This window comes from Streptomyces javensis (assembly GCF_039525925.1).
In the GTDB taxonomy this organism is placed as follows: domain Bacteria; phylum Actinomycetota; class Actinomycetes; order Streptomycetales; family Streptomycetaceae; genus Streptomyces; species Streptomyces asiaticus.
Genome location: NZ_BAAAIF010000053.1, coordinates 1 through 57671 on the forward strand (window position 1 = coordinate 1; position 57671 = coordinate 57671).

Sequence of the window (57671 nt, forward strand, 5' to 3'; positions counted from 1 at the left end):
CCCCGGGTGGGGTGATGGTGTCGGTGCAGGCCGCCGAGGCCGACGTCTTGCCGTTGCTGGCCGGTCGTGAGGCCGAGGTGAGTGTGGCGGCGGTCAACGGTCCGTACTCGACCGTGATCTCCGGGGCGGAAGAGGCGGTGACGGAGGTCGCCGGGCAGTTTGAGGCTCAGGGGGTCAAGACCAAGCGGCTGCGCGTCTCGCACGCCTTCCATTCGCCGTTGATGGAGCCGATGCTGGCCGAGTTCCGGCGGGTGGCCGAGGGGCTGTCGTACACGCCTCCCCGCATCCCCGTCGTATCGAACCTGACGGGTCTGATCGCGGACGCCGAGGCGCTGTGCTCCGCCGAGTACTGGGTACGGCACGTCCGCGAGACCGTGCGCTTCGCCGATGGCGTGGCGGCCCTCGCGGAGGCCGGTGTGACGACCTCCCTGGAGCTGGGCCCGGACGGTGTGCTGTCCGGCATGGGCCAGGAATGCGCGCCCGACGCCACCTTCGCCCCGGCCCTGCGCACCGGTCGTGATGAGGCCGCCTCGCTGCTCGAAGCGCTGGCTCAGGTCCATGTCCGGGGTGGCTCCGTGGACTGGGCGGCCCTGCTCGCACCGGCACGTCCCCGGACCGTCGAGCTGCCCACGTATGCCTTCCAGCGGGAGCGGTACTGGCTGGAGCCGGCCGCGGCCACGGCGGATGTGGCCTCGGCGGGGCTCGGTTCCGCGGAGCATCCGCTGCTCGGCGCCGCGGTGACGCTGCCCGACTCCGACGGATGTCTGTTCACCGGCCGGCTGTCCGCGCGTACGCACGCCTGGCTGGCCGACCATGAGGTGCTGGGGGCGGTGATGCTGCCGGGGACCGCGTTCGTCGAGTTGGCGCTGCACGCGGGCGACCGCGTCGGATGCGCCCGGCTGGAGGAGCTGACGCTCGAGGCACCGCTGGTCCTGCCCGAGCACGGTGGCGTACAGACGCGGGTGACGGTTTCCGACGCCGACGACTCGGGGCGCCGGGCGCTGACCGTGCACTCACGCGAGGACGGCGGGGAAGGGCCGTGGCTTCGGCATGCTACGGGCAGTGTCGCGCCCGAGCCGTCCACCTCCGCCCGCACCGCGCTCGCCGAGTCCGTATGGCCGCCGAGGGACGCCGAACCCGTGGCGCTGGACGGGCACTACGAGCGGCTTGCCGAGACGGGGCTGCGGTACGGGCCGGTGTTCCAGGGGCTGCGTGGCGTGTGGCGGCGCGGAACCGAGGTGTTCGCCGAGGTCACGCTGGACGAGGAGGCGGAGCAGGACCCGCGCCGCTTCGGCCTCCACCCGGCCTTGCTGGACGCGGCCCTGCACGCCGTGGGCGCCGCGGCCACCGCCACGTCGGAGGAGATCCGGCTGCCGTTCTCATGGAGCGGGGTGTCGGTGTACGCGGCGGGCGCCGCGATGTTGCGCGTACGCCTCACCCCCACCGGCCCCGACGGCATGGCGCTGTCGATGGAGGTGATGGATGGGACCGGTGCGCCCGTGGCCACGGTGGACTCGCTGGCGACGCGCCCAGTCTCCCCGGAGCAGGTCAACGCGGCGCGCGGTGCGGTGCACCAATCCCTCTTCCAGCTGAACTGGAGCCTTCTGCCGGGTGCCGAGGCGCCGGTGGAGGGCGCCGTGACCGAGGTGGCGCCGCTGGCTTGCGTCGACTGGCACGACGTGGCGGCATTCGGTGAGGTGATCGGTAGTGAAGGGGTCGTGCCTCCGGCGGTGGTGTGTGTGGCCCCGCCCGTGCCCACCACTGACGGCGACGCGATACGGGACGTGATCCATAGGGCGCTGGAGCTGGTGCGGGGATGGCTGGCCGAGGAGCGGTTCGCCGGATCGCGGCTGGTGATCGCCACCCATGGCGCGGTGACCGTCGAGGACGACGAGGACGACGAGGACGGCGAGGGCAACCAGAACGACAAGGCCGTGGTGGATCTCGCGGCGGCCGCCGTCTGGGGTCTGGTACGGACCGCGCAAACCGAGCACCCGGATCGGTTCGTCCTGGTCGATCTGGACGGTGGGGATCGGGAACCGGAGCACGAGGCCGGGCGCCGGCCACTGACCCCCGAGACCCTCTCCCCGCTGTCCGCGGCCCTGGCGAGTGGCGAACCCCAGGTGGCCGTGCGCGGCGGGCGGCTGCTGGCGCCCCGCCTGGGCCGAGTGCGGACCACTGAGACCACTCCGACCGCCGAAGCCGCGCCGCACTCGGCGCCGCACTCGGAGGTGCACTCGGCGACGCACTCGGCGGTGTGGGACGCGGAAGGCACGGTCCTGGTGACCGGCGCCACCGGCACGCTGGGCGGGCTGGTCGCCCGCCACCTCGTGGCCGAGCGCGGCGTACGCCATCTGCTGCTGGTGAGCCGTCGCGGCGCGGACGCCCCCGGCGCCCGCGCGTTGGAGGACGACCTGGTGGCGGCGGGCGCGTCGGTCAGCTGGGCCGCCTGCGACGTGGCCGACCGGGGCGCGCTGACCGCGGCCGTGAAGGGTGTCTCCGCGGCACATCCGCTGCGCGGAGTGGTCCACACGGCCGGGGTGCTCGACGACGGCGTCATCGCATCGCTGACACCGGAGCGCGTGGACGCGGTGTTGCGTCCGAAGTTGGACGCGGCCATCGCGCTGCACGAGCTGACCGAGGCAGTGGACCTGTCGGCGTTCGTGGTGTTCTCCTCGGCCGCCGGGACCTTCGGCACGGCCGGACAGGCCAACTACGCGGCTGCCAACGCCTCCCTCGACGCCCTGATACGGCGCCGCCGGGCCTCGGGGCTGCCCGGCCTGTCCCTCGCCTGGGGTCTGTGGGACGAGCGCGACGGAATGGCCGGTGGGCTGGCCGAGGCGGATCTGCGCCGCATAGGCCGGGCCGGAGTGGACGGTCTGTCGCCCGAGGAGGGCCTGGCCCTGTTCGACGCGGGATGTGCCGGGGAACTGCCCGTGGTCGTCCCGATGCGACTGGACCCGGCCAAGGCGCGTGGCGCCGACGGCGAAGTGCCGCACGTCATGCGGGAGCTGGTGCGGCCTATGGCGCGCAGGGCCGCGGCGGAGGGCACCGGGGCCGCGGGTGACCTGCGGGAACGACTCGCCGCGGCGTCGTCGGAGCAGGATGGCGAACGTCTGGTACTGGACCTGGTGCGGCGCTGCGTGGCCGCGGTGCTCGGACACGGTGGGGCGGCCGCGGTGGAGCCGGGCCGCGCCTTCAAGGACTTCGGCTTCGACTCGCTGACGGCGGTGGAACTGCGCAACCGCTTGGGCACGGCCACCGGGCTGCGCCTCACGGCCACGCTGGTGTTCGACTATCCGAACCCGATCGCCCTGGCCCGCCATCTCCACCAGGAGCTGACCGACGGGGACGACGGCGTGCGTACGGCCCAGTCCGCCCATCCCGCCCTGCCCGCAGGCAAGGCGGACACCGGTGACGACCTGGTGGCGATCGTCGGCATGGCCTGCCGATTCCCGGGTGGCGCCCGGTCCCCGGAGGAGCTGTGGCGGCTGCTCGCGGCGGGTGACGACGCCATTTCCGGCTTCCCCGTCAACCGTGGCTGGGATGTGGCGGGGCTGTACGACCCCGATCCGGAGGCGGACGGCAAGAGCTATGCGCGGGAGGGCGGCTTCCTGCACACCGCGGGCGAGTTCGACCCGGCGTTCTTCGGCATCTCGCCACGTGAGGCGCTGGCGATGGACCCGCAGCAGCGGCTGCTGCTGGAGACGTCATGGGAGGCGTTCGAACGGGCCGGAATCGACGCGACGACCCTTCGGGGCAGCGCGACCGGTGTCTTCGCCGGTCTGATGTACCACGACTACGGATCCCAGCTCCGGAGCATCCCCGAGGGCGCCGAGGGCTACCTCGCCACGGGTGGGTCCGGAAGCATCGCATCGGGACGGGTCGCCTACACCTTCGGTCTCGAGGGCCCGGCCGTGACCATCGACACCGCATGCTCGTCATCGCTGGTGGCACTGCATCTCGCGGCGCAGGCTCTGCGCCAGGGCGAGTGCTCGCTGGCGCTGGCGGGCGGAGTGGCGGTGATGTCCACCCCCGCCACCTTCGTGGAGTTCAGCCGTCAGCGCGGGCTGGCGCCGGACGGCCGGTGCAAGCCGTTCGCGGCGGCCGCCGATGGCACGGGCTGGGGCGAGGGCGTCGGCATGCTGCTGCTGGAACGGCTGTCGGACGCGCGGCGCAATGGCCACCAGGTACTGGCGGTGGTACGCGGCTCCGCCGTCAACCAGGACGGTGCCAGCAACGGCCTCACCGCGCCCAACGGCCCCTCACAGCAGCGGGTGATCCGGGCGGCGCTGGCGAACGCGCGGCTGTCGGCCGCCGAGGTGGACGCGGTCGAGGCCCACGGTACGGGTACGACGCTGGGCGATCCGATCGAGGCGCAGGCGCTGCTGGCCACGTACGGCCGCGAACGCACCGACGAACAGCCCCTGTGGCTCGGCTCGATCAAGTCCAACATCGGACACACCCAGGCCGCGGCCGGTGTCGCGGGCATCATGAAGATGGTGCTCGCCATGCGGCACGGTCTGCTGCCCCAGACGCTGGGCGTCGACGAACCGTCGACGCACATCGACTGGACGGCCGGAGCCGTCGAACTGCTCACCGAGGCCAGGCCCTGGCCCGAGACTGACCGCCCACGCCGGGCGGGTGTCTCCTCCTTCGGCCTCAGTGGCACGAATGCGCACATCATCCTCGAGCAGGCGCCGTCGACTGAGGACGAGACATCCGAGTCGACCGGGGAATTGGCGCCCGCTGTGGTGCCGTGGGTGCTGTCGGCGAAGTCCGATGCCGGTGTGCGTGAGCAGGCCGGGCGACTCCTCTCGCTCGTGGCCGGGGAGACCGGCCCGACCGTGGCGGACATCGGTCTGTCGCTGGTCACCACGCGCGCGGCGTTCGAGCGGCGGGCGGTGGTGTTGGGCGGTGACCGTACCGCGCTCGTCAGCGGCCTGACCGCGTTGGCCGAGGGCCGCGAGGTGTCGGGCGTGGTGCGGGGGGCCGTGGTCGGCTCCGATGCCCGTACGGCCTTTGTCTTCCCTGGTCAGGGGTGGCAGTGGGTGGGGATGGCGGCGGGGCTGCTGGAGTCTTCGCCGGTGTTCGCGGAGCGGCTGGAGGAGTGTGCGGCGGCGTTGGCGCCGTTCGTGGAGTGGTCGTTGGTGGATGTGCTCGGCGACTCTGTGGCGTTGGAGCGGGTGGATGTGGTGCAGCCGGTGTTGTGGGCGGTGATGGTGTCGCTGGCTGAGTTGTGGCGTTCGTACGGTGTCGAGCCCGCGGCGGTCATCGGCCACTCGCAGGGTGAGATCGCGGCGGCGTGTGTGGCGGGTGCGTTGTCGTTGGAGGACGCGGCTCGCGTGGTGGCGTTGCGGAGCAGGGCGCTGCGCGCGTTGTCGGGGCTCGGTGGGATGGTGTCGGTGTCGTTGCCCGTGGGTGAGGTGCGGGAGCGGATGGGCCGGTGGGGTGAGCGGCTGTCGGTGGCGGCGGTGAACGGGCCCTCGGCTGTCGTGGTCTCCGGTGACGCGGACGCGCTGGACGAGCTGATGGCGGCATGCGAGGCGGACGAGGTCCGGGCGCGCCGCATCCCCGTGGACTACGCCTCCCACTGCGCCCATGTGGAGGACATCGAGGAGGAGTTGCTGCGGGCCCTGGCGGATATCGCTCCCCGGGCTTCGTCGGTGCCGTTCTACTCCACGGTCACCGCCGGTGTGCTGGACACCACGGGGCTGGACGCGGGGTACTGGTACCGCAATCTGCGTCAGACGGTGCGCTTCGACGAGACCGTACGCGCCCTGCTGGCCGACGGCTTCCAGGTGTTCATCGAGGCCAGCGCCCATCCGGTCCTCACGATGGGTGTGGAGCAGACCGCCGAGGACCACGGCACCCGCGTCACCGCCGTCGGTTCGCTGCGCCGCGATGAAGGCGGCCTGGAGCGTTTTCTCACCTCTCTGGCCGAGGCGTACGTGGGCGGTGCGTCCGTCGACTGGGCGGGGATGTTCGCGGGAACGGGTGCGAAGCGCGTCGATCTGCCGACGTATGCCTTCCAGCGCACCCACTTCTGGCTGGAGTCCGAGGCGATCGATGCCACCGGTGACATGGCATCGGCGGGGCTGGACCCGGCCGGGCATCCGTTGCTGGGGGCCGCCGTGCCGCTGCCCGACTCCGACGGGTTCCTGCTCACCGGTCGGCTCTCGCTCCGTACCCACCCCTGGCTCGCCGACCACGCGGTCGCGGACGTCACGCTGCTGCCGGGGACGGCCTTCGTGGAGTTGCTGATGCGGGCCGGTGACGCGGTCGGCTGCGATCAGGTGGACGAACTGACCCTGGGAGCACCGCTGGTGCTGCCCGAGCAGGGCACGGTCCGGCTCCAGGTCGCCGTGGGCGGTCCCGACGGGACAGGGCGGCGCTCGGTCGGTGTGTACGCACAGACGGAGGACGGCCCCTGGACACAGCACGCCACCGGTGTGCTCGGCAGCGGCGGCACCTCGGCGGTGGCCGATCGCGCCACCGAACCCGAGCCATGGCCACCGGCCGGTGCGGAGGCGGTGGATGTCGGCGGGCTCTACGAACGGTTCGCACGGACCGGGCTGGGGTACGGGCCGTCCTTCCAGGGGCTGCGCGCCGTCTGGCGCAAGGGCGACGAGGTCTTCGCCGAGGTCCGCCTGGCGGAGGAGGCACGGCAGGACGCCGAGCGGTTCGGCCTCCACCCGGCCCTGCTGGACGCCGCGTTGCACGCGATGGCCTTCGGCGGCTTCGTCCGCCTCCCCGAGCCCGGTGGCAACGTCCGCCGGGACGAGGGGGCGGGCACCGGACGCGTCCGGCTCCCCTTCGCCTGGAGCCGTGTGGCGCTGCATGCCACCGGCGCGTCCGCGTTGCGGGTGCGGCTGGCACCGGCCGGGCCGGACGCGGTCTCGCTGACCGCGCTCGACGAGTCGGGGCAGCCGGTGGCCTCGGTGGATTCGCTCGTCACCCGCGCGGTCGCCCGGGACCAACTCGGCGCGGCGCACGGTGCCTTCCACGCATCGCTGTTCAGCCTGGAGTGGACGGCGTCCGTGGCGGTACCCCCGTCGTCCGGCTCTGCCGGTCGCTGGGCCGTGCTCGCCGAAGGTGACACGGGGCTGTCGGCCGCGCTGAAGTCGGCGGGCACGACCGGTGCCCTGGCCGAGACGCACGCGGATCTGTCCGCTCTGGGAGGGGCCATTGAGGCGGGGCGAGCGGCGCCGGACCTGGTGTTCGCCTCCCTGGCCTCCTCGGCTTCCCCGACCTCCCTGACCCACTTCTCCTCGCCGACCGCCGAGGCGGTCCGCTCCGCGGCGCACCGGGCGCTCGCGCTGGTGCAGTCGTGGCTGGCAGATGAGCGGTTCGGGCGGTCCCGGCTGGTGCTGGTCACCCATGGGGCGGTCGGTGTCCGGCCCGGGGAGCCGCTCGCCGATCCCGCCTGCGCCGCGGTGTGGGGACTCGTGAGGTCGGCGCAGTCGGAGAACCCCGACCGGTTCCTGCTGCTCGACCTGGACGACCAGGAGGCGTCGTTCACCGCCCTGCCACAGGCCCTGTCCGGCGACGAGCCGCAGATGGCGGTGCGCGGCGGCGCGGTGCTGGTGCCACGGCTCGCCCGGGTCCCCGCGGCCCAGGTCCCGGCGGCCCAGATCCCCGCGGCCCAGGTCCCGGCGGCCCCGGTTCCCGTGGCGCGGGTGCGGGACGCGGCCCACGAGACCGTGTCCACGCCGGGCGGCGAGCGGGAGGGCGAGCCCGCGGCCACCCCGCTGTGGGACCCGGAGGGGACGGTCCTCATCACCGGCGCCACGGGGGTGCTGGGCTCCCTGGTGGCACGTCACCTGGTGGCCGAGCACGGCGTACGCCATCTGCTGCTGACCAGCCGCCGGGGGCGCGAGGCCACGGGTGCGGCCGAGCTGGTGGACGAGCTGACCGCGTCGGGGGCGTCGGTGTCCCTGGCCGCCTGCGACACGGCCGACCGCGCCGCGCTGGCGCGGCTGCTGGCCACCGTACCGGCCGGACATCCGCTGACCGGTGTGGTGCACGCGGCCGGTGTCCTCGACGACGGGGTGATCGGCTCGCTGACCCCGGAGCGCGTCGACACGGTGCTGCGGCCCAAGGCCGATGCCGCCATCAACCTCCATGAGCTGACGGAGCACCTGCCGCTGTCCGCGTTCGTGCTGTTCTCCTCGGCGGCGGGCGTGTTCGGTGGCAGCGGTCAGGCCAACTACGCGTCGGCCAACGCGTTCCTGGACGCGCTGGCGCAGCGGCGCAGGGCGCGGGGGCTGCCGGCGGTCTCCCTGGCCTGGGGGCTGTGGGCCGAACGCAGCGCCATGACGGGCCACATGGACGACAGCGACGTCGAACGGCTCAACCGGGCGGGAGTGACCGCACTGTCCTCCGAGGAGGGCCTGGCGCTCTTCGACGCGGCGACGGCGCAGGCGCATGCCCGGGCCGCTCGGGCCGGGGGCCCCGGTCAGGGTGAGGGCGCCGACGCGAGCGGCGGCGGACAGCCGGAGAGCGCCACCGACGTGCACCCGGAAAGCACCACCGACGCACACCCGCTCCTCGTACCCATGCGGCTCGACGTCGCCGCGCTACGAGTGCAGGCCGCCTCCCTCGGCGTCCCGCATCTGCTGCGCGGGCTGGTCCGGGTCCCGGCCCGGCGCGCCGCCCATAACGCCGCCTCCGGCTCCGCCACCGGCGCCGGGGGAGTGGAGCCGATCGGACAGCGCCTGAACGGGCTCTCGGCCAGGGAGCAGACCCAGGTCCTGACCGAGCTGGTGCGCACCCATGCCGCCACCGTGCTCGGCCATGACTCACCGGACCTGGTGGAGGACGACCACGCCTTCCTCGAGCTGGGCATCACCTCGCTCACCGCCGTGGAGATCCGCAACCGGCTCAACCTCGCCACCGGTCTCCATCTGCCCGCCACGCTGCTCTTCGACCACACCACACCCGCGGCGCTCGCCGTCCACCTGCGCGCCCAACTGGCCCCCGGCGCCGCGGACTCCGCACCCCAGGGCGAAGCACCCGCCGCCGGAGCGCCGCACCGGACCACGACCACGGCCACGCCCCCCGGCGCGGCCAAGGCCGCGACCGGCTCGACGATCGAGGAGCTGTACCGGCAGGCGTGCGCCGATGAACAGTACGTGGCGGGCACCCAGCTGCTCATGGCGGCGGCCCGGCTGCGCCCGTCGTTCCGTACGGCGGCGGAGCTGACCACCCCGCCCAAGCTGGTGCGGCTCTCCAAGGGCGGTACGGCGCCGGGGCTGGTGTGCTTCCCGTCGCTGGTCGCCATCTCGGGGCCGCGCGAGTACGCCCGCTTCGCGGCCGGGTTCCGGGGCCGCCGCGATGTCTCCGTGCTGCCCGAGCCCGGTTTCGGCAAGGGGGAGCTGCTTCCGGCGAGCGTCGACGCCGTGGTGGAGATGCAGGCGGAGGCGGCGCTGCGCTGTGTCGGGGAGAAGCCGTTCGTGCTCGTCGGACGCTCGTCGGGGGGCTGGATCGCCCAGGCCGTCGCCGGGCGGCTGGAGGCGCGTGGCAGCGCGCCCTCGGCGGTCGTCCTGCTGGACACCTATCTGCCGCGCAGCGAGGCGCTGCCGTGGATCCAGACGAATCTGTCCGGCAAGATGTTCGACCGGGAAAAGATGTTCGGCGTGGTGGACGAGGGCAGGCTGACCGCGATGGGCGGCTATCTGCGCCTCTTCTCGGACTGGGGGCCGACGCCGATTGACGCGCCGATTCTCACGGTGAAAGCGGAGGAGTCCTTTCCGGGGTCCGGAGAGGGAACCGACGAGGAATCGGCATGGGGTGCCACGCTCACCCGTATCGACGTTCCCGGCGACCACTTCACCATGATGGAGGATTTCGCCGGAGTCGCCGCCGAAGCGGTCCTCAACTGGCTTGCGGAGAACGTGTGATTCGCAATGCCTGACATCCTGATAGGCTCGCGCTCATTCGAAGCGCGGAAGAAAAAACGGGGAAGGCGCTCGCGGATTTCTGATGTCGCCGAAGACCTTTCCATTACTGCGGGAGGAAACATCATGACGTCCAATGTCAGCGCGGTCGGCGAGCGGGTCGGCGAGTTCTACGACCAGCTGGTGGGCATGTTCGACGCCTCGCTGTACGGCCCGAACATCCATGTCGGCTACTGGAACAGCCAGGAGGACAGCACCACCCTGGAGGACGCCGCCGACCGGCTCACCGACATGATGACCGCGCGGCTGCGCATCGGCGCCGGCTCCCGGGTCCTGGACATCGGCTGCGGCTTCGGCGGGCCCGCGATCAGGCTCGCGCAGAAGACGGGTGCCGAGGTCGTGGGCATCAGCGTCAGCCGTAAGCAGGTCGAGAAGGCCAACGAGCTGGCCGAGGCCGCCGGGGTGAGCGGCAAGGTCACCTTCCAGTACGGCGACGCGATGGACCTGGCCTTCGACGACGGCTCCTTCGACGCCATCTGGATGCTGGAATCCGTGATGCAGATGCCCGACCGGGCGGCGGCGCTCACGGAGGCCGCCCGCGTTCTGCGCCCGGGCGGACGGCTGGCGCTCACCGACAACTACGAGCGCGAGGAGATATCCGAGGAGCGGCGGCCGGTCATCGAGAACATTCTCCAGCGGTACCTCACCCAGCCGCCCGCGTCTTTCGAGACATACCCGGCGATGCTGCGCCAGGCCGGGCTGCGCTGTACGGAGCTGCTCGACGTCAGCGAAAGCACCACCAAGCAGTCGGTCCGGCGGCTCGGTGAGGCCATGGCCCAGAACATGGAGCAGCTGGCGTCCAAGGTCGACCCGGAGGTCTTCAACAAGTTGAAGCCCGCCGAGGGCGAGAACATGGAAATGCCCGAGCTGGGATATCTCATCGCCACCGCGCGGCGCCCCGAAACCGCGTAGGTTCTCGGCGCTGGAATTTCCCGGTTCTCTTCGGGGAGTCATTCAGGGGCGGGTCGGCACATTCGGCCCGCCCCTCGGCGCGGAGGGGCCGCGACCGATCCGCCAGGGCCCCGACCGACCCGCCGGGGCCATGCGGTGCGGACGTCGCATGGCGCGTGGCGTCGCCTACCGTGGGAGGCAGCCGGAGAACCAGGGAGGCGGGCAAGATGACCAGCGCACCGGACACCGTCCCGCTGCCCTCGGGGGAGCGGATCCCGCCGCTCGGCCAGGGCACCTGGCACATGGGTGACCACCCCCGGCGCCGCGCCGATGAGATCGCGGCGCTGCGGCGCGGACTCGACCTCGGCATGACCGTCGTGGACACGGCCGAGATGTACGGCAGCGGCGCCTCCGAGGAACTCGTCGGGGAGGCGATCGCCGGCCGCCGCGACGAGGTGTTCCTGGTCAGCAAGGTGCTCCCGGGCCACGCCGACCGTGGTGGCACCATCGCGGCCTGCGAGGCCAGCCTGCGGCGCCTCGGTACGGACCGGCTGGATCTGTATCTGCTGCACTGGCGGGGGCGGATCCCGCTGGAGGAGACCCTCGAAGCCTTCGCCGAACTCACGGGGAGCGGCAAGATCCGCCACTGGGGTGTGAGCAACTTCGACGCCTCTGACATGACGGATCTCGTCGCCATCCCCGGTGGCGACGGTGTCGCCGTCAACCAGGTGCTCTACAACCTCACCCGGCGCGGTGTGGAGTACGACCTCATGCACTGGTGCCATCGGCGCGACATCCCCTTGATGGCTTATTCGCCCATCGAGCAGGGACGCCTGCCGCGCACCGGGGCGCTGCGGGAGGTCGCACGGGCCCATGACGCGACGCCCGCGCAGGTGATGCTGGCGTGGGTGCTCCGGCAGGGAGTGATGGCGATCCCCAAGGCCGGGCGGGTCGACCATGTCGAGGAGAACCGCGCCGCGCTGGATCTGGAGCTGACCTCGGCGGACCTGGCCGCGCTGGACAGCGCCTTCCCACCGCCCACGGGGCCCGTGCCCCTCGAGGTCCTTTGAGCCCGGGGTCCTCGAAGGCTCTGGGCGCACCGGCCTTCGTACGCGGGTCCTACGCATACGGGCCTTGAGGCGGGCGCGGCGCACCTCACGTATACGGATCGTGGTAGCGCAACAGCACCCCGACCCCGTCCTCCAGCGGCAGCTCCTCACGCGGGACCGTGATCAGCTCGGCGCCGGTGCCCACCAGGGCCCGCACCACCACGGCCCCGGCGGGCTCCTGCCGTCCGGTGTGCACGCCGAAGGTGTGGAGGTCCGGCTCCGTCAGCGTGATGTGGGTGGGCTCGGGCCCCGCCCACAGCGACTCCGGAAGGTGCACAGGGCGGGTGAGCAGCAGGCAGTGGGCCTGGCCACGCTGTAGGGCGGTGATGGCGGCGGACAGCCCGTCGGAGGTGTCCGGGTGCCGGGCGCGCTGCGCCATGTAGCGGTGCGTCAGGGTCCGGTCCCGTTCGTTCACCGTGGCACGCAGGGTGTCGTGCAGCTCCGCCTCCAACAGGGCCCGGCCGGGTCCGGCCACCGGTCGTCCGCTGTCGGGCACGGTGACGACGCGCTGTTGTGTGGATTCGGGCAAATGGTTGACCAGCACGCCGCGCAACCACACGTCCTCCGCCGCGCACCGCAACACGATCGTCTCGGCATCGGTCCAGCGGCGCAGACTCTCCAGCTCATGGGCGACCGCGAAGGCGTTGGCCGGCCAGTCCCGGGCCGCGCCGATGTGGTTGTAGCGGGGCTCCGGTGCCACCCGGCTCATGGGCCACCGCCCGGCCTGGTAGTGCACCACCACATCCTCTTCCAGGTCGGTCTCCGCGAAGGCGCGGCAGAGGGCCACGGCCACATAGGGGATGTCCGGGGAGTGCTGCAACACCAGGGGCAGCACATCGGGGATCGAGGTGAAGCGGGCCGAATCGGCCGTCGGCGGCTCGGGGAGCTCCTCGGCCAGTCCGAGCCGCCCATGGGCGGCGAACAGGGCCTGTCCGTGCCGCCCGGACACCTCCCGGTCGCTGCCCACGGCGGTATGCAGGGCGGAGAGGGTGGCGTTGTCCACGCCCTGGCCGGAGAGCGCGTCGCGCAGGTGCCGCCAGCGCGGCTCGATCGCCTCCTGAGGATCCTCGCTGTCGCGGGAGGTGTCCAGGTAGACGGCGGCCCATGGGCCGGGCCGCGCGTAGAGCGGGTCGAGAAACGACAACTTCATATGCGCTCCGTACCTTGTCGGGCGACCTGACGGGGCGGCCCGACACGAGCGGGTTTCCCTCTCCCGCCGGATGAAACCGCTCGAAACCACTGGTTCCGGTCAGTACCGGGCGGGGCTGTCCAGGGGTGTGCGGCGGTGTCTACAGCGACGTCGACCGTCTACATCGGTGTAGTCGCTCAAGTGGCGCTGCTCCGTCGGGGCGCGGCAGTGTCGGACCCCCGCGCTACCTTGCCGCCATGACGGAATTCGTACTGGTGGCGGGTGCGTGGCTGGGGTCGTGGGCATGGGACGAGGTGGTTCCGGAGCTACGGGCGGCCGGACACGGCGCTCATGCCCTCACGCTGTCCGGACTCGCCGATAAGCGGGGTGTGCCGGCCGGGCAGCGGACCCACGTCCAGGACATCGTCGGCGAGGTCGAGCGCCTCGAGCTGCGCGATGTGGTCCTGGTGGGGCACAGCTACGCGGGCATCCCGGTCGGTCAGGCCGCCGAGCGCATCGGCGACCGGCTGGCCCATGTGGTGTTCGTGGACTCCAACGTTCCGGTGGACGGGGAGTCGTTCCTGTCGGCGTGGCCCAGCGGGCGGGCCATGGTGGAGGCGTCGATGGCCGCGAACGACAGCTTCTGGGCGCCCCTGACCGAGGCCGACTGCGAGGGCCAAGGGCTCACCGACGAGCAGATCGCGCGGTTCGTGGCCGGTTCCACGCCGCATCCGGGCGCCACACTCTCCGAGCCTGCCGTGCTGGCGCGCCGGCTCGATGGGCTTCCGGCCACGTACGTCAAGTGTCTGCTCGACGGCGATGAGCCGATGGGCGAGGCGGCCGAGCTGCTGAAGAGCGAGCACTGGCGGCTGGTCGAGATGGACACCGGCCACTGGCCGATGTTCTCCCAGCCGAGTGAGCTGGCCCGGATACTGCTCGGCTGCGCTGGTGGGGCATCGTGACCCCGCACCACGCCTGACGGTGATGGCACACGACGGTCGTCACGCCGTGTGCCATCGCGTCGACTGCGCGGTCACTCGCAGCCGTACCGCCAGTTCCACCCCACGAAGGTGTGCCGCAGCTCCACATCGAAGCGGCAGCTCGTCGTCCCGTCCGCCTTCAACTGGACGTACGAGTGGTGGGTGTTGTCGTACCAGTCGCCGGTCGGGTCGAAGACGCCCTTGTACGCGAAGTCGGCGTGCGCCTCGGAGTTGACCTCGGCGCAGTCCGTGACGCAGTCGTCCTTCGTGTTCTGCGAGGTGAGCGACCAACCGGCGTCCCACGGCTCGCGGTTCCACTCCTGGGTGGCCGTGGTGCCGCCCGTGGTGACGCGCCCGCTCGCCGTGTCCCATGAGGAGGCGGTGTACAGGCCCGTCATCCGGATGTTGCAGCAGTCGTACATCTCGTTCCAGCCACGCAGCTGATGGCCGGCGGCGGCCGTGGTGGCGCGCCCGGCGGCGGTCGCGGTGCGCGCCGAGCGGGCCGATGCCGGACCGTGCTGGACGGAGACCCGCTCGGGCTTGCAGTCGGGGCCAATGGTGATTTGCCCCGAAACGGCCTGGCCGGGCGCCGGAGCGGGGAGCTCGCCGGTCAGCCGGACACCGTCACAGGACTTCGGCGCGGGATCGGCCTCCTGCGCCGTCGCCACCGTCGTGCCGCCCAGGAACGCCACCAGGGAGACCGCCGACACGGCCGCGATGCTTAACCGGCTGTTCACTTCTCACGCCCCTTGATCGAATGATCCATGCGATCCGAAACGGGCGGCGCGCCTCGGTGCGGATGCGCCGCCAGGTCACGGGTGATCGTAACGGCGGCCGTACGCGGCGGCGGGGGAGTGGGAAAGGTTGGCAGGAAGGTGGCAGCGCGGCCCCCGCCCGGCCGCGTCCACGACACCGCAGGCCACAGCTGGGGTAGACTGCCCGGGTCCTGTTGTCTCCGATAGAGGTGGACGTTGCGTATCTGAGGTTCGCGATCATCGCGCGGTACGGCACAAGCCGTAGCCGTCACGTCGTAGCCGGCCTTCCCGCCGCCCGTGACCCGCGTGGATGCGACCTCGGTGCATACGCCGTCCCTCACCCTTCGGAGGGCCGCACCCCATTCCCCGGCTTGGTCGCCGCGTGGTGCTCGCATACGTAGCCCCTTTTTCACAGCGCTTACGAATTGCGAGAACACCATGGCAGCATCCCCCACCCCCAGCGCCTCCCTGACCTGCTCGGCCCTGTCCTTCCAGTGGGCGGACGGCACGTCCGTCTTCGACGGGCTCTCGCTCGGCATCGGGCGGGGCCGCACCGGCCTCGTGGGCACCAACGGCAGCGGCAAGTCCACCCTGCTGCGGCTGATCGCCGGGCGGTTGCGTCCTACCGAGGGGTCGGTGACCGTCGGCGGCGGCCTCGCCTACCTTCCGCAGAACATCACCCTCGACACCACCCTCCGCGTGGACCAGGCCCTGGGCATCGCCGAACGGCGCGCCGCGCTACGGGCCATCGAGGCCGGGGACGTCGACGAGGCCCACTTCGAGACGATCGGCGACGACTGGGACGTCGAGGAGCGTGCCCTGGCGACACTGGGCTCACTCGGGCTCGGCGATGTCGAACTGGACCGCACCGTCGGCCATCTGTCCGGCGGGGAGACCGTACTGCTGCGCCTGGCCGCCCTGCTCCTGGAGCGCCCCGACGTCCTGCTGCTCGATGAACCCACCAACAACCTCGACCTGTTCGCGCGGCGCCGGCTCTACGACGCCGTGGACTCCTGGCGCTCCGGTGTGCTGGTCGTGGTCAGCCACGACCGTGAGCTGCTGGAGCGGGTGGACCGCATCGCCGAACTGCGCGCCGGATCGGTGACCTGGTACGGCGGCGGCTGGTCCGCCTACCAGGAGGCGCTGGCCACCCAGCAGGAGGCGGCGGCGCGCATGCTGCGGGCCGCGGAGGCGGATGTGCGGCGGCAAAAGCGCGAACTGGAGGAGACCCACATCAAACTGGCACGCCGTCAGCGGCAGAGCAAGAAGATGGACATCGAGCGGCGGGCCCCGAGAATCGTCGCCGGTGGCCGCAAGCGGGCCGCGCAGGAGTCGGCCGGCAAACTCCGCGATCTGCACGAAGACCGTCTCCACGAGGCGCGCGAGCGGCGTGAGGAGGCCGCGGACGCGGTCCGCGACGACGCCGAGATCCGGGTGAGCCTGCCGCACACCGCCGTACCCGCGGGCCGCACCGTGCTCACCCTGAGCGAACTGCGCCCCCGGTACGGCGCGTTGCGCGACGGCACCCTGCATGTGCACGGACCGGAACGCATCGCGCTGGTCGGGCGCAACGGAGCCGGTAAGACGACACTGCTGCGCACCCTCACCGGCGAACTCGCCCCGCTGTCGGGGGAGGCCAGGACCTACGTACCGCTGCGGTTCCTGCCGCAGCGGCTGGATGTGCTGGACGACGAGCTGAGCGTGGCGGCGAACGTGGCGAGCCGGGCGCCCGGTGTCACCGACAACCACATCCGCGCCCAGCTCGCGCGCTTCCTCTTCAAGGGGGCGCGAGCGGAGCAGCCGGCGGGCACCCTCTCCGGTGGTGAACGCTTCCGGGCCGCCCTCGCGGCCACCATGCTCGCCGCGCCGGCCCCGCAGCTGCTGATGCTCGACGAGCCGACCAACAACCTCGACCTGGCCAGTGTGCGACAGCTGACGAGCGCGCTGGACTCCTACCAGGGCGCGCTCGTGGTCGCCAGCCACGATCTGCCGTTCCTGGAGACAATCGGCATCACCCGGTGGCTGCTGGTCGGCGAGGAGTTGCGGGACATCGCCGCCGACGAGGTCCGGGCGGTGCTCGAGACGACATCCCCGGCAGGGTAGGTGCCACCTTCGAAATCGATCTCGTCGCGCGAGATATATGAACGTTTAACAGGGGAGAGAAGGTGGCGGGGCGGCCGATGTGCTCGCGCCTGGCGAGATTCAGCCCGTCGTGGCGAGAGCGTGCACGACTGCTTGTTGACTCTTCAGTAATAACGTGGCTAATTTCAGTCGGCGCCATTTCGCGGGATTGCCATGCCATACGTTCGACATGCCTTGCCCGGATTATCTCCATTTCCTGCCGTGCTAGTGATTTTGGAGAAAACATGTCAGCCGCCGTGGACGCAGGCGATCTTGTCATCGGCATCACCCCGTTCGGGGATCCGGACGCCAGACTCGCCGCGGCGGTCAGCCACGCGGGCGGCCTCGGCATCCTCGACCTGGGAACAGCGGGCCGCGAAGCCCTCCAGGCGTGGGAGGACATCGGCGAGTGGGCGGCCGACGGCCGGTACGGCGTGCGGGTCGCGGCGGGCTGCCGCCTGACCCCCGCGGATCTCCTGGACGCCCCGCCCACCGGCGGCTCGTACGGCGGTGCGCCCGGTCCGCATACGGTGGTGCTCGGCGTGGACTCGCCCTGGCCGGTGGCGGCCGCTGCCGACCACTGCCGTGTGCTGGCCGAGGTCACCGACCTGGACGAGGCCCTCGAGGCCATCCGCGCCGGTGCGCATGGGCTGATCGCCCGGGGGAGCGAGAGTGGCGGCCGGATCGGTCCGCTGGGCACCTTCGTCCTGCTCCAGCGCCTCCTCGCCGACCCCCGGGTGTCCTTACCGGTGTGGGCCTGCGGCGGCATCGGCCCGCGCACCGCCGCCGCGTCCGTACTCGGCGGCGCGGCCGGGGTCGTCCTCGACACCCAGCTGGCCCTGCTCGCCGAATCCGGGCTCCCGGAGGGCAGCGCCGCCGCCATCCGCTCCATGGACGGCTCCGAGACCACCGTCCTCGACGGACACCGGATCCTGCGGCGCCGGAGGCGCGGCCAGCACCCCGAACCCGACCTGACGGTAGGTCAGGACGGCTTCCTGGCCGCCCGGTTGGCCGAGCGGTGGCGGGACGTCGGCCGTACCGTCCGGGGCATCACGGACGCCGTCCGGGAGGCCGCGCACGAGGCCGTACAGAGCGGCTCCGCCGTCGTCTCGGCGCTGCGCCCCGGCGCCCCGCTGAGCACCCGCCTCGGCACCCGGCTGCCCCTCGCCCAGGGCCCGATGACCCGGGTCAGCGACCAGGGCGCGTTCGCCTCCGCCGTCGCCGCCGGGGGAGCGCTGCCGTTCATCGCGCTCGCCCTGGCCGGACGCGAGCAGGCACGCACCATGCTGGAGGAGGCCGCGGCCGCGCTGGACGGACGCTCCTGGGGCGTCGGTGTGCTCGGCTTCGCACCCGAGGAGATCAGAAACGCCCAGCTCGATGCCGTACGGGAGATCCGCCCCAGCCACGCGATCATCGCGGGCGGACGGCCGTCCCAGGCCAAGGCGCTGGAACGGGACGGCATCGCCACCTTTCTGCATGTGCCCTCTCCGGGGCTGCTGCGCCAGTTCCTCCAGGCCGGGGCCCGGCGGTTCGTCTTCGAGGGCTCCGAATGCGGCGGCCACGTGGGGCCCCGCAACAGCTTCCCGCTGTGGGAGGCGCAGATCGCCGTCATCGAGGACTTCCTGGACGAGGCCGCACACGACCCGCGTCACACGGCGGGCACCGGCGGGGCGGACGCGCCCGATGGCACCGACGGCGCGGGGATCGAGATCTTCTTCGCCGGAGGAGTGCACGACGAACGCTCCGCCGCGATGGTGGCCGCGCTGGCCGCTCCGCTCACCCGGCGCGGCGTCGCCGTCGGATCGCTGATGGGCACCGCGTATCTGTTCACCGAGGAAGCGGTGGCGCACGGCGCCGTACAGCCGCTCTTCCAGCGCCAGGTGGTGGCCGCCGAGCACACCGTGCTGCTGGAGACCGCCCCCGGCCATGCCACGCGCTGCGTGCCCAGCCCCTTCACGGAGAGCTTCGACACCGTGAAGGAGCGGCTGCGGAATGAGGGCCTGCCGGACCGGGAGGTCTGGGAGCGGCTGGAGCGGCTGAACGTGGGACGGCTGAGGATCGCCAGCAAGGGCGTGGACCGCGGACCCGATGGCACGTTGGCCCCGGTGGACGAGGAGGGCCAGCTCGGCGGCGGGATGTTCATGGCCGGGCAGGTGGCCGTGGCGCGCTCGGCCACCACCACGATCGCCGCACTGCACCACGCGGTGGGCCCCGGCGCCGCCGACTTCCTCACCGCACGCGCGGAGGCGGTCCGCGAGCGCCTGGGCATGGCCACGGCCCCGGCGGCCGGGGTGCCCGAGCCGCTGGACGTGGCCGTCGTCGGCATGGCGTGCATGTTTCCGCAGGCACCCGACCTCGCCTCGTTCTGGGCCAATGTGGTGGGCGGTGTGGACGCCGTCACCGAGGTGCCCGCCGAGCGCTGGGATCCCGCCATCCACTACACGGGCGACAAGGACGGCGCCTCCGCCTCCCAATGGGGCGGCTTTCTGCCACCCATCCCCTTCGACCCGCTGCGCTACGGCATCCCCCCGGCCTCGCTCGGCAGCATCGAACCCGTACAGCTGCTGGCCCTGGAGGCCGCCCGCCGGGCCCTGGACGACGCCGGATACGGCGACCCGTGTGATGGCGGCCGGGCCTTCGACCGCTCCCGCACCTCCGTGGTGTTCGGCGCCGAGGCGGGCAGCGATCTGTCCAACGCCCAGACGCTGCGCGCCGTCCTGCCGTCCTACGTCCACGAGGTGCCGCGGGCCCTGGCGGACCAGCTGCCCCGGCTCACCGAGGACTCCTTCCCCGGCATGCTCGCCAACGTCATCTCCGGTCGGATCGCCAACCGGCTCGACCTCGGCGGCGCCAACTACACCGTGGACGCGGCCTGCGCGTCATCGCTGGCCGCCGTGGACGTGGCCTGCAAGGAGCTGACCACCGGCACCAGCGACCTCGTGCTGTGCGGCGGCGCCGATCTGCACAACGGCATCAACGACTATGTGCTCTTCTCCTCGGTGCACGCCCTCTCCTCGACGGGACGCTCCCGGACCTTCGACAGCTCGGCCGACGGGATCGCGCTCGGCGAGGGCGTCGCCTGCGTCGTCCTCAAACGGCTGGCCGACGCAGAACGGGACGGCGACCGCGTCTACGCCGTGATCAAGGGCGTCGGCTCCTCCAGCGACGGCCGCTCGCTCGGGCTCACCGCCCCGCGCCCCGAGGGACAGCGGGCCGCACTGGAGCGCGCCTACGCCAATGCCCGCGTCTCGCCCGCCGACGTCGGCCTGATCGAGGCGCACGGCACCGGTACGGTCGTCGGCGACCGCACCGAACTCACCGTCCTGGGCGAGGTGTTCACCGACGCCGGGGCCGCACCCGGGGCGTGTGCGCTGGGCTCGGTGAAGTCCCAGATCGGCCACACCAAATGCGCGGCGGGGCTGGCCGGGCTGGTGAAGGCCGCCATGGCGGTGTACACCGGCATCACACCGCCGACCCTGCACCTGACCCGGCCCAACGAGGCATGGGACGCGGACCGTAGCCCCTTCGCCTTCCACACCCGGGCCCGGCCATGGGCCGCCGCGCCCGCCGAACGGGTCGCCGGGGTCAGCGCGTTCGGCTTCGGCGGGACCAACTTCCATGTGGTGCTCACGGCACACGGCCGCGGAGCGCCACCCGCGCGGGGGCTGGACGACTGGCCCGCCGAGCTGTTCCTCTTCCGCGGGGCCGACCGGGCCGCGGCGCTGCGGGTGGTCCGGGAGACACTCGACCAGCTCATGGCCAATGACGCGGCGGGTCGGCCGTGGCGGCTGCGTGACCTCGCGCTGACCGCCGCCCGGCGGGCCGATGCCGGACGGGAACCGGTCCGGGTGGCCGTCGTGGCATCGGATCTGGACGACCTGACCGCACGATTACGTCAGGTGCTCGCGGGCGATCCACCGGGCGAGGGGCCGCGCGGAACGGACGGGCTGTACACGGCCCCGGACACGCCCGAGAAGACCGAGAAGACCGAAGAGGCCGGGATCGGCGGGACGGCCGGGGGCGAGCCGGGTCGCGGCAAGGTCGCGTTTCTCTTCCCCGGGCAGGGCAGCCAGCGCCCCGGGATGTTCGCCGACGCCTTCGTCACCTTCCCCGAGCTCCAGCGCCATCTGCGCCACGGACGCGGCTACGCCGACGCGCTGTATCCCCCCGCCGCCTTCGACGAGGCCGGGGAGGCGGCACAGCGCACCGCGATCACCGACACCAGGGTGGCCCAGCCCGCACTGGGCATCGTCGGGCTCGCCGCGTACACCCTGCTGATCTCGGCCGGGGTACGGCCCGACATGGCGGCCGGACACAGCTACGGCGAGCTGATCGCGCTGTGCGCCGCGGGGGCGCTCGACCCCCGTACGCTGCCACAACTGAGCGCCGAGCGGGCGGCCGCCATCCTCGGCGCCGCCGAGGCCGACGCGGAGGAGCCCGGCACGATGGCGGCCGTGACCGCGGCCCCCGGCGAGGTCGAGCCGGTGCTGCGCGCGGCCGGGCTCGACGGGCGTGTGGTGGCCGCCAACCACAACGCGCCACGGCAGACCGTGATCTCCGGTCCCCAGCGGGACATCGAGGAGGCGGTACGGCTGCTGCGCGAGACCGGCCACTCGGCCAAACGGATCCCGGTGGCCTGTGCCTTTCACAGCCCGCTGGTGGCCGGGGCCGGTGCACGGTTCGCCGAGGCGCTGGCCCGCCATCCGGTGCGCGGGGCGGAGTTCCCCGTCTGGGCGAACCGCACCGCCGCCCCGCACGGCGCGGAGCCGGATGCCATCCGCGCCGAACTCGCCGCACAGATCGGCGCGCCCGTCAGCTTCGTGGCCCAGATCGAGGCCATGTACGAGGCGGGCGCACGGATCTTCGTGGAGGCGGGTCCGGGGACGGTGCTCACCCGGCTGGTGGGCGAGATCCTCGACGGCCGCCCGCACCTCGCCCTCGCCTGCGAGGGACGGCGGTCCGGCGCCGCCGGTCCGCGGGGGTTCCTGGACACCCTCGCCCGGCTGGCCGTCGCCGGCGTTCCGGTGCGTACGGCCTGGCTGTTCCACGGGCGGGACGCGGTGGCGGCGGGATCCGGCCCGCCACCGAAGCGGCCCGGCTGGACGGTCGACGGGCACCTCGTCCGCACCGCGAACGGTGAGCTCCTGCCCGGTGCGCTGGCACCGGCCCGACGTGTCATGGAGGCCACGGTGAGTCAGACGGATCGGACGGGGGGCGGCGAGTACGGCGACAGAGACGCCCTGATCTCGGAGTTCCTGCGGACCAGCCGGGAGATGATCGCCGCCCAGCGCGATGTGCTCCTCACCTACTTCGGTGGCGCGGCGGGCGAACGGCGCGCGGCGCCACCCGCCCCGGTCGCCCCGGCCACGTCCCTGCCCGCCGAGCTCGCCCCGGTGGCCGCCGCCCCGGTGGCCCCGGCCCCGGTCACTGATGTGGCTCCTGCCGCGCCCGCGCCCGCGCCCTCGTCCGCACCCGTCACCGGGCCCGTCACCGGGCCCGATGTGCTGCGCGCGGTCTCCGAAATCATCAGCGAGCGCACCGGCTATCCGGTCGACATGATCGAACCGGATCTCGATCTCGAGGCCGATCTCAGCATCGACTCCATCAAACGCGCCGAGATCGCGGGCGAGTTGGCGCGGCGACTCGGTGTCGCGGGCGCGGACACCGCCATCCTGGGCGATGAGGAGCTGGAGGAGCTGGCCAAGGCCCGTACCACCGCCGCCGTCACCGACTGGCTCACCGCCCGTCTCGCACCCGCGACCCCCGCGACCCCCGCGACCCCCGCGACCCCCGCACCGGCCGATGAACCGGAGCCGGTGGCCACGCGGGTGGCGGAGCCCGTGCCCGTGCCCGTGGCGGTGCCCGGTGTGGCGCCGAAGCGGATGCGGCTGGTGCCCGTGCCCCTCGGCGCACCGGACGAGGGTGCCGCCGCGCCGCCCGATCTGACCGGTCGGCGCTTCGCCCTGCTCGGCGGGGACGGCGATGGGGTGGCCGAGGCGGTGGCCGCCCGCCTCGGCGAGCGCGGTGCCGAGGCCGTCATCCTCGCCGCCGGTCATCAGCTCGCCGAGGACGACGGCCCGGTGGACGGTGTGCTGCTGCTCGATCCGCTGGCCGCCTCCGGCGCGCCGGTGTTGCCGGAGGCGTTCACGGTCGTCCAGTCGGCGCTGCGGCGCGCTCCGCAGTGGCTGCTGGCGATCAGCCGTACCGACCCGCTCGCCGCGCGCACGGCCGGGCTGCGCGGGGTGTTCCGCACGGTGGCCAGGGAGTACCCGGACACGGTCATCCGGCTGGTGGAGTTCCCCGCCGAGGCGACCGGCCCCGCCGAGGCGACCGGCCCCGCCGAGGCGACCGGCCCCGCCGAGGCGACCGGGCCCGCCGACGTGGCCAGGTCTGCCGACGTGGCCGGGCCCGCCCACGCCGTCGCCGACGGGCTGCTCGACGAGTTGCTCGCCCCGGACCGTGCCCCCGTCGTGCTGCGCACCGCGGAAGGGCGGCGGCACCGGCTGGACCTCGTGGAGGCCCCGCTGGGCGCGCTCGCCGGTTCGGGCGCCGGGCCCGCCGGGGACGGCGCGGCGGAGGCCGCCGCCCTCGGGCTGGACCGGGACGCGGTGGTGGTCCTGGTCGGCGGGGCGCGGGGCATCACCGCGCGGTTCGCCGCCACCCTCGCGTCCGCCGCCCGCTGCCGGATCGAGCTGCTCGGCCGTACGCCGGAACCCGTCGGCCCCGAGGACCCGGCCACCGCCGGGGCCCGCGACGAGACGGCGCTGCGCGCGGCGCTCGCGGCCCGGGGCGGGCTGGGTCCCGCCGAGATCCAGCGGGAGGCCGCCCGGATCCTGGCGCGGCGCGAAGTCGCCGCCACCGCCGAGGAGTTGACCGCGCTCGGCGCCCGGGTCCGCTATCGCTCGGTGGATGTCCGCGACGCCGAAGCGGTGCTCCAGGCGGTGAAGCAGATCCACGCCGACCACGGACGGCTGGACGGCGTGGTCTACGGAGCCGGTGTGATCGAGGACCGGCTGATCGCGGAGAAGTCCGCCGAGTCCTTCCAGCGGGTGTACGGCACCAAGGTGGAGGGCGCCCGGACGCTGCTGGACGCGCTGGCCGAGCTGCCCGAACCCCCCTCCTTCGCCGTGTTGTTCGGCAGCATCGCGGCCGTCCTCGGAAACCGCGGCCAGGTGGATTACGCGGCGGCCAATGACGCCCTGGAGACCCTGGGGGCACGCTGGCGGGACCGCACCGGCCGCCGGGCGCTGACCGTGCACTGGGGCCCCTGGGCACCGGCCGGAGCCCACGGCGGGATGGTGACACCGGAGCTCGGCCGTGAGTACGCCCGGCGCGGCGTCTCGCTCATCGACCCCGAGGAGGGCACGCTGGCGCTGCTGCGCGAGCTGGCCTGGGGCGAGGAGTCCCCGGGGTCCGTCGTCTACACCGCCTCGGGCTGGTGAGCGTGACGGACGAGCGGTTGCACCGGCAGCCGCCGGTGGCCATCGTCGGGATGTCCGTGCTGCTGCCCGGCTCGCCCGACCTGGACTCGTACTGGCGCAACCTGGTCGGTGGCGTGGACGCGATCAGCGACGTTCCGGCCGGGCGGTGGGACCCCGGTTTCTACGCCCCGGACGGCGGTGGCGACACGCCGGGGGCGCCCGACCGGGTGTACTGCCGGCGGGGCGGATTCGTCGACGAGTTCGCCCGGGTCGAGGCCGCCCGGTTCGGGATCATGCCGAACTCGGTGTCCGGCACCGAACCCGACCAGATGATCGCCCTGGGTGTCGCGGCGGCGGCCATCGCCGACGCGGGCGGCGAGGACCGGCTGCCCGAACGGCAGCGGGTGGGCGTGGTGCTGGGGCGGGGTGGCTATCTCACCCCCGGGCTGGTCCGGCTCGATCAGCGGGTGCGCACCGCCCACCAGCTGGTACGGACCCTCGGCGAGCTGCTGCCCGACCTCGGGCCGGGCCAACTCGACCGCGTACGTGAGGCGTTCACCGAACGCCTCGGCCCGGACCGGCCCGAGGCGGCCATCGGACTGGTGCCCAACCTCGCCGCCTCGCGCATCGCCAACCGGCTCGATCTGCGCGGCCCCGCGTACACCGTGGACGCCGCCTGCGCCTCCTCGCTCGTCGCCGTCGACCAGGCGGTGGGGGAGCTGGCCTCGGGGCGGTGCGATGTGATGCTCGCGGGCGGGGTGCACCACTGCCACGACATCACCCTGTGGAGCGTCTTCTCCCAGCTGCGCGCGCTGTCGCCGAGCCAGCGGATCCGGCCCTTCCACCGCGCGGCCGACGGTCTGCTGATCGGCGAGGGCACCGGTGTGGTCGTCCTCAAACGGCTCGCCGACGCACTGCGCGACGGCGACCGCGTCTACGCGGTGATCCGGGGCACCGGCGTGGCCTCCGACGGCCGTGCCACCGGTCTGGTCAACCCCGACCCGGGCGGTCAGACCCGTGCCGTACGGCAGGCATGGCGCGCCGCGGGCCTCGATCCGCGCGAACCGGGGGCCATCGGGCTGCTGGAGGCGCACGGCACCGCGACGCCTGCCGGGGACACGGCCGAACTCGCCACCCTGGCCGAGGTGTTCGGCCCCGGCGGCATATCGGGTGAGACGGCCGTCATCGGCTCGGTGAAGTCGATGATCGGCCACACCATGCCCGCCGCCGGTGTCGCGGGTCTGGTGAAGGCCGCCCTCGCGGTCCACCACGGCCGGCTGCTGCCCACCCTGCACTGCGACGACCCCCATCCGGCGCTGGCGGCCACCCGCTTCTCGGTGCTCGACTCGGTCGCGCCCTGGGACGCTCCCGTACGGCGCGCCGCCGTCAACGCCTTCGGCTTCGGCGGGATCAACGCCCATGTGGTGCTGGAGCAGCCGCCGAAGGCGCCGGAGACACGGCGCGCGACAACCCTCGTCATCGAACCGGAGCGAGTGCTGGCGCTGGCGGCGGACACCCCGGAGCGGCTGGCCGAGCTGCTGGCGGCGGACGACACGACCGTACGGGCGCCGGTGCCGGGGCGGGACGGCCGTACCCGCCTGGGCATCGTCGACCCCACCGCGAAAAAGCTGGCGCTCGCCCGGCGGATGGTGGCCAAGGGCCGCCCGTGGCGGGGCCGCAACGACATCTGGTTCACCCCCGCGCCACTGCTCGGCGCGGGCCCGGGGCCGAGGGGGAAGCTGGCCTTCGTCTTCCCCGGTCTCGAAGCCGAGTTCGTCCCCCGCGTGGACGGTGTCGCGGAGTACTTCGGGCTCTCCCGCCCCGCCGGGGACCGCTTCGGCGAGGCGGCGCGCGTGGGCGACATCGGCCGCCATGGCGTCGGCGTCTTCGGCGTCGGGCGGCTGCTGGACGCGGCGCTGCGCCGGATGGGGGTCGTACCGGACGCGGTGGCCGGGCACAGCGTGGGGGAGTGGACCGCGCTGGTCGTGGGCGGCCTCTACGCGGGCGAGGAGGTCGACGCCTTCCTCGACTCCTTCGACCCGGACGCGCTGCGGGTGCCCGGTCTGGCCTTCGCCGTCCTCGGCGCGGGCGCGCGGCGGGTGTCCGGCGCGCTCACCGAGCGGGCGGACGGCCGGATCGTGCTCTCGCACGACAACGCGCCCAGCCAGTCGATGGTGTGCGGGCCGCGTGGTGATGTCGAGGAGCTCGTCCGGGCCATGCGCGCCGAGGGCGTGATCGCGCAGGTCCTGCCCTTCCAGTCCGGCTTCCACACCCCGATGCTGGCGCCCTACCTCGACCCCATCAGAGCCGTGACGGAACGCTTCGAGCTGCGTTTGCCGCCCAGGACCCCCGTCTGGTCCGGGACGACGGCCGCGCCGTATCCGGCGACCGAGGCGGAGGTGCGCGCACTGTTCATCCGGCATCTGCTGGAACCGGTGCGCTTCCGGCTGCTGACGGAGGCCTTGTACGAGGCGGGGTTCCGCGCGTTCGTCCAGGTGGGCACGGGGCAGCTGGGGTCGCTCATCGGTGACACGTTGCAGGGGCGTGACCACTTGGTGGTGGCCGCCAACTCGCCCCACCGGCACGGGGTGTCCCAGCTTCGGCGCGTGGCCACGGCGCTATGGGCTGAGGGCGCGGAGGTGGATCCCGTGCCGGCTCGTGAAGCCTCGGGCGGGAGACCGGCGCTTCCCGCGGTGCGGCTGGACCTGAGCGGTTCGCTGGTTTCGCTCGGCGAGCCACGCTTGAAGCAGTTGCGCGGTGAGCTTTCGCGGGCGGTGTCCCGGGGCGCGTGGCCGCACCGTGGTCCTTGGCCGCCGTCGCCGGGTGCGGGTGGGGTGGTGCCCACCCGTTCCGTCCAGGGGGCACCTCCCGGCGGTGGCCGGGGGAGGAACGATTGCCCACCACCGGGTTGGGCAGCTGAGTTCAACGCCCTGCTCGACGAGACCGCCGCCACCGCGACAGCGGTCATCGCGGCAAGTCGCCCACCGATTCCGCACACCCACGATCTGCGGGTCTCCACCGAGACCATGCCCTACCTCCGTGACCACTGCTTCTTCCCCCAACGCCCGGGGTGGCCCGACGAGTCGGACCGCTGGCCCGTGGTCCCGGCCACCACGATCGTCCAGCACCTCATGGACACGGCGGAGCGCACGGCGGGCAGCCACCCCGTGGCCGTCGCCGTACACGGTGCACGCTTCGACCAGTGGGTGACGGCTTCACCACCCACCACCGTCCAGGTCACCGCGACCCCCACTCCAGGGGCGACCCCCACTCCAGGGGCGGCCCCCACTCCAGGGGCGGCCCACTACGCCGTCACCTTCGGCCGCAGCGCCCGCGCCACCGTGGAAGTGGCCGCCCGCCACCCCGATACCCGCCCCACGCGCTGGACCGTCGACCCCGCCACCGAGCACACACCCGACCACACCGCACAACTCATCTACGCCGAGCGCTGGATGTTCCACGGCCCGGGCTTCCAAGGGCTCACCGAACTCACCGCGATCGGCGCGTCGCACATACGCGGCACGATCACCACACCCCCCGCGCCCGGGGCCCTGCTGGACAACGTCGGACAGCTCCTCGGCTACTGGATCATGGCGACCCGGACCGAACGGACCGTGGTCTTCCCGGTCGGCATGCGTCTGATGCGCTTCTTCGGCCCGCATCCGGCCCCGGGCACTCCGGTGGAGTGCCTGGTCAGGATCGTCTCGCTGACCGATACCGCGCTCGAGGCCGACGCACAACTGCTGATCGGCGGCCAGGTGTGGGCGGAGCTGTCCGGCTGGCAGGACCGCCGGTTCGACAACCATCCGGAGACCCGGCCCGTGGAGCGCTTCCCGCAGCGCAACACGCTTTCCCGGCCCCAGCCGGGCGGCTGGGTGCTGCTCCATGAGCGCTGGCCCGACCTGGCCTCCCGCGACCTGATCATGCGCAACCACCTGGGCAGCGACGAGCGCACCGCCTATGAACACCAGCCGCCACGCGGTCGCAGGCAGTGGCTGCTGGGCAGGATCGCGGCCAAGGACGCCGTACGCCGGTGGCTCTGGGACCATGGCGAAGGCCCGGTCTTCCCCGCCGAGATCGGGATCCGCGAGGACGCCCAGGGTCGCCCGTACGCCATCGGCGTGCACGGCCGGACCCTGCCCGAGCTGACGCTCTCGCTGGCACACCGCGCCGAGACCGGGGTCGCCCTCGTGGCGCCGCGCCATGTGAACGGCGCCACGGGGCCCGGTATCGCCCTCGAAGAGGTCACCGACGACGATGACATGGCCGTCGCCCTCGCCCGGCCGGAGCGGGAACTCCTCGCGGGCGTGACGGCCCGGATCGGTGGATCACCCGGCCGCTGGGCCGCCGCCTTCCGGGCCGCGAAGGAGGCGGTCGCCACGGCGGAGGGAGCCGGTCCCCGTGACCGGCCACGGGATCTGACCATCGCCGAGGTACGGCCGGGAACGGACCGCACCGACGCGCCACCCGCCCGGCTCGTCGTCGAGGTGGCGGCCACCGCCCCCGGACAGCCCCCGCCCCGCTACGAAGTCCACACCATCACCATCGCCAACCCGCCCGGACTGCCGGACCGGGACTACGCCGTGGCCTGGACGACCGGCCCGGACCATCAGGAACAGGACGAGGAGAGCGATCAGTGACCACCGTCAATCAGACCGCCCCGTCATCCGCCGCCGAGGCACGGGCCGAGGCACCGGTCAGCGCACCGGCCGAGACACCGGTCAGCGCGCCGCCCGACGCACCGGCCGTGCTCGCGGAGATCTCCGGGATGCTCCGGACGATGCTCGACGAATACGGCCTCGACGATATCGAGATCACCATGGAGACCCGCTTCACCGAGGATCTGGAGCTGGAGAGCATCGACCTGGTGACCCTGGCCGGCAGCCTGGAGGCCCGGTACGGCAGACAGGTCAACTTCGCCGAGTTCGTGGCCGATCTCGAGCTCGACGAGATCATCGACCTCACCGTGGGGCGGCTCGTCGAGTATGTCGTCCGGTGCCTCAGGACCGCCCGGGAGCGCTGACCCATGGCGATGATCGACACCGACCACGCCACCGGCCACGACGGCCCGCATGCCGGGACGGACGGCGTCCGGCTGCATGTCCAGCGGCTGTCCCCGCCCGGCGGCCGTCCGCCCACCGCCACCGCCGTGCTCATCCACGGCCTGCTCACCGACTCCCTCGCCAGCTGGTACTTCACGGTGGCCCCGGACCTCGCCGCCGCCGGTCTTGAGGTGGTGATGTACGACCAGCGGGGACACGGCCGCAGCGAGCGGCCCGGCTCCGGCTACCGGCTGGACACCTTCGTCACCGATCTGGAGCGGCTGCTCGACCGGCTGGACATCACCGGTCCGGTCCACCTGGTGGGCAACTGCTTCGGCGGAACGGTGGCGTTCGCCTACGCCATGCGCCATCCGGAGCGGGTGGCCGGCATCGCGGTGATCGAGGCGAAGCCCGCCACCGAGAGCTGGCTGACCGAGATCAGCGGGATCCTCCGGCGCGTCGAGGAGGAACTGGTCGTCCACGAGGCCGAGTCGCTGGCCTGGGTGGGTGCCAACCGGGGCGCCCACACCGCACGGCTGGCCAAGTCGGCCGCCCGGCTGGTCCGTACGACCACCATCGCCGAGGACGTACCGTCGAGCCGGGTGGTGAGCGAGGAGCAGGTCCGCGCGGTGCGCTGCCCGGTACTGGCCGTCTACGGAGCCGATTCCGAACTCGCGGGGCAGGAGCGGTGGTTGGAGTCGGTGCTGCCCGGCACCCGGACCGTCGTCCTGCCGGGGCAGGGCCACTCGGTCCTCGCCGAGGCACCCACGCGCATCCGCGAACTGCTGCTGTCCTGGATCGACGAGCATGAACACGAACGTGAACACGAGCGCCATGGCGCCACCAGCACCGCGGCGGCGGCCCTGGAGGCCGATGCCTGATGAGCGAACCGAGCAGGGATCCGGAAGCCTCACCCGGCATACCCCGCCGCTTTCTCTTCGTCGTGCCCCCGCTCGTCGGCCACGTCAACCCCACCCTCGGCATCGCGGCCGAACTGACCGCACGCGGACACCAGGTGGCCTGGGCCGGGGTGCCCGAGGTCGTCGAGCGGCTGACCGGGCCGGGGACGACGGTCCACCGCTGCGCCGGGCCGGTGCTGGGCGAGGGCGGGGCGGGTCGGCCACCGGACGTACGCGGTCCCGCGGCGCTGAAGTTCCTGTGGGAGCGGTTCCTGGTGCCGCTCGCCGAGGCCATGGCCCCGGGTGTGGCCAAGGCCATCGCGGAGTTCCGCCCCGATGTGGTGATCGCCGACCAGCAGACCGTGGCGGGCGCGCTGGTGGCCGAACGGCTGGGGGTGCGCTGGGCCACATCCGCCACCACCTCGGCGGAGTTCACGGGCGCGCTGGACGGGATGCCCAAGATCGACGCCTGGCTGGACGGGCTGCTGCACGAGGTGCGGGGCCGGATCGGCGACCCGCGGGGCACGGCCGATCCCCGGTTCTCACCGGATCTCGTCCTCGCCTTCACCACCGAGGAACTGGCCGGACGACCGGCCCGGGCGGGCGACCGCATCCACTATGTGGGCCCGTCGATCGCCGAGCGACCGGCCGGGAGGGACTTCCCCTGGGAGTGGCTGGACCCCACGCGCCCCGCCGTCCTCATCACGCTCGGCACCGCGAACACCGACGCCGGGGCGCGCTTCCTCACCGAGTGCCATGAGGCCGTACGGGCACGGGCCGGTCGCATCCAGACGGTCATCGTCGACCCCGACGACGCACTCGACCCCGACGACGCACTCGGCCCCGACGAAGTACTCGACCCCGACACGCCGCACGACAACGACATCCTGGTGCGCCGGTACGTCCCCCAACTCCCCCTGCTGCGACGGGTGAACGCGGTCGTCTGCCACGCCGGCCACAACACCGTCTGCGAAACCCTCTGGCACGGAGTACCGCTCGTCGTGGCGCCCATCCGGGACGACCAGCCGGTGGTGGCCGCCCAGGTGGTCGACGCGGGCGCGGGCATCCGGGTGCGCTTCGGCAGGGTGCGGGCGGCGGCCATCGGCGAGGCGCTCGACGCCGTGCTGGACGAACCGCGCTACCGCGCCGCGGCCGAGCGGGTGGGCGCGTCCTTCCGCGCGGCGGGCGGTGCCACCGCGGCCGCCACCCATCTGGAGCGGCTGGCCACCGCGAGCGCCGCCACCCACGCCTCAGTGGCCGCCCCCCATGCCACCGCGAGTGCCACCACCCACCCCACCGCGACCCCGGAAGGGGAACGATGAGCCGCGAGAGCGCCCCACCCCGCGTACCGGAGAAGCCGTCCCGGGCCGAGACCGTCGCCGCGCTGCGCCCCCGCTACCAGGCCGATCTGGCGCGGGGCACCGAGCGGTTCTTCGAACCCCGCCGCACCGACTGCCCGTGGTGCGGCTCCACGCGGCTGGTGCGGCGGCTGCGCACCAAGGACCGGTACCAGAGCAAACCCGGCCGCTTCCGGCTCGACAGATGCCGGGACTGCCGCCACGTCTTCCAGAACCCACGGCTGAACGACGACGGCCTGGAGTTCTACTACCGCGACTTCTACGACGGGATGGGGGAGATCGAGCTCGGCAATGTCTTCTCCGGGCGGGACAAGGTGTACCGGCGGCGCGCGGTGTTCCAGGAGCCCTCCGCCGAGCCCCCGAAGACCTGGCTCGACGTCGGCACCGGACACGGCCACTTCCCCGAGGTGGCCCGCACCGTCTTCCCCGGCACCCGCTTCGACGGACTCGACTTCACCGCCGGTGTCGAACTGGCCGAGCGCACGGGCCGCATCGACCGGGCCATCCGCGGCAGCTTCCCCGAGTTGGCCGAGGAGCGGCTGGCCGGGAGCTACGACGTGGTGAGCATGTTCCACTACCTGGAGCACAGCACGGACCCGCGCGCCGAACTCCGCGCCGCCCGCCGCGCCCTGCGGCCCGGTGGCCATCTGCTGATCGAGGTGCCCGACGCGGAGTGCTGGTTCGGCCGGCTCTTCGGCCGGTTCTGGCTCCCCTGGCTCCAGCCCCAGCATCTGCACTTCCTTCCGGTGGCCAACCTCCGCGAGGAGCTGACCGCGCTGGGCTTCACCGTGACCGACGAACAGCACCGCGGCCCTTCGGACACCGTCGATCTGCTCGGGGCCGTCTGGCTGGCGCTCAACGCGATCGCCCCGCCCGATGACGCCCCCTCCCTCGCCAAGCCGCCCGGCCGGCTCCGCTGGCTGCTGCGCTGCGCGATCCTGCTGGCGGGCGTGCCCGCCCTCGTGGTCGCGACCGCACTCGACCGTCTGCTGCTCAAGCCACTGGCCGGGTTCGGCAAGATGTCCAACGCCTATCGGGTGGTGGCCCGGTGTGATGCCGCCGCCCGTTCCGGCCCCCGTTGAGGTGGCCCCGGGTCCCGCTCCGGGGCCCGGGGGGTGATGCACGGCGATGTCGAGGCGTGGTGACCGGCCCGCGCGGCGGCTGAGCCACCCCGCCGGGACCGGACGTCAGGGGGCCGTCGCCGTGCCGCCGGGCGGTGGCGGCTCCTCCCCGGAGGTTTCCGGGGCCTGCGGGGGCGGCGGCTCGGTGGCGGCCAGGGCCGCCGGCGTCCCGCCGGGTTTGCTGTTGACATAGGTGGTGAGCCGGTGCACCTGACGTTCCAGGGCCCTGATCCGGTCCACGATGTCCTCGGGCAGGTTCGCCATCAGTCTGCCTCCTCCAGATACAGATCGGCGGTCTCCGGACGTCCCCGCTCCGGGGCGGTGACCTTGATGCCGACGACGCGGTAGCGGGCGTCCAGCCCCTCGGAGAACCACACGTCCTTGATGCGCAGCCGCACGGTGGTGCCGAGCAGCGCGGGTGTGGTGCCCGAGCCGAGGCGGATCCGCACCGAGGGGATGACCACCGTGCCGCGCAGAGCGGCGAGTTCGGACCGGGCGAACGCGTCGAGCGTCGCCTTGTCGGTGACATTGCTGTGGTCGGACGAGGTGTCCAGGCGGGGGAACCCGGCCGCGAGGAGATCCTCCGCCACCTGTTCCCCGGACATCACCGGGCCGCCGGCCCCGCCCTCCGGGGTGCCGCCCCTGGCCCGCGCGGTCGTCCCGCCGCGCGTGGCGTCGCGGGGGAAGGAGTACGACAGCACATCGCCCGGCAGATCCAGCATCACCGGCTGGCTGCCCACCCGGATCGTGGGAGAGCCCAGCTGGAGCAGCTTCACCCGCCGCCCGGTCACCGGATCCCGGTACACCGCGATCCGGTGCTCGAAACCCGGTTCCATCGCCGCGAGTTGCCCGATCGCCTCCTCCACCAGGGTCTCGTCACCGTCGCTGTAGGCCACCGTACGGGCCGCGGTGGGGGCCGTCGGCTCGTACTCCACGCCGATGTGGCCGCCCTCGGATCCCTGCATGTAGTCCCACAGCCGGCGGACGATCTCCAGATGGTCGAGCGCGGTGAAGCTCAGATTCGCGCGGATGTAGCGACGGCCCGCGTAGGAGTCGAAGGTGGCCGCCTGAAGCCCGACCGTGGTGAGGCCCCGGTCGTCCGTGGCCGGGGTCAGCGTCCAGACGATGCCACCCCAGCAGACCTCGTCCCCCCGCTCCAGATAGACGGCGGTGCGCCCCTCCACCAGCTCCCGCACCCGCCGGGCCATCCGGGCGTCGGGCACCGGAAGGGTGGCGGTCAGGGATCCCGGCTTGCCGAGATAGTCGTCGTACTCCACCTCCCGCAGGGGCAGTACATCGATGGCCTGGTCGGTGCGCAGATCGGTGAAGACGGCGCGGTAGCAGGCGTCCACGGCGGTCACGCCACGGGGTCGACGCGGATGAAACGGCTGTCGAAGTGCACACGCGTCCCGGCGACGGAGGAACGGTAGGCGGCGGTCACGGTGTAGACGGCGCCGGGGGTGAGGTTCCCCACCGGGAAGCAGGTGGAGATGGAGGCCCGTCCGGCACCATCGAGGATCGCCGCGCGGTCGTCGGACGGAGTGAGCACCTCGGTGCCGCTCTGCGTCCGGAGCCGGAACGAGATGTACGCGGTGGCGTTCCCGTCGGCGGCCGTGAAAGCGCCGAAGGTGAGGGACACCCACCGCGAGGGCGGCGCGGTGAAGGTGGCGAAGAGGGGGAGGGTGGTGTCGATGGGGAGGATCTCGAGATACGAGGTGGAAGTGGTGCCGCCCCAGTCCGCGGTGTGCCGGAGCACGGTGTCGGGAATGAGCTTGGTCCACTGGGCGCCGTCCCAGCGCTCCAGCCGGCCGTCCGCGTCGCGGTACTGTCCGGCGTACGCCCCGTTGTGCGGCGCGCCGCCCGCGGCGGGGACGATACCGCCGAGCGCCGCGGTGTAGCGGCGGCGGTCGGTGATGGCGGAAGCCCAGGTGATGCCCTTGGCGGCGGACGCCCCGGCGGGTATGGCGACCTCGTAGAGGAGTTCGGCGCTCTTGGGCACGGCTGGCGCGGTGGGTGAGCTCGCCGCAGTTCCCTGGAGCACCTCCAGCGCTGCCTCGTACTTCCCCGAGCCGTCGTAATCGGTGTCGTAGACCCGTACGATCACCGCGTCCACACGCGGCAGACTGGCATGGCCGTCGGCGAAGGTCAGCAGAGTGTCGGCGTCGACGGTCACGGGGTAGCCGCCCTGGGCCCCGGTGGAGGTGCCGGGGACCCACACCTGGCCGGGGGAGAGCTTGGCCTGCATGCCGGTGGCGGCGGTGCCGGTGAGGCGCAACCCGCCGAACACACACCCCGCCCGGGTCAGCAGCGGTGCTGCCGACGCCATACCGAGGCCGACGGCCAGCCGGGTGTCCTCACGGGTCTGTCCATTGGGCAGATGCCAGGCGGAACGAACGGTCATGAAACGGCTCCTGGATACGGGAAGAGGCTGGTGCGGGCCGGTGGACGGATTGGGGCGGTCACCAGTCGGCGCCGCGCCACGCGACGGTGACGTCCGCTGTCCCATCGGACGCGGACTCGGCCCGGAACGACAGCTGAGAGGTGCCGGGCGGCAGGGTGAACGACTCCTCGGGGGCACTGCCCGGTGTCGCGGTGTGCCGACGGGAGGCGGTGTCGTTGAACACCACGGTTCCCTCGGCGGTGTCGACGACGAGCCGGTCGTCGGAGGCCAGGGCGATGGCGTACTCCAGCCAGTCACCGGTGGTGCGATTGGCCAGCCGTGGTGTGGCACAGGGACCGGTGAAGGTGATCACGGGGTGGGCCGGGGCGCTGCCGGCGTTCTCCACGTTCAGATCGCCGGTGGACTCGGGGGTGCCCCAGGCGAGCGGCCAGCCGAGCGGCCAGGTCAGGCCGGGCTCCGGCCGGGGGAGACCGGCGGTCTCCCGCCGGCCCATCACCTCGTACCGGCGTGGATCGCTCGCCTTCCACTGGAGCGTCATCTTCGCCAGCCGGCTCGTGGCGAACTGCCGGTCGGTGGGGACCACGCGCTGGGTGACCCGGGCCCGTACGGCCAGCGTCTCGCCGTGCAGGCGTACGGCCAGCCACTCCTCCTCGTCGCGTACGGCGGTGGCGGTACGCAGCGCGCGCAGCGCGTCCCGCACGGCCTCGGGCCCGGCGTCCGGATCGGGTGCGAACCACACCTGCGCGGTGACCGTACGGGCCTGCGCCCACTGTGAGCCGGGCCAGCCGCCGTGCCCCACGGGGCGGTCCGCGTCGGAGGTGTCCAGCGCGGGCAACTCCTCCCAGCCGGTGAGCCCTTCGGCGGCGATCCAGTAGTTGGTGCCGGGTCCCATGAGCAGCCCGGCCCACTGCACCTGCCCATCGGTGGTGATGAGCGGCCCCGGCTCGGTGGCGGTGGTCTCGTCCGTCATGTCACCCCCTCGCCTTCATCAGGAACATCAGATCCTCGGCGGTCTGCCGGGCGCTGCCGCCCGGGGCTTCGTGGTAGTGCTCGATGACCAGTCCGCCACCCGGCCCACCGGGTCCCGCCAGGGCGGGCGCGGGCCCGGTGCGGGCGAGCAGGGTGCTCAGCCGGTTCAGCGGCAGCACCGCCTCGGCCTGCCCGCCCTCGGCGAGCAGCGCGAGCGTGCCACCGGGGCGAGGCAGCACGATGCCGCCCTGGGCGAGCGTGGGAATGGTGGGGATGTTCACCCCGAACGACTGGCCACCGATCCCCGGCACCCAGGAGGGCACCGAGACCTTGACCCGGTTCAGCGCGCCGATCGCCCGGTTGACCAGCCCGATCACCCCGTTGAGCGGCCCGCGCACGGCTCCGAGCACGGCGCTGAAGGCGCCCCGGACGATGCCCGCCAGCCCGCTGAAGGCGCGCTGGATGCCGTTGCGGGCGGAGCGGAAGGCGCCAGGGATCCGTTCCGAGAAGAAGGACAGCAGGGGCCGGACCACGGCCATGATGGCGTGGATGACCGTGGTGATGATGGTCTTGTAGATGTTGAAGTACGTCTTCACCACGGTCCAGATGACCTTCAGCACGACCGTGAACGCCGCCTTGATGCCGTTCCAGGTCGTCTGCACCACTTGTTTCGCCACGCGCATGGTGGAGCCGATGACCTGGCCGATGATCCTGAAGGCGGCCTGGACGATGCGCTGGACCGTCTTGGACTGCATCGCCATGTCGACGAGCTTCATGATCAGCGGCATCAGCAGCGCCATGATGGCGCCGAACACGTTGGACTTCATGGCGGTGTTCAGGCCCTTCTGGGCCGTGGTCACCCCCTGGAGCCCCGTCCTCATCCGGCCCATGAGCCCGCCACCGGTCGCCGCGCTACGGCCGGCGGTGGTCATGGACTTCCCGCTCTTGGCCACGCTGCGTTCGGCGGCGTTGGCCTCTCGTTGCAGGGTGCGCATCGAGTTGGCCGACTTGTCGACATCGCCCTTGATCCGGCCGACGGCGGAGCCCGCCTGCGTCGCGGTACGGGCGAACTTGGAGACGCTGGTATCGGTCTGGCCCACGGTGCTGCGCAGGCCGCGGAAGCCGGAGACGGATCGGTTGAGCGCTTGTGCCAGTGACATGGGCGGCCTCCTCCTCAGCCGAGAGCCCTGACGAGACCGTTCAGGCGTCGCTCCAGCTCGTTGATGGCCCGGGTCGCCTCATGGATGTCCCGCACGTTCGACACCCGGCCGGGTGGCATGGGGCCGCGGGCGTTGCTCGCGGCCGTGCGCTGCCGCCGGTGGGCGGCCTCCGCCTTCTGTAGTGCGTCCTTGCCCCTTCGCAGGGCCTGCTGGCTGTCCCGCTCGGCCTTCTCGGCGATCTCACGGACGGCTCTGATACTGCTCTTGACGGCCTCGGCGGCCTCGGCCTTTTCGGCGATCTGACGGACGGCCTGGATGCTGCTCTTGAGGGATTCGGCATCCAGCCCCTTCGCCTTGTCGCGCATCTCCTGCACGTCGAACAGCGTCTTCTCGAAGTTGAACAGCTTGAATCCGGCGGAGGCACCGGTGACTTCGGCCGAGCCCCACTTGGCGGCCCCAGTGATACCGGTGACCTCCGCCTTCAGGGCGTTGGCCTCCGAGTTCAAGCCGGTGATCGCCTGTTTCACCCAGGCGTGCTCGACGTTCCACTCCTTGAGCTTCTTGTCCAGTGTCTGTCGCAGGTCCTGCACCGTACCGAGCAGGTCCCGCACGATGTCCGCCATCATCCCTCCAACAGGTCACCCGAAGAACCGCGCCAACTCCGCCGCCGTCGGCGCGTGGTCGTCGGCGGCTCGGTCGGCGGGCGGGCCGTCGGGCATATCGGTTGCCCCCGGGCGGGGTACCGGTAGCGGTGCCTCCGGCGGGTCCGCGTACTCGTCTCGGTTGGCCGACGCGAACATCCAGTTGGCGATCGCCAAGTGGTCCACGACCGCGGCGAGCAGATGGTCCGTCAACCTCCACTCCGCGGCCTCGCCCTCCCGCGCCCGTACGAACGCCGAGTCCGGCGGAAGGTGGCGCACCAGGACCGCCAGGCGTCGCGAGGACAGCGCCTCGCGGTGCCAGTCGAGCAGGTCGACGCCGTAGTACCGCAGCAGATCGGCCTCCAGCGCCTCGGCGTGCTCCTCCACGAGCGCGCCGAGGCTCAGCCTTCCCCCACGCCGAGCCCGGTGTCCTGGCCGTACGCCTCCAGGATGGCGGCGATGTCCTGCACGCTCACCTCGTGTTGGCACAGCCGCTGGTAGCTCTCCTCGCCCATGAGGAGGGCGAGCAGTCCGTCCAGGTCGTTGTCCTTCAGCTCGGCCAGCGCGTGCGCCGAGCGGCGGGGGATCTCGGTGGGCAGGGAGAACGTCTCCCCGTCCACCTCGAAGTCCCAGCTCAGGCCCAGCGCCTCCAGGCGCTGGGCGCGGGCGGAGTTGACATTGAACGCGGCCATGGCGGCGGCTCCTTCGCGATCGACGTGGCGGGGGAGGGGATCAGGACGGGGCGAACGCCGGGTCGTTCATCAGCCAGGTGGCCAGCGGGGTGTTGTTGTCCACGGCCAGTGCCGTGAAGGTGACCCCGAGCCGGACCGCGGCCGTGCGGGTGAGTTGGAGCTCCTCGGTCTCGGTGACCTGGCCGCGGCGGAGCACGAACCGGTACCTGATGACATCGCCGTCCGCGAACTCCACGCCCAGCATCCGCTCGTCCTTCTTCGGCTCGGCGGCGAGTTCGTAGCGGTACACCTTGGACTCGGCATCCGTCTCCGTCACCACGGCGCCGCCGAAGAAGAACGGCAGGGTGTCCTCGTTGAGCTGGAGCAGCTGGAACTTCACGGTGAGGTCGCGGTCGGAGTAGACGAAGCGGGCCGGGCTGACCGACTGCCAGGTGTCCACCGGGTCGATCTTGTCCTTCTTGTTGAACTTGATCCCGTCGGTGGTGGTGTACCCGAGGTCCTTCCAGTCCGTCGCCCAGGCTGTGGAGACATCGGCCGGGACGGCGGTGCCGAGCGGGGCGGTCAGGATGCGGCCGGTCCCCGCGACACGGATCTCATTGGGGTTCATTCCGGGCATGCGATTGCTCCTTGTGGCGTGGTGATGAGGGCGGACGGTCGGCTGGTGCGTGGCCTACGCCGGGCGGATGGAGAGCCGGGCCGTGGACAGATAGCGGCTGGCCGCGGCGTGCAGGTAGTCGGGCAGCCACCGGGGGCCGTCCACCTCGGAGACATCGGTGACACAGGCGGTGCCGAACGTGGTGCCGCGCACGGTGAACAGCGCCGTACGGGCGGCCGTGGCGACGGTGTGGGCCGTGGGCTTGTCCGGGCCGTACACCTCGAGGTCGACCAGCGGCTGGTCGAGATGGATGTCCTCGACCCAGACGCCACCCGCCCGGGAGACCAGCACGGCCTTCTGCGTCCCGTCGAAGTCCGGTGGGGTCCGGTTGTCCACGAGTACCCCGGCCAGTTCGGGGCGGTTCTTCAGATGCTCGACGACGAGGCGTTCGACGTCGGGAAAGATCACCAAGGGCTCGGTCATGCGCGCACTCCTTGCTGTGGTCAGGGGCTGCGCACAGCGAAAAGCGGCGGGCCGTGGCCCCTCCAGGGGGCACAGCTCCGCCGCTGGCACCAAGTGTGACGCGCCGGATGCCCATTGACAACCACTTGTCGTCACTTATGCCGAGATGACCATGGGTCCCGCAGGTCACACATGTCGTCGTGTGGCCCGCTCGGCCGCGAACACATCCTCCAGCCGATAGAGGAACGCCTTGCCCTGGCGCCCCGCGGGCCGCAGATGCTTCAACTGCACCCACTTGCGGATGGTGGCCGGGGTGACACCCACCTCCACGGCGGCCACGGCGGCGGTCAGCAACGGATACTCGGGCGCCTGTGTGGTCCTCATCGGCTCACCGCCGCGACGGTGGAACCTTCGTCCAGGGCGGCGGCGATCTCCTCCAGGGCGAGCGCGCCGCCGGCCGTCAGCTCCGCCCACTCGCCCTCCGGCCAGGAGTGCCGATGCGCCCGGTCCGCATGGCAGCCGCACGCGGTGTGTGGGCAGCGGCAGCCGGGGTTGATGCACAGCACCGCCCGGCGCAGCGGAAAGGCCCGCAGCGAGACCGAGGCGCACAGCGGGCAGCGGCCGCGCAGCCGGATCACGGGCTCGGCGTCCCCGAGCGCGCCCGAGCAGCGCCGCGCCATTCCGCTGATCTCGTCCAGCAGATGGCGCATCAGCAACGGGTCGGCCTCGACCCGTTCCAGCAGCGCCGCGAGACGGGCCAGTCTGACCTCGACCGTTCCTCTGCCCGTGGGTGGCAGCCCGAGCCGGTCGTGGACGGCCTCCTCCAGCTCCACGACGCCGTCGGTGATGTCGCGTACGGTGTCGGAGACCCGCAGGCGCAACGGCTCCGAAGGCCCGCGGCGGTCGGTGCCTCCCCGCTGTCGGCCGAGGCCGAGGCCGGGGCGGTGCGGGGAGGGCGTCAACTCCGCCTGGAGCTCGGGGAATTGCCGTATCAGAACGGTGATCCAGTGGCTCGCTCTGATGCGGTCGGGATGCGCGAGTGCGTCATTGCTCAACAGAACCCCCCAGGTCGTCTGCTTCTTCGCTCCCTAGGGACCCCGGTCCGCGCGGAACGGTTCCCACCGGTAGGGCGCGCGGAAGCGGGGATCAGGGGGCGCCGGAGCAGGCATCGGGGAGGCGCCGGACGGGTGTCAGGGGAGGATCGAGTCGACGTAACCGCCGTCCACGCGCACGGCTCCGCCGGTGGTGGCCGAGGCGAAGGAGGAGCTCAGATAGACCGCCATATGGGCGATCTCCTCGGGCTCGATCAGCCGCTGGATCAGTGACTGCGGCCGGTGCTTGGCCATGAACTCCCGCTGGGCCTCGTCCCAGGGCAGCTCCGGGTCCACCAGCTCGTACACGAAGTCCTCGACCCCGCCGGTGTGGGTCGGCCCGGCGATCAGCGAGTTGACCGTGACCCCGGTACCGGCCGCGTCCTTGGCGAAGCCACGGGTGACGGCGAGCAGCGCGGTCTTCGACATCCCGTAGTGGATCATCTCGGCGGGGATGACGACGGCGGAGTCACTGGCCACGTTCATGATCCGGCCCCAGGAGCGGTCCTTCATCCCGGGCAGGTAGGTGCGGATCATCCGGACGGCGGCCAGGACGTTCACCTCGAAATAGCGCCGCCACTCATCGTCGCTGATCTCCAGCGGCGGAGTGGCCCCGAAGACGCCGAGGTTGTTGACCAGGACATCGGCGTCCGGCACGGCGTCGGTGACCTGGCGGGCGCCGTCCTCGGTGGTGATGTCACCGGGAGCGGAGAGGAACGCGCCGCCCTCCGTGTCCTCCTCCAGCTTCTGGATGGCGGCCTCGACGGACTCCTGTCGGCGCCCGTTGACGGCGACACGGGCGCCCGCCCGTGCCAGTCCGGCGGCGATGGCGTATCCAATGCCCTGCGTGGAGCCGGTGACCAGGGCGGTCCTACCGGAAAGGTCGATCTGCACGGCGCTCCTTCGTCGATGCCCAATTGCTTGCGTGCGCCTTTAGTTGCACACGCGCCATACTAGCGTAGCCCGGTGCGACGACGTCCGTGGCCGGTCAGGCCCCGTGGCGGACCTCGATATGCCCCCGCAGCCTCGGATCGCGCGAGGAGGAGCCCACTTCCACGGTCCGGCGCCCGGTGCCCAGTACCCATCCGTGGCGTTCGGAGTCCCAGGCGGACAGCGTCCGGGCGGCCAGCCGCACCGTCACCTTCCGTGCCTGGCCGGGCCGCAGATGGATGCGCCGGAAGCCCGCCAGGGCCCGCTCGGCCTGGTCGAGCGGCAGATCGGGCGAGGGCCCCACGTACACCTGGGCCACCTCCGCCCCGGCCCGCCGCCCGGTGTTGCGCACGGTGAAGACCGCCTCCAGACCGCTGCCGCGCCGCCGCAGCCGCAGCCCCGCGTAGCCGAAGGTGGTGTACGACAGGCCGTGGCCGAAGGGGAAGAGGGGCCGCACCCCCTCGGCGTCGTACCAGCGATAGCCGACATGGACGCCCTCGGAGTACTCCTCGCGGCCGTTCACCCCGGGGTAGCGCAGGGGGTCTCCGGCCATCGGGTGGCGGTCGTCGGAGACGGGGAAGGACTGGGTGAGCCTGCCGCCGGGGTTGGCGTCGCCGAAGAGCAGGGCGGTGGTGGCGGCGGCGCCCTCCTGGCCGGGGTAGTACATCTGGAGGACGGCGCCGGTGCGCTTCAGCCAGGGCATCGAGGTGCACGAGGAGGTGTTCAGGACGACGGTCGTGCGCGGGTTGGCCTTGGCCACGGCGGCGATCAGCGCGTTCTGGTGGCCGGGGAGGGCGATGGTGGTCCGGTCCCTGCCCTCGGTGGCGTCCTCGTAGCCGAAGAGCACCACGCTGTGCGCGGCGCGGGCGGCGCGCACGGCCTCGGCCACATCGGCGGCGCGGGTGGCGGAGGTGGTGCGGCGCAGCCGGAAGGTCAACCCCTTTCCGCCGCCCTCGGCGGTGACCTTCAGCCGGTGCTTTCCGGCCGTCAGTTCGACGGCCGCCCGGCGCACGGAGAGGCCGTCCGGGGCGGCGCTGACGAAGCCACCGGTGAAGTACTCGCCCAGGCCGGGCCGGAACGGGAACAGCTCCTCGCCGTCCAGCAGCACCTTCGGGCGGCCGGTGGGCGGACCGCTGAAGTGCAGGACGAACGTCCACTCATCGGCCTCGGCCACGGTGAGGGTGCCCTCGTACGTCCAGCTCCCGCCCGCCGCCACCTTCCGCTTCTCCAGCCCGGTGGCGGGGGCGAGCGCGGAGGCGGGGATCTTCTTGCCGAACACGTCCTCGCCCAGGGCGTAGTCCACCCGGGCCCCCTTTCCGGCGCGCTTCCGGATCGCCTCCAGCGGGCTCGCGGCGTGGTCGGGGACCACATGGGCGCTGCCGCCGCCACTGACGAAGGGGATGGCACCGGTGGGCCCGACCACGGCGATCGACCGGGCGGCGGACCCGGTCAGCGGCAGTGTGCCGCGCTCATTGCGCAGCAGGATGCCGCCCGCTGTGGCGACCTTCAACGCGGTGCGCGCCCCGGCCCCCGGGTCCCGGCCGGGGCGCGGCGGGGCGCCGCCGCCCAGCAGTCCGAAGCGGTCCATGACGGTCAGGACGCGGCTGGCGGCGCGGTCCACCTCGGCCTCCGGTACGGTGCCGTCGGCCACCGCCTTCCGCAGGGCGTCGCCGAAGTACTTTCCGTCCGGCATCTCCATGTCGAGCCCGGCGCCGAGGGCCGCCGCGGTGCTGTGGGCGGCGTGCCAGTCGGTCATCACCCAGCCGTCGAAGCCCCAGTCCTCGCGCAGCACCCCGGTCAGCAGCGGCCGGCTCTCACCGGCGAAGGCGCCGTTGACCTTGTTGTAGGCGCCCATGACCGCCCCCGCGCCCGCCCGCACGGCCGCCTCGAAGCCGGGCAGCTCCATCTCCCGCATGGTCCGCTCGTCGGCGATGACGTCGATCGACTCCCGCTCGCGCTCCTGGTTGTTCATGGCGAAGTGCTTGACGGTGGCGATCAGACCCTCGCCCTGGATACCGCGCACCTCCTCGGCCACCAGCTCGGAGGCGAGCAGGGGGTCCTCGCCGAAGGTCTCGAAGTTGCGCCCGGCGTACGGGGTGCGGATGAGATTGACCATGAGGGAGAGCAGCACGTCCTGGCCCAGCGCACGGCCCTCGCGCCCGATGGTGCGCCCGTACTCCCGCGCCAGGGCCGGGTCGAAGGCGGAGGCGAGCAGCACCGGCGCGGGCAGCGCGGTGGCATGCCGGGTGACCCGTACGCCGGCGGGCCCGTCCGCGAGCCGCAGCGGCGGAACGCCGAGCCGGGGGACGCCCGGGGTGTACCCCGCCTGGCCGAGGCTGTGGGGATCCTTCGCGCCGTGCAACAGCGCGAGCTTCTCCTCGAGCGTCATCCGGCCGAGGAGGGAGCCCACCCGCGAGCCGGGTTCGGGGGCGGGCCCGGTGGCGGCCCGGGGGCCGGAAGCGGCCGCGGGCCATCCGCTCCCACCGGTGGCGGCGACGGCCAGCGCCCCTCCCAGGAGGGACAGGGCGGAACGGCGTGACAGGGCGCCCGGCATGGCGTCACTCCATCTCTCGCGGCTCGAAGACGTGTGTGTACGCAGGCGTGCTGACGTGGCTCCGGTGTCCGTCGGGTGAACACCGTGCGGACATCACATCACGGGGTCGGCCGCTTGCCGGGGTGCGCCGGGTTTCGGGATCGAGGTGTCGCCGGTCAGAGCCGGTGTCATGTCCCCGGCCGGATCAGCGCGCGGCGATCCGCGCTGCCACGCAGTGGTCCTCATTGCGGTAGCCGAGGCGGGTGTAGAGCCGTTCGGCGGGGGCGTTGTCGGCGAGCTGCCACAGCGTGCAGAAGCCGTACCGGCGTACCGCGTACCGTGTGAGCCAGGAGGTCAGCGCCGCGCCGAGCCCCTGGCCGCGCAGCCGGGCGTCGGTCGCCACGGACGCCATCAGCGGGGCGCCGCTGTCCCGCAGACTGCTCAGGGCGCCGCAGGCCACCAGCCGCCCGCCCTCGTCCCGGATCCCGGCCCACAGGCTGATACCGGCGGAGCCGGGGCCGGTCGAATGGCCCGGGCTGTGCTCCCGCAGGAAGGCCAGCAGCTCCTCGTGGTGGTCTTCGCCGAGCTCGGCCACCCGCTCCTCACCCGGATGGGCGGGCGGCTCGTCCGGTGTCCAGCGGAAGACCCACTCGACCACATCGGCGAGTGGCAGATGGCGGGAGACCAGGGCGTCGGTGCCACGGGGGCCGGTGAACTCCCTCACCTGGTCGGGCAGACGCTGTGCCGCGCCCAGCACCAGCCCGGCGGCGGGCACCGGCTCCCCGACGCTCCACACATGGCCACGCGGGCCGTCGAGCCAGGCCACGGCCCCGGTACCGGCCCAGCTGAGCCGGTCGGCCGACCGTCGGCGCGCCGCGCCGAAGCGCAGCAGAGCGGAGCCCGGGCGGTTCTCCAGGCCCTGGGTGAACAGATCCGCGGTGCGGGGAGGAAACGTCGTGGACTGCATCACTCTCGGGGGGAAGGAGCTCACAGGGGAGAGGGGATACGGGGGGCGGTGGTCCACTCTGACACATGGCCCCGGGCCCGGGGCAAACGCGGTGGACCCCGCCCGGGGGGCGGGGTCCACTGTCACGGGGCGGCACGGACGCGCGCCGGGCGCCTCAGGTGCGGTAGGCGTAGTAGAGCGAGTTCGGGTACGAGGCGATGATGCTGGCCACGGACTTCCGGTAGGTGTTCACCGAGTGGTAGGTCATGTACGGCACACCGCTGGAGCTCCGGTAGGTGACGATCATGGTGTGGTCCTTGGACCCGTCCTTGTCGAAGTCCATCTGCATGACGTCACCGACGCCCATGTAGTAGACGTTCGCCAGGTTGGTGGCCCGCTTGGCGTCGAGGGTGAACCAGGACCACTCGTTGGCGCCCACCCAGGACGTCGACTGGTACGAGGTGTCGTACCACCAGCTGCGGTAGTCCTCGGCGTCGCCGGACTTGTTGGCCCAGCCGCCCGCCTTCAGGGACTGGCTCACGAAGTTGGTGCAGTCCCCGCCGGCCTCGTTGAACTTCCGGTAGGCGGGGTTGTAGTTCGACCAGTACTTCTCCGCGTACGAGGCCATCGCCGCGTAGTCGTAGCTCCCGGCGGGCTTCGTCTGCGGCTGGGACGGCTTGGAGATGGCGGCGGGCTTCGCCTCGGGCAGGGCCGTCGTCCGGGCCGTCGCCACCCGCGCCGTGGCGGGCTCGTTGACCGCCAGCGGGCCGTCGTCGGTCGAGGTGAGGCCGGTCAGCTGCCACTTCCCGTCCGCCGTGGCGGCGAAGCTCAGCCGGTGGTGTGCCTGGAAGCCGGTGGTCGCGGGCTCGTCGCCGCGTATCTTCTTGTAGGCCAGCGTCGTGGTCTCGGTGGCCTGGACCGTGGCGTGCCCGGCCTCGACCCGTACCCGGTCCACCGCCACCCGGGTGTCGGCGGAGGTGTACGCCTCGCCCAGGGCCGCGAGCCGCGCCTTGCGGGTGCGCAGCGTGGACAGCGCGGTGTCCTCGGTCCGGGTCTGCCCGGCCGACAGCCGGACGTTCTTCTCGGCGAGCGGGGCCGCGCGCCGCACCGACTGCTTGTTGTTGTCCAGCAGAGCCGCCGTGCGCTGGGTCAGCACCGCGTCGGCCAGCCGTCCGAAGGACTGCGCGGTCGCGGTGTCCACGGTGCCGGCCACCGGGCTCTCCGCCGCGCTCGCGGCGGAGGCGGGCAGCACCACGGCGGACAGGGCCGCCGTCAGCGCGGCCCCCACGGCGGATCTGAAGGTCGTTGACTTCACGTGTAATTTCCCCTCCACACCCCCGGACCGGACGGGCCGGGGTCACCGAATCATCACATGAACTCCGCGTCTGTGGAGCTCATGTGACGATTTCGATTGTGCGGAGGCCGGGGCCGGGTCCGGCCCGGCGCCGTCACCAGGTGACGGGCAGTTCATGCGCTCCGTAGATGACCATGTCGCTGCGCATCCGGACCTCCTCCGGGGGCACGGCGAGCCGCAGCCCCGGGAACCGGCGGAGCAGTCCGCGATAGCCCGCCACCAGCTCGATCCTGGCCAGATGCTGCCCCAGACACTGATGGATGCCGTAGCCGAAGGCGAGGTGGCTGCTGCGCGGGCGCCCGACGTCGAGCGTGTCCGGGTCGTCCACCAGCGCCGGGTCCCGGTTCGCCGCCGGGACCGAGACGGCCACGGACTGGCCCGCGGTGACGGTGACACCGCCGACGACGACGTCCTCCAGCGCGATGCGGACGGGGAAGGCGTTGACGATGCTCAGGTAGCGCAGCAACTCCTCGACGGCCTGGGGGAGGAGCGACTCGTCGGCCCGCAGCCGCTCCAGCTGCTCGGGGTCGCGCAGCAGGGCGAAGGTGCCGAGGCTGAGCATGTTGGTGGTGGTCTCGTGACCGGCGATCAGCAGCAGCCCCGCGATGCCGCCGATCTCCTCGTCGTCGAGCTCGTCGACCGCGGTCAGCAGGGAGATCAGATCGTCCCGCGGATCCTTGCGCTTGGCCTCGACCAGGGTGCGCAGGAAGGTGTCCAGCTCGGTCTTCCCGGCCACGAACTCCGCGTCGGTGCGGTCCTGACGGAGCAGTCGCGCGGCGACGGACTGGAACAGCTCCCGCTCCTCGTACGGCACGCCGAGCATCTCGCAGATCACCAGCGAGGGGATGGGCAGGGCGAAGTGCCGTACCAGGTCGGCCGGTTTGCCCGCCGCCTCCAGCGCGTCCAGCTGGTCGGCCACGATGTCCTCGATGCGGGCCTCGAGCTCCCGCATCCGCCGCACCGTGAAGTACCGCGTGAGCTGGCCCCGGTAGTGGCCGTGTTGCGGCGCGTCCATGGCCAGGAACGACCCCGCCCCGCTGCTCCGGTCCCTGCGGATCGACTCGGGGACCGGCCGCATCGCGTCGTCACCCCGCCAGCGCTCGGCGCTGAACCGGGGGTCCCGCAGCACCTCCCGCGCCTCGTGATACCCGGTCACCAGCCAGCCGGTGCTGCCGCCCGCGAACCTCAGCGGGCTGATCGGCGGTCCGGTGAGCAGCGAGCGCGCCGGGTTGATGTAGTCGTCCCGCTCTTTCGGATACGAAGGGAGGTCGTGGAGGTCTCGTAGGTCGTCATGGGTCGTGGGCATCGGAGCGTTCACGATGGCTCTCCTTCGTGATCCTCGAACTGTCCCGGGGCGAACGTCCCGGAGCCGTCGGCCGCGGTCTTCGATAGGGAACGCTACCGATAGGGTTCCCTACTGAACAGGGGGACAGATCGGCTACCGTACGGATCTGGCCAGGTTTCCGAACGGCTGGGGGAGAGGGGCACACGGATGCCGCCGCAGCGGTCAAAGACCGTGGAAGCGCTGATCATCGGGGCGGAGCGAGCGTTCGCCGAACGTGGCTTCCACGGGGCGTCGATCGGCTATATCTGCCAGTGCGCGGGCAGGACCACCGGGGCCTTCTACTCCAACTACGACAGCAAGCTGAAGCTCTTCCTCGATGTCTTCCGGCGGCACAGCGACCGCACCGCCGACTACATCGGGGAGCGGATCGACGAGATGGACACCGAGCGGGATCTGGCCCCACAGCTCGCCCGGACCTTCGCCGGGATCTTCAACGGCGAGCACCTGGACACCCGCTGGGTCTTCATCCACCTGGAATTCCGGCTGATGGCGCTCCGGGACGGCGATGCCGCCGCCGCGCTGGTGGACCATGAGAAGCGGTTCAGCCGCCGGATCGGCACCATGCTGGACGGGCTGTTCGACCGGGCCGGCCACCGGCCCGCCCTGCGCGGCACCGAACTGGCCGCGCTGCTCGGCGCGATGACGCGCGGCATCAAACTGGACCGGGGCATCTACGCGGCGGGCGGTGTCGCCGACCCGCTCTCCACCGACCAGGTGGCGATGGCGCTGGAAGGCCTGTTCCGCTCGGTGGCCTGAAGTCCGGTCCCGATCCGTTCGGCGTGGTGCTTCATCAGGCGGCTGAACCTTGAGGTGTTCTGAGGACCCGGAGGACCCGGAGGACCCGGAGGACCCGGGGGACCCGGGAGGACCCTGAGAGCCTAGAGGACCCTGAGGATCAGCCCGCCCTGCGGAAGCTGTCGATGGGGCCGCCGAAGCCGCCCTCGGGGCCCTTCCAGTTGATCGCCAGGGCGTCGTCGCCCTTCATCCCGACGGTGCCCTGGCCCCGCCCGCCGTCGCTGCCGCCCTTGCACGACAGGGTCAGGGAGGGCTCGTCCTCGCCGCCCTTCTGGCCGGGCTTGAGCGTGCCGGTGCAGTCGAGCTTCGGGCCCTTCGCCGTGACCTTGCCGTCCGCGACGGTGAGGGTCTCCAGGTCGTCGGCGGACTTCGCCGCCACGATGGACTTCCAGGAGCCCGCCGAACGCTCGATGATCGTGCCCCGGGCGGACGGGCCCGCACTCGGCGACTGCTGGGCGGCCTGAGAGGCCTTGGTGGCTCCACCGCTCGGCTTCGATTCCTTCTTCCCGTCATCGCCGCCTCCGCAGCCGCTGACGACAAGGCCGACGATGACCGAAGTGACCGCCATGGGCACTGCCTTGCGCACGTGAACTCCTTTCCCCGTTACAACTGAGCACGTCAACCTAACAGGCCCCGTCACGGCCCCATGCAGGGCACTGGCCTGCGCGGACACCCCCGAGGCGACAGACCCGCCCCGCGGGACCGGCCTGATACGTATGGCACTGGCCGAGGTCCCGTGTACCGGTCAATAAAGTACGTCCGAGCGCGGACCGCCGATCGGTCCGCGCGGGATGACGCGGCGCGGGGGTGAGGAGGAGTACGGCTGTGGAGGCACCGACCCACACCGGGCGGCTGGACGAGCTGCTGCACGAGGTGCGGCGACAGATGAGCCGAGGGGCCGGGGCGGATCCGCGGCCGGTACTCGACTGGCTGGGCCGGCAGATCGACGCCGACGTCGCGCTGGTCGGCGGCGCGGGCGCGGTCGAGACCTCCACCGAGCGCTTCCCGCGGCAGATCCTGCCCTCGCTCGAACCGACGCTGGCGCGGCTGTCCGGCGGGCAGCTGGCCGCGGCGGCCACCGAGCGCGGCGCCCTTCAGGTGCGTCTCGAGGCGCTCGGCCCGCACGCGCCACGGCCCGTGCTGGTGGTGGCGGGCGCCTCGGCGCCCACCCGCGAGGCGGCGTCGCTGGTCTCGCACGCCGGGAGTCTCATCGCCCTCCTGGACCGGGCGCAGGACGCGGACACCACCTTCCGCGGCTATCAGTACAAGGCGCGGCAGCTGCGGTTCGCCGTCTTCAGTGCCCTGCTGGCGGGAGATCTCACCCTGGCTCGCCGGATGACTACCGGCGCCGTCCCCGCGCTGCTGGACGCGGAACGGCTGCGCGTCTATCTGCTGCACTGCCCGCCGGAGGACCGGGACCGGCTGGCGCAGACCTACCAGGACGGCTCGGGCTATCACGGCACGGGCCTGATGGTGCACTGCCCGGCCTTCAAGGAGCACCTCATCTGTCTGGTCGCGGAAGGGTCCGGCGTCGAGGACGGGTCCGATGTCGCCGACGGGTCCGGCGTCGTAGCCGGGTCCGCCGACGAGGCCGACGACGAGCCCGACACCGGCCGCCACGACGTCGCCGACGACCCCGAGACGGCACACAGCCAGGGCGCGGTACTGCGCCGCCTGGTGCGGGACAACGCGCACTACGCGCTGGGCATCAGCAGCCCGTATCCGCTCGGCGCGACGGCCGAGGCGTACGGACAGGCCCTGCACGCCCTGGCCGCGGCGCGCCATACGCCCGAGCGGATGGCCGCGTATCTGGGCCGGACACCGCTGGTGCCCCTGCTGCCCCATACGGAGGCGGGCGCCTGGGCCCGCGCCCTGCTGCGGCCACTGGGATCCACCCCGAGAGCCACCCTGGACATCACCCGGCTCGCCGTCACCTTCCCCCGGTCCGCGGTGGCCCGGCTGCTGGACATCAGCCGCAACACCGTCTCCCACCACCTCAGCCGGGTGGAGGCCACCCTCGGCCTGGACCTGGGCGACGTACGCACCCGGGCCGCCCTCGATTTGGCCTTCTGCCTGACCGGAGGGCAGCCGGACGGCGGCTTCGGCGCCCGGGGCGGGCGGCCGGTGCCCACCCTGGACGAGCTGTTCCGCACCGAGCCCGCCCACGCCTGGGCGCGGGAGTTCCTCCGCCCGCTCCAGGACATCCGCGGCCGCGATCTGCGCACCACCCTGTGCGCGTGGATCGACGCGAACACCGACGCCCAGCGGACCGCCCGCCACCTCGGTCTCAGCCGGAACACCGTCAGGGCCCATCTGCGGGCCGCCGAACACCTGCTCAGCCGGGATCTGCTCACCACCGGCTCCGGGATCCACGACCTGGTGCACGCCCTGCACATCACCGGGCTCCCCCCGGCGGACTGACTGCGCACCGTGCACATGTCGCGGGCGGGCGATGCGCACCGTGCACCGTTGCCCGCCCCCGTGGTCCGCTTTAGCGTCACTCCTGCCGCACCGCGCGGAAACGAAGCCCCGCCTCCCAGCGTGGCGGGCGGTCTGTATCACCACGAGGGGAGTGATGCAGACCGGCGCCGTACGGTGCTCACAGCTCCGAGGGCTTCTTTCCCGCGGTGGGCGCGGTTCGCGCTCGGGGACGTGCCGGTACACGTCCCCGGGTGACGGCGAGCACCGCGCCCGACAGCAGCACCAGGGCGCCCAGCGCCTGGAGCCCGCCGAAGGACTCGCCCAGGAAGACCATGGAGCACACGGTGTTGACCACCGGGACCATGAACATCATCAAGGACGCGGAAGCCGGGCCCACCGCACCCACTCCCCGGTAGTACAGGAGATTGGCCACGGCGGCCGGGCCGATCGCGAGGAACACCACGTTCAGCCAGAGGCCGGCCGGCAGCCCGTCCCAGTGCACCTCGCCGAGGTCGGGCGCGGCGAGCGCCCCCAGCAGCACCGCCCCCGCACACGTGGCGTACGTCGTGGCGCGCAGCGGGTCGATCCCGGCCAGCACCCGGGGCCCGATGAGCGTGTACGCGGCCCAGCACACCGCGCTGAGCAGATACAGCAGATCGCCCGTGAGCCGGGTGGTGCCGCCGTGTGCGCTGCCGCCCGCGCCGAAGAAGAACACCACCGCTCCGGCGAGCCCGAGGGCGAGCCCGGCCAGCCGCCCCCCGGAGGCGCTCTCACCTCCAGTGACCAGGAGGAAGGCGCTGGTGAGCACCGGGCTGAGGACGGGGATGACGATGCCCGCGTCGAGCGAGGGCGCCAGCGACAGCCCCCAGAAGAAGAAGCCGTTGTAGGCGAAGACTCCCAGGACGCCCGCGAGCGCCGCGCGCCGCCCACCGCCACGCGCGGAAGCCGGGGTGGCCGCGGCCGTGGTGGTCGAACCCGGGGTGGCCGCCGATTTGCCGAAGACCGCCACCGCCGCCAACAGAGCGACCGCGCCGCCGCCGAAGCGCAGCAGCGCCGCCACAGTGTGCGGCAGCTGGGCCACCACCGACTTGGAGCTGGCGAAGGCGCTGCCCCAGAGCAGCATGGTGACCGTGAGCAGGAGGTAGGGGCTCTTCCATCCCTTGTCTTCAGGCATGCCCCGACCCTGACCCTCGCCCTCCCCTCCGGTCTTGAACGCTGGTGCGCCGCCCGTGCGCCACTCGTTCCGTATCGCCACCCGGCCACCCGGCCACCCTGTCCGTTCCGTGAGGAATACCCCTTCCCGAGATGTGGAACCGGGTAGGTGTCACCCGTAGCCCTTCGGAAGGTGGTAGGTGGTCCCGTTGAACACCGCTGACCAGGAGACATCCCCCGAGCGCAAGGAGTTCCGCCGCTCCGTGCCGCACTTCGCCGACCGGATCACCGCCGACGGCCGGGACGGCTGGCCGGTGGAGGCCGGGCGCTATCGGCTGGTGGTCAGCCGGGCCTGCCCCTGGGCGAGCCGCGCGCTGGTCTCACGGCGGCTGCTCGGTCTGGAGCCGGCCCTGTCGCTGGCCGTCACCGACCCCATCCAGGACGAGCGCAGCTGGCGCTTCACCCTGGACCCGGGGGACCGGGACCCGGTGCTGGGCATCGGGTTCCTCAGCGAGGCGTACGACGCCCGCGAGACGGGATATCCGGGCGGGGTGAGCGTGCCGGCGGTGGTGGACGTGCCCAGTGGCCAACTGGTCACCAACGACTACCACCGGATCACCCTTGACCTCGCCACCGAGTGGACCGCCCTCCATCGCGAGGGCGCCCCGGATCTGTACCCCGAGGAGCACCGCGACGAGATCGACGAGGTGGCGGAGGGGATCTACCGCGATGTGAACAACGGTGTGTACCGCGCGGGCTTCGCCGAGCACCAGCACAGCTACGACGACGCGTACCGGCGGCTCTTCGCCCGCCTCGACGAGCTGTCCGAGCGGCTGGCCACGCGGCGCTATCTGGTCGGCGACACCATCACCGAGGCCGACATCCGGCTGTTCACCACGCTGGTCCGGTTCGACTCCGTGTACCACGGCCACTTCAAGTGCAACCGCAACAAGCTCAGCGAGGATCCGGTGCTGTGGGGGTATGTCCGTGATCTCTTCCAGACGCCGGGTTTCGGGGACACCGTGGACTTCGACCACATCAAGCGCCACTACTACCAGGTGCACACCAACATCAACCCCCGTCGCATCGTTCCGCTCGGCCCCGACCTCTCCGGGTGGCTGACGCCGCATCACCGCGAGGAACTGGGCGGGCGCCCGTTCGGCGACGGCACCGCACCCGGACCGGTGCCGGACGGCGAGACGGTGCCGGAGGAGGGCCGGGTGGCTTGAAGTCGCACATGTCGCATTCCCGTGCCGCCCGGCGCCGCATGTCGCTTCGTTCGCCCGGTCTTCAAGTGATCGGCACACCTGTTACACACATCCCATGTGTGCGCCCCGGTCCGTGTGCCACCTGGGCTTCGGCCGTGCCGGGCAGGCCCGACATGACGCGCGTCACCTCGCACAAGGGGCGCGCCGCCCAGTGAGTTCGGTGACCTTTCTGTGAGGGAACGGCGCCGATGGGGTGTGCGCTTGTGCCTGCCGTGTGATCGGAAAGTGGCGGAATGCCCGGTTCCGGACTTGGCTGATTCGCAGCGTGGCGAGCCCCGTGATTACATCCGTTTCCGCGCTAAGGCATCCACGGATCCCCGGTTCCCGCCGGAACCCCGTGACCATGCCGCGGGAGCCGATTCCCCTCGGCACCCATGCGCTGTTGCAAGCTCAATGAGACAGTCACCCAAGGGAGACGCAACAATGAACAACGCGCCCAAGGTCGCGACCCAGGAGATCTCCGACGCCGAGCTGGACAACGTGGCCGGCGGCATCGGCAACCCCGTGGGCGACGTCCTCGGCACCGTCGACACCGTCACCGGCCCGGTGACCGGCGCCCTCGGCACCGTTACCGGCACGGTTGACGGCGTCACCGGCCTGAACACCACCGGCATCGTCGGTGGGGTCGTCGGCAGCCTCTGAGGCTGACGCACCGCCTTCCCTGTGCCCCGGGCCTGCCTGGTCCGGGGCACTCGGCGGTCCGCGGCGCCCTTTTCGATCACTCCCTTCGCGGTTTTCGATCACTCCCTCAGCGGTTGGGGAAAGACTCTCGTGCAGTTCCGCCAGCAGGCCCTCTCCAAGGCGCAGTCGGCAGAGGACATCGACCTGCCGGTGCGCTACGCCCGTCCCCAGGGGTGGCTGGCGCTGGCGGTCACGGTGGTGGTCATGGCCGGGGCCGCCGTATGGGCCGTCACGGGCACCGTGTCCAACACCCTCGACGCCACCGGGATCCTCACCCACGGCCAGGGCAGCTATGTGCTCCAGAGCCCGATCGCGGGCCAGGTGACCTCCGTCCTGGCGCAGGAGGGCAGCACCCTTCCGGCGGGCGCGCCGCTGCTGAAGGTCCGCACCGCCCGTGGCACCACCGTCGTGCGCACCATCGCCGCCGGCCGGCTCACCACCCTCTCCGCCTCGATCGGCTCCGTGCTGAACACCGGCGCGAACGTGGCCTCCGTGGAGCGGGTCCGCCACTCCGACGACCCCCTGGTGGCGACCCTTTACGTCCCCGCGGACCGGGCGGCCTCGGTGCGGGCGGGCGCCTCGGTCGACCTCAGTGTGCAGTCCGCCCCGACGCAGACCTACGGTGTGCTCCGCGGTGAGGTGCGGGCCGTCGGCCGGACGGCCCAGTCCAGCCAGCAGATCGGCTCCTACCTCGGCAGTGAGCAACTGGGCGAGGAGTTCTCCAAGCACGGCCCGCCGGTCGCCGTCCAGGTACGCCTCGACCGCAGCCCCGGCACCCGCTCCGGCTACCGCTGGTCGTCCCCCGAAGGCCCGCCGTTCGCCCTCGGCTCCATGACCCTGACCGACGGCACCGTCCACCTGGACGCTCAGCACCCCATCGATTGGCTGCTCCCGTGACCGCGACGAACGAGGCCGGACCGCCCCGGCCCGCACCCGCCGGAAGCAGCGGGGCGCGCCGCCCCCAGCCGGCCCGCGGACGGCGCCGCGCCCCGCGTGGCGGAGCCGGGCCGAGGAAGCCCCGGCGCCGTACCGTACGCACCCCCACCGTGCTCCAGATGGAGGCGCTGGAGTGCGGTGCGGCGTCGCTCGCCATGGTGCTCGGACACTACGGGCGGCATGTGCCGCTGGAGGAGCTGCGGATCGCCTGCGGAGTCTCCCGGGACGGCTCCCGCGCCAGCAATCTGCTCAAGGCCGCCCGGAGCTACGGTCTGCGCGCCAAGGGCATGCAGATGGAGCCCGAGGCCCTCGTGGAGGTCCAGGCCCCGGCCATCCTGTTCTGGGAGTTCAACCACTACGTCGTCTACGACGGCATGGGGCGGCGGTTCGGCAAGCGCGGCGTCCACATCAACGACCCCGACAAGGGACGCCGCTTCGTCCCCATCGAGGAGTTCGACACCAGCTTCACCGGTGTGGTCCTGGTCTTCGAACCCGAGGAGTCCTTCCGCCGGGGCGGGCGCCGCCCCGGGGTGCTGGGCGCCCTGCCCCCGCGCATGCGCGGCACCACCGGCACCCTGCTGGCGTCGCTGCTGGCCAGCCTGCTGCTGGTGGCGGTGGGGGCCGCGGTACCGGCGCTCAGCCGTACCTTCATCGACACCTTCCTGATCGCCGGCCAGGACTCGACACTACAGCCGCTGTTCGCGTCGATGGCCGTGGCGGTGGTCCTCACCGCAGTGCTGACCGGTGTGCAGCAGGCGAACCTGCTGCGCGGGCGCATCATCTCCTCCACCCTCAGCAGCGCGCGGTTCCTGCGCCATCTGCTGCGGCTGCCCGTCACCTTCTTCGCCCAGCGCAGCCCGGCCGACCTGGTCCAGCGGCTGCGCTCCAACGACACCGTGGCCGAGACGCTCGCCCGCGATCTGGCCGCCGCGGCCGTCGACGGGGTCGTCGTGGTGCTCTACGCCGTGCTGCTGTGGACCTACGACCCCCAACTCACCGCCGTCGGCGTCGGGTTGGCGCTGCTCAACGTGGTGGCGATACGGGTGGTGGTGCGGCTGCGCGCCACCAGGACCCAGAAGCTGCGGGCCGACACGGCGCGGCTGACCACCACCTCGTACACCGGTCTCCAGCTCATCGAGACGGTGAAGGCCACCGGTGGCGAGGCGGGCTACTTCCGCCGCTGGGCCGGTCAGCACGCCATCACCCTGGAGGAGCAGCAGCGCCTCGGCGTGCCGAGCTCCGTACTGGCCGTGGTCGCGCCCACCCTGGCCACGCTCAACAGCGCACTCATCCTCTGGATCGGCGGGCTGCGGGCCGTCGAGGGCCATATCTCCATCGGTCTGCTGGTGGCCTTCCAGGCGCTGGTGACCCGCTTCACCGCGCCCATCACCCGGCTCAACTCAGTGGCCGGGCGCATCCAGGACTTCTCCGCCGACGTGGCCCGGCTCAAGGACGTGGAGAACTTCCCGGTGGACTCGCTCTACACCCGCGACGAGCCGCGCGAGGACACCCGCCGGCTGACCGGGCAGGTGACCCTGGAGAACATCACCTTCGGCTACAACCCGCTGGACGAGCCGCTGCTGCGCGACTTCTCGCTGTCCGTCGGCCCCGGCCGGCAGGTGGCGCTGGTCGGCGCCTCCGGCAGTGGCAAGTCCACCGTCTCCCGGCTCGTCTCCGGCCTCTACGCCCCCTGGGAGGGGGTCATCCGCATCGACGGACAGCGCCTGGAGGACATCCCCCGCGGCGCCCTGGCCGCCTCCGTCTCCTTCGTCGACCAGGAGATCTTCCTGTTCGAGGGGACGGTGCGGGACAACGTGGCGCTGTGGGACCCGTCGATCCCGGACGAGGCGGTGGTGGAGGCCCTGCGGGACGCCGCGCTCTACGACGATGTGATCGCACGGCGCCCGGAGGGGATCCACTGCCGGGTGGAGCAGGACGGCCGCAACTTCTCCGGCGGCCAGCGGCAGCGGCTGGAGATCGCCCGCGCCCTGGTGCGCCGCCCCAGCGTGCTGGTGCTGGACGAGGTCACCAGCGCCCTGGACGCGCGGACCGAGCAGCTCGTCATGGACAACCTGCGCCGCCGCGGCTGTGCGTGTGTGGTGATCGCCCACCGGCTCAGCACCGTACGGGACAGCGACGAGATCCTGGTCCTGAACCGCGGCACGGTCGTCGAACGCGGCCGGCACGAGGACCTCGCCGCCGCCGGAGGCCCGTACGCCGAGCTGATGAAGGAGCACTGACATGGCGTCCGTTCACCCGGCCGCGGCGGTGGCCGCGGACGGCGGCGACGCGGTGGTCCAGGCGCTGGGCGCCCTCGGCACGCCCGTCGACTGCGCCGGGCTGCGCAGCCTCCCGCTGGAGGGCCCGCAGGTGCTCTGGCTCGTCGTCGGCGGCGCCCTGGACCTGTTCGCGGTGGACGCCGCCGCGGAGGGGCAGTGGCACTTCCTCGGCCGCCTGGAGACCGGCGCGGCGCTCCCCGGCCCGGTCGAGGGGCCGCACCACACCCTGCTGGGC

Annotated in this window: 39 protein-coding genes (1 of these 39 running past the window's edge); 18 read left to right on the forward strand and 21 right to left on the reverse strand. The window is 72.4% G+C overall.

The window, feature by feature from the left end; translation table 11 throughout:
• Positions 1-17 precede the first annotated feature (17 nt).
• From ABD329_RS34165 to ABD329_RS34175, 3 genes are all read left to right on the forward strand, one after another.
• Positions 18-9902, forward strand: coding sequence for an SDR family NAD(P)-dependent oxidoreductase (locus ABD329_RS34165; protein WP_425574414.1), 9885 nt, complete (start codon positions 18-20; stop codon positions 9900-9902).
• Between the two features lie 123 nt (positions 9903-10025).
• Positions 10026-10871: an SAM-dependent methyltransferase gene (locus tag ABD329_RS34170; protein WP_198277839.1), complete on the forward strand. Its 846-nt coding sequence runs from the start codon at positions 10026-10028 to the stop codon at positions 10869-10871.
• A gap of 206 nt (positions 10872-11077) precedes the next feature.
• Positions 11078-11920, forward strand: coding sequence for an aldo/keto reductase (locus ABD329_RS34175; RefSeq protein ID WP_198277838.1), 843 nt, complete (start codon positions 11078-11080; stop codon positions 11918-11920).
• Between the two features lie 85 nt (positions 11921-12005).
• Here ABD329_RS34175 and ABD329_RS34180 read toward each other — a convergent pair whose 3' ends face one another.
• A complete protein-coding gene (locus tag ABD329_RS34180; protein ID WP_198277837.1) occupies positions 12006-13109 on the reverse strand; it encodes a baeRF2 domain-containing protein in 1104 nt (367 codons plus the stop codon).
• A gap of 236 nt (positions 13110-13345) precedes the next feature.
• On the opposite strand from ABD329_RS34180, the gene ABD329_RS34185 reads away from it, so the two are divergent.
• Complete coding sequence (locus ABD329_RS34185) at positions 13346-14050, forward strand: alpha/beta fold hydrolase (RefSeq protein WP_198277836.1); 705 nt, start codon at positions 13346-13348, stop codon at positions 14048-14050.
• Between the two features lie 71 nt (positions 14051-14121).
• Here the strand turns inward: ABD329_RS34185 and ABD329_RS34190 are convergent, their stop codons facing one another.
• On the reverse strand, positions 14122-14805 hold the full coding sequence (locus ABD329_RS34190) for a hypothetical protein (RefSeq protein ID WP_198277835.1): 684 nt from the start codon (positions 14803-14805) through the stop codon (positions 14122-14124).
• Between the two features lie 456 nt (positions 14806-15261).
• Here ABD329_RS34190 and ABD329_RS34195 point away from each other — a divergent pair, with 456 nt between their 5' ends.
• The 7 genes from ABD329_RS34195 (at position 15262) to ABD329_RS34225 (ending at position 32746) form a co-directional block, all read left to right on the forward strand.
• Positions 15262-16926 carry an ABC-F family ATP-binding cassette domain-containing protein gene (locus ABD329_RS34195; RefSeq protein WP_198277834.1) on the forward strand — a complete coding sequence of 555 codons (1665 nt, stop codon included), beginning with the start codon at positions 15262-15264 and terminating at the stop codon, positions 16924-16926.
• A 263-nt stretch (positions 16927-17189) separates the two neighbouring features.
• Complete coding sequence (locus tag ABD329_RS34200; RefSeq protein ID WP_344317380.1) at positions 17190-24386, forward strand: SDR family NAD(P)-dependent oxidoreductase; 7197 nt, start codon at positions 17190-17192, stop codon at positions 24384-24386.
• A gap of 50 nt (positions 24387-24436) precedes the next feature.
• Positions 24437-29005, forward strand: coding sequence for a beta-ketoacyl synthase N-terminal-like domain-containing protein (locus ABD329_RS34205; RefSeq protein WP_425574415.1), 4569 nt, complete (start codon positions 24437-24439; stop codon positions 29003-29005).
• A 128-nt stretch (positions 29006-29133) separates the two neighbouring features.
• Positions 29134-29388 carry an acyl carrier protein gene (locus ABD329_RS34210; protein WP_214665788.1) on the forward strand — a complete coding sequence of 85 codons (255 nt, stop codon included), beginning with the start codon at positions 29134-29136 and terminating at the stop codon, positions 29386-29388.
• A gap of 3 nt (positions 29389-29391) precedes the next feature.
• Positions 29392-30288: an alpha/beta fold hydrolase gene (locus tag ABD329_RS34215; RefSeq protein ID WP_425574412.1), complete on the forward strand. Its 897-nt coding sequence runs from the start codon at positions 29392-29394 to the stop codon at positions 30286-30288.
• Positions 30288-31628: a glycosyltransferase gene (locus ABD329_RS34220; protein WP_344317383.1), complete on the forward strand. Its 1341-nt coding sequence runs from the start codon at positions 30288-30290 to the stop codon at positions 31626-31628. The genes ABD329_RS34215 and ABD329_RS34220 overlap by 1 nt, the downstream gene beginning before the upstream one ends.
• The gene (locus ABD329_RS34225; protein WP_198278669.1) at positions 31625-32746 is read left to right on the forward strand and encodes a class I SAM-dependent methyltransferase; all 1122 of its coding nucleotides are present in this window, start codon (positions 31625-31627) and stop codon (positions 32744-32746) included. The genes ABD329_RS34220 and ABD329_RS34225 overlap by 4 nt, the downstream gene beginning before the upstream one ends.
• 105 nt (positions 32747-32851) lie before the next feature.
• On the opposite strand, the gene ABD329_RS34230 is transcribed toward ABD329_RS34225, so the two are convergent.
• The 17 genes from ABD329_RS34230 to ABD329_RS34310 all read right to left on the reverse strand — a co-directional run bounded on the left by ABD329_RS34230 (position 32852) and on the right by ABD329_RS34310 (position 47877).
• The gene (locus ABD329_RS34230; protein ID WP_198278668.1) at positions 32852-33049 is read right to left on the reverse strand and encodes a hypothetical protein; all 198 of its coding nucleotides are present in this window, start codon (positions 33047-33049) and stop codon (positions 32852-32854) included.
• Entirely contained in the window at positions 33049-34146 is a 1098-nt protein-coding gene (locus ABD329_RS34235; RefSeq protein ID WP_309142791.1) for a hypothetical protein, read from the reverse strand. The genes ABD329_RS34230 and ABD329_RS34235 overlap by 1 nt, the downstream gene beginning before the upstream one ends.
• Positions 34143-35186, reverse strand: a complete 1044-nt coding sequence (locus tag ABD329_RS34240) for a hypothetical protein (RefSeq protein ID WP_198278667.1) — start codon at positions 35184-35186, stop codon at positions 34143-34145. The genes ABD329_RS34235 and ABD329_RS34240 overlap by 4 nt, the downstream gene beginning before the upstream one ends.
• A gap of 58 nt (positions 35187-35244) precedes the next feature.
• On the reverse strand, positions 35245-36156 hold the full coding sequence (locus ABD329_RS34245; RefSeq protein WP_198278666.1) for a phage distal tail protein: 912 nt from the start codon (positions 36154-36156) through the stop codon (positions 35245-35247).
• Between the two features lies 1 nt (position 36157).
• A complete protein-coding gene (locus ABD329_RS34250) occupies positions 36158-37315 on the reverse strand; it encodes a phage tail family protein (protein ID WP_198278665.1) in 1158 nt (385 codons plus the stop codon).
• Positions 37316-37329: 14 nt separating this feature from the next.
• Positions 37330-37938, reverse strand: coding sequence for a hypothetical protein (locus ABD329_RS34255; protein ID WP_344317384.1), 609 nt, complete (start codon positions 37936-37938; stop codon positions 37330-37332).
• Positions 37939-37953: 15 nt separating this feature from the next.
• Entirely contained in the window at positions 37954-38343 is a 390-nt protein-coding gene (locus tag ABD329_RS34260) for a hypothetical protein (RefSeq protein WP_198278663.1), read from the reverse strand.
• A 14-nt stretch (positions 38344-38357) separates the two neighbouring features.
• On the reverse strand, positions 38358-38648 hold the full coding sequence (locus tag ABD329_RS34265) for a hypothetical protein (protein ID WP_198278662.1): 291 nt from the start codon (positions 38646-38648) through the stop codon (positions 38358-38360).
• A gap of 40 nt (positions 38649-38688) precedes the next feature.
• Positions 38689-39264, reverse strand: coding sequence for a phage tail tube protein (locus ABD329_RS34270; protein WP_198278661.1), 576 nt, complete (start codon positions 39262-39264; stop codon positions 38689-38691).
• Between the two features lie 54 nt (positions 39265-39318).
• Entirely contained in the window at positions 39319-39726 is a 408-nt protein-coding gene (locus ABD329_RS34275) for a hypothetical protein (RefSeq protein WP_198278660.1), read from the reverse strand.
• A 165-nt stretch (positions 39727-39891) separates the two neighbouring features.
• Positions 39892-40089 carry a helix-turn-helix domain-containing protein gene (locus ABD329_RS34280; protein ID WP_198278659.1) on the reverse strand — a complete coding sequence of 66 codons (198 nt, stop codon included), beginning with the start codon at positions 40087-40089 and terminating at the stop codon, positions 39892-39894.
• On the reverse strand, positions 40086-40760 hold the full coding sequence (locus ABD329_RS34285; protein ID WP_198278658.1) for a hypothetical protein: 675 nt from the start codon (positions 40758-40760) through the stop codon (positions 40086-40088). Before ABD329_RS34285 ends, ABD329_RS34280 begins: the two co-directional genes overlap by 4 nt.
• Before the next feature lie 135 nt (positions 40761-40895).
• A complete protein-coding gene (locus ABD329_RS34290; RefSeq protein WP_198278657.1) occupies positions 40896-41690 on the reverse strand; it encodes an SDR family NAD(P)-dependent oxidoreductase in 795 nt (264 codons plus the stop codon).
• Positions 41691-41784: 94 nt separating this feature from the next.
• Positions 41785-44280: a beta-glucosidase family protein gene (locus ABD329_RS34295; protein WP_198278656.1), complete on the reverse strand. Its 2496-nt coding sequence runs from the start codon at positions 44278-44280 to the stop codon at positions 41785-41787.
• Positions 44281-44464: 184 nt separating this feature from the next.
• Positions 44465-45226 carry a GNAT family N-acetyltransferase gene (locus tag ABD329_RS34300; RefSeq protein WP_198278670.1) on the reverse strand — a complete coding sequence of 254 codons (762 nt, stop codon included), beginning with the start codon at positions 45224-45226 and terminating at the stop codon, positions 44465-44467.
• 154 nt (positions 45227-45380) lie between these two features.
• Positions 45381-46520: an amidase domain-containing protein gene (locus ABD329_RS34305; protein WP_198275460.1), complete on the reverse strand. Its 1140-nt coding sequence runs from the start codon at positions 46518-46520 to the stop codon at positions 45381-45383.
• Positions 46521-46653: 133 nt separating this feature from the next.
• The gene (locus tag ABD329_RS34310) at positions 46654-47877 is read right to left on the reverse strand and encodes a cytochrome P450 (protein WP_198275461.1); all 1224 of its coding nucleotides are present in this window, start codon (positions 47875-47877) and stop codon (positions 46654-46656) included.
• Between the two features lie 174 nt (positions 47878-48051).
• Here ABD329_RS34310 and ABD329_RS34315 point away from each other — a divergent pair, with 174 nt between their 5' ends.
• Entirely contained in the window at positions 48052-48660 is a 609-nt protein-coding gene (locus ABD329_RS34315; protein ID WP_198275462.1) for a TetR/AcrR family transcriptional regulator, read from the forward strand.
• A gap of 139 nt (positions 48661-48799) precedes the next feature.
• Here the strand turns inward: ABD329_RS34315 and ABD329_RS34320 are convergent, their stop codons facing one another.
• Positions 48800-49285: a hypothetical protein gene (locus ABD329_RS34320; RefSeq protein ID WP_198275463.1), complete on the reverse strand. Its 486-nt coding sequence runs from the start codon at positions 49283-49285 to the stop codon at positions 48800-48802.
• Between the two features lie 239 nt (positions 49286-49524).
• On the opposite strand from ABD329_RS34320, the gene ABD329_RS34325 reads away from it, so the two are divergent.
• Complete coding sequence (locus ABD329_RS34325; RefSeq protein ID WP_198275464.1) at positions 49525-51120, forward strand: helix-turn-helix domain-containing protein; 1596 nt, start codon at positions 49525-49527, stop codon at positions 51118-51120.
• Positions 51121-51298: 178 nt separating this feature from the next.
• Here ABD329_RS34325 and ABD329_RS34330 read toward each other — a convergent pair whose 3' ends face one another.
• Complete coding sequence (locus ABD329_RS34330) at positions 51299-52294, reverse strand: DMT family transporter (protein ID WP_198275465.1); 996 nt, start codon at positions 52292-52294, stop codon at positions 51299-51301.
• A 187-nt stretch (positions 52295-52481) separates the two neighbouring features.
• On the opposite strand from ABD329_RS34330, the gene ABD329_RS34335 reads away from it, so the two are divergent.
• The 5 genes from ABD329_RS34335 to ABD329_RS34355 all read left to right on the forward strand — a co-directional run.
• The gene (locus ABD329_RS34335) at positions 52482-53501 is read left to right on the forward strand and encodes a glutathione S-transferase family protein (protein ID WP_198275466.1); all 1020 of its coding nucleotides are present in this window, start codon (positions 52482-52484) and stop codon (positions 53499-53501) included.
• A 462-nt stretch (positions 53502-53963) separates the two neighbouring features.
• The gene (locus ABD329_RS34340; protein ID WP_198275467.1) at positions 53964-54182 is read left to right on the forward strand and encodes a type A2 lantipeptide; all 219 of its coding nucleotides are present in this window, start codon (positions 53964-53966) and stop codon (positions 54180-54182) included.
• Positions 54183-54311: 129 nt separating this feature from the next.
• Positions 54312-55118 carry an HlyD family efflux transporter periplasmic adaptor subunit gene (locus ABD329_RS34345; RefSeq protein WP_198275468.1) on the forward strand — a complete coding sequence of 269 codons (807 nt, stop codon included), beginning with the start codon at positions 54312-54314 and terminating at the stop codon, positions 55116-55118.
• The gene (locus ABD329_RS34350; protein ID WP_425574413.1) at positions 55115-57397 is read left to right on the forward strand and encodes an NHLP family bacteriocin export ABC transporter peptidase/permease/ATPase subunit; all 2283 of its coding nucleotides are present in this window, start codon (positions 55115-55117) and stop codon (positions 57395-57397) included. Before ABD329_RS34345 ends, ABD329_RS34350 begins: the two co-directional genes overlap by 4 nt.
• 1 nt (position 57398) lies before the next feature.
• On the forward strand, positions 57399-57671 hold the 5' portion of the coding sequence (locus tag ABD329_RS34355; RefSeq protein ID WP_198275469.1) for an NHLP bacteriocin export ABC transporter permease/ATPase subunit. Its footprint extends 2598 nt past the window's final position; the window shows 273 of its 2871 coding nt (coding positions 1-273); the start codon lies at positions 57399-57401; the stop codon falls past the right edge of the window.

Excerpts from the sequence above, each read along its gene's own strand:
- ABD329_RS34170 (WP_198277839.1), top strand. The coding sequence starts at position 10,026 with ATGACGTCCAATGTCAGCGCGGTCGGCGAGCGGGTCGGCGAGTTCTAC.
- ABD329_RS34175 (WP_198277838.1), top strand. The coding sequence starts at position 11,078 with ATGACCAGCGCACCGGACACCGTCCCGCTGCCCTCGGGGGAGCGGATC.
- ABD329_RS34180 (WP_198277837.1), bottom strand. The coding sequence starts at position 13,109 with ATGAAGTTGTCGTTTCTCGACCCGCTCTACGCGCGGCCCGGCCCATGG.
- ABD329_RS34185 (WP_198277836.1), top strand. The coding sequence starts at position 13,346 with ATGACGGAATTCGTACTGGTGGCGGGTGCGTGGCTGGGGTCGTGGGCA.
- ABD329_RS34195 (WP_198277834.1), top strand. The coding sequence starts at position 15,262 with ATGGCAGCATCCCCCACCCCCAGCGCCTCCCTGACCTGCTCGGCCCTG.
- ABD329_RS34200 (WP_344317380.1), top strand. The coding sequence starts at position 17,190 with ATGTCAGCCGCCGTGGACGCAGGCGATCTTGTCATCGGCATCACCCCG.
- ABD329_RS34205 (WP_425574415.1), top strand. The coding sequence starts at position 24,437 with ATGTCCGTGCTGCTGCCCGGCTCGCCCGACCTGGACTCGTACTGGCGC.
- ABD329_RS34210 (WP_214665788.1), top strand. The coding sequence starts at position 29,134 with ATGCTCCGGACGATGCTCGACGAATACGGCCTCGACGATATCGAGATC.
- ABD329_RS34215 (WP_425574412.1), top strand. The coding sequence starts at position 29,392 with ATGGCGATGATCGACACCGACCACGCCACCGGCCACGACGGCCCGCAT.
- ABD329_RS34220 (WP_344317383.1), top strand. The coding sequence starts at position 30,288 with ATGAGCGAACCGAGCAGGGATCCGGAAGCCTCACCCGGCATACCCCGC.
- ABD329_RS34225 (WP_198278669.1), top strand. The coding sequence starts at position 31,625 with ATGAGCCGCGAGAGCGCCCCACCCCGCGTACCGGAGAAGCCGTCCCGG.
- ABD329_RS34230 (WP_198278668.1), bottom strand. The coding sequence starts at position 33,049 with ATGGCGAACCTGCCCGAGGACATCGTGGACCGGATCAGGGCCCTGGAA.
- ABD329_RS34240 (WP_198278667.1), bottom strand. The coding sequence starts at position 35,186 with ATGACCGTTCGTTCCGCCTGGCATCTGCCCAATGGACAGACCCGTGAG.
- ABD329_RS34245 (WP_198278666.1), bottom strand. The coding sequence starts at position 36,156 with ATGACGGACGAGACCACCGCCACCGAGCCGGGGCCGCTCATCACCACC.
- ABD329_RS34250 (WP_198278665.1), bottom strand. The coding sequence starts at position 37,315 with ATGTCACTGGCACAAGCGCTCAACCGATCCGTCTCCGGCTTCCGCGGC.
- ABD329_RS34255 (WP_344317384.1), bottom strand. The coding sequence starts at position 37,938 with ATGGCGGACATCGTGCGGGACCTGCTCGGTACGGTGCAGGACCTGCGA.
- ABD329_RS34265 (WP_198278662.1), bottom strand. The coding sequence starts at position 38,648 with ATGGCCGCGTTCAATGTCAACTCCGCCCGCGCCCAGCGCCTGGAGGCG.
- ABD329_RS34270 (WP_198278661.1), bottom strand. The coding sequence starts at position 39,264 with ATGCCCGGAATGAACCCCAATGAGATCCGTGTCGCGGGGACCGGCCGC.
- ABD329_RS34275 (WP_198278660.1), bottom strand. The coding sequence starts at position 39,726 with ATGACCGAGCCCTTGGTGATCTTTCCCGACGTCGAACGCCTCGTCGTC.
- ABD329_RS34280 (WP_198278659.1), bottom strand. The coding sequence starts at position 40,089 with ATGAGGACCACACAGGCGCCCGAGTATCCGTTGCTGACCGCCGCCGTG.
- ABD329_RS34295 (WP_198278656.1), bottom strand. The coding sequence starts at position 44,280 with ATGCCGGGCGCCCTGTCACGCCGTTCCGCCCTGTCCCTCCTGGGAGGG.
- ABD329_RS34300 (WP_198278670.1), bottom strand. The coding sequence starts at position 45,226 with ATGCAGTCCACGACGTTTCCTCCCCGCACCGCGGATCTGTTCACCCAG.
- ABD329_RS34315 (WP_198275462.1), top strand. The coding sequence starts at position 48,052 with ATGCCGCCGCAGCGGTCAAAGACCGTGGAAGCGCTGATCATCGGGGCG.
- ABD329_RS34330 (WP_198275465.1), bottom strand. The coding sequence starts at position 52,294 with ATGCCTGAAGACAAGGGATGGAAGAGCCCCTACCTCCTGCTCACGGTC.
- ABD329_RS34340 (WP_198275467.1), top strand. The coding sequence starts at position 53,964 with ATGAACAACGCGCCCAAGGTCGCGACCCAGGAGATCTCCGACGCCGAG.